Annotated in this window: 36 protein-coding genes and 1 tRNA gene (1 of these 37 running past the window's edge); 21 read left to right on the forward strand and 16 right to left on the reverse strand. The window is 41.3% G+C overall.

Annotation, left to right across the window (positions count from 1 at the left end; all coding sequences use genetic code 11):
- The 13 genes from BMW86_RS26455 to BMW86_RS26515 all read left to right on the forward strand — a co-directional run.
- The coding region (locus tag BMW86_RS26455; RefSeq protein ID WP_143056706.1) for a condensation domain-containing protein at positions 1 to 2295 on the forward strand (2295 nt) is incomplete at its 5' end.
- A gap of 4 nt (positions 2296 to 2299) precedes the next feature.
- Positions 2300 to 5683 (forward strand): non-ribosomal peptide synthetase, encoded by a 3384-nt coding sequence (locus BMW86_RS26460; protein WP_089785855.1) that lies wholly within the window; start codon positions 2300 to 2302, stop codon positions 5681 to 5683.
- Positions 5684 to 5705: 22 nt separating this feature from the next.
- Positions 5706 to 14798 carry a non-ribosomal peptide synthetase gene (locus BMW86_RS26465; RefSeq protein ID WP_089785857.1) on the forward strand — a complete coding sequence of 3031 codons (9093 nt, stop codon included), beginning with the start codon at positions 5706 to 5708 and terminating at the stop codon, positions 14796 to 14798.
- 19 nt (positions 14799 to 14817) lie between these two features.
- Complete coding sequence (locus BMW86_RS26470; protein WP_089785859.1) at positions 14818 to 15762, forward strand: aminoglycoside 6-adenylyltransferase; 945 nt, start codon at positions 14818 to 14820, stop codon at positions 15760 to 15762.
- A 21-nt stretch (positions 15763 to 15783) separates the two neighbouring features.
- Positions 15784 to 17259 carry a pyridoxal-dependent decarboxylase gene (locus tag BMW86_RS26475; protein ID WP_089785861.1) on the forward strand — a complete coding sequence of 492 codons (1476 nt, stop codon included), beginning with the start codon at positions 15784 to 15786 and terminating at the stop codon, positions 17257 to 17259.
- Positions 17260 to 17269: 10 nt separating this feature from the next.
- Complete coding sequence (locus BMW86_RS26480; protein WP_089785863.1) at positions 17270 to 18895, forward strand: MBL fold metallo-hydrolase; 1626 nt, start codon at positions 17270 to 17272, stop codon at positions 18893 to 18895.
- A gap of 35 nt (positions 18896 to 18930) precedes the next feature.
- Positions 18931 to 21339, forward strand: coding sequence for a TonB-dependent receptor (locus tag BMW86_RS26485; RefSeq protein ID WP_089785865.1), 2409 nt, complete (start codon positions 18931 to 18933; stop codon positions 21337 to 21339).
- Between the two features lie 14 nt (positions 21340 to 21353).
- Positions 21354 to 22997, forward strand: a complete 1644-nt coding sequence (locus tag BMW86_RS26490; RefSeq protein WP_089785867.1) for a cyclic peptide export ABC transporter — start codon at positions 21354 to 21356, stop codon at positions 22995 to 22997.
- Positions 22998 to 23013: 16 nt separating this feature from the next.
- Positions 23014 to 27486 carry a non-ribosomal peptide synthetase gene (locus BMW86_RS26495; protein ID WP_089785869.1) on the forward strand — a complete coding sequence of 1491 codons (4473 nt, stop codon included), beginning with the start codon at positions 23014 to 23016 and terminating at the stop codon, positions 27484 to 27486.
- 26 nt (positions 27487 to 27512) lie between these two features.
- Entirely contained in the window at positions 27513 to 29429 is a 1917-nt protein-coding gene (locus tag BMW86_RS26500) for an alpha/beta fold hydrolase (RefSeq protein ID WP_089785871.1), read from the forward strand.
- 13 nt (positions 29430 to 29442) lie between these two features.
- On the forward strand, positions 29443 to 29637 hold the full coding sequence (locus tag BMW86_RS26505) for a hypothetical protein (RefSeq protein ID WP_089785873.1): 195 nt from the start codon (positions 29443 to 29445) through the stop codon (positions 29635 to 29637).
- 20 nt (positions 29638 to 29657) lie between these two features.
- Positions 29658 to 30518: a glycosyltransferase family 9 protein gene (locus BMW86_RS26510; RefSeq protein ID WP_089785875.1), complete on the forward strand. Its 861-nt coding sequence runs from the start codon at positions 29658 to 29660 to the stop codon at positions 30516 to 30518.
- 34 nt (positions 30519 to 30552) lie between these two features.
- Positions 30553 to 31257: a thioesterase II family protein gene (locus tag BMW86_RS26515; RefSeq protein ID WP_177189407.1), complete on the forward strand. Its 705-nt coding sequence runs from the start codon at positions 30553 to 30555 to the stop codon at positions 31255 to 31257.
- A gap of 59 nt (positions 31258 to 31316) precedes the next feature.
- Here the strand turns inward: BMW86_RS26515 and BMW86_RS26520 are convergent.
- The 4 genes from BMW86_RS26520 to BMW86_RS26535 form a co-directional block, all read right to left on the reverse strand.
- A tRNA-Lys gene (locus BMW86_RS26520) sits at positions 31317 to 31389 on the reverse strand.
- 113 nt (positions 31390 to 31502) lie between these two features.
- On the reverse strand, positions 31503 to 32081 hold the full coding sequence (locus tag BMW86_RS26525) for a phosphatase PAP2 family protein (RefSeq protein WP_089785879.1): 579 nt from the start codon (positions 32079 to 32081) through the stop codon (positions 31503 to 31505).
- Positions 32082 to 32094: 13 nt separating this feature from the next.
- Positions 32095 to 32832: a 4'-phosphopantetheinyl transferase family protein gene (locus tag BMW86_RS26530; RefSeq protein ID WP_089785881.1), complete on the reverse strand. Its 738-nt coding sequence runs from the start codon at positions 32830 to 32832 to the stop codon at positions 32095 to 32097.
- A 51-nt stretch (positions 32833 to 32883) separates the two neighbouring features.
- The gene (locus BMW86_RS26535; protein ID WP_089785884.1) at positions 32884 to 34182 is read right to left on the reverse strand and encodes a serine hydrolase domain-containing protein; all 1299 of its coding nucleotides are present in this window, start codon (positions 34180 to 34182) and stop codon (positions 32884 to 32886) included.
- Between the two features lie 92 nt (positions 34183 to 34274).
- Between BMW86_RS26535 and BMW86_RS26540 the strand changes: the two genes are divergently transcribed.
- On the forward strand, positions 34275 to 36038 hold the full coding sequence (locus BMW86_RS26540) for a DUF885 domain-containing protein (protein WP_089785886.1): 1764 nt from the start codon (positions 34275 to 34277) through the stop codon (positions 36036 to 36038).
- Between the two features lie 38 nt (positions 36039 to 36076).
- Here the strand turns inward: BMW86_RS26540 and BMW86_RS26545 are convergent, their stop codons facing one another.
- The gene (locus tag BMW86_RS26545; protein WP_089785888.1) at positions 36077 to 36487 is read right to left on the reverse strand and encodes a nuclear transport factor 2 family protein; all 411 of its coding nucleotides are present in this window, start codon (positions 36485 to 36487) and stop codon (positions 36077 to 36079) included.
- An 85-nt stretch (positions 36488 to 36572) separates the two neighbouring features.
- Between BMW86_RS26545 and BMW86_RS26550 the strand changes: the two genes are divergently transcribed.
- Positions 36573 to 36968, forward strand: a complete 396-nt coding sequence (locus BMW86_RS26550) for a VOC family protein (protein WP_089785890.1) — start codon at positions 36573 to 36575, stop codon at positions 36966 to 36968.
- On the opposite strand, the gene BMW86_RS26555 is transcribed toward BMW86_RS26550, so the two are convergent.
- Positions 36955 to 37473 (reverse strand): hypothetical protein, encoded by a 519-nt coding sequence (locus BMW86_RS26555; protein WP_089785892.1) that lies wholly within the window; start codon positions 37471 to 37473, stop codon positions 36955 to 36957. The two genes, BMW86_RS26550 and BMW86_RS26555, sit on opposite strands and share 14 nt — an antisense overlap.
- A gap of 203 nt (positions 37474 to 37676) precedes the next feature.
- On the opposite strand from BMW86_RS26555, the gene BMW86_RS26560 reads away from it, so the two are divergent.
- The gene (locus BMW86_RS26560) at positions 37677 to 38312 is read left to right on the forward strand and encodes an isochorismatase family protein (RefSeq protein WP_089785894.1); all 636 of its coding nucleotides are present in this window, start codon (positions 37677 to 37679) and stop codon (positions 38310 to 38312) included.
- A gap of 36 nt (positions 38313 to 38348) precedes the next feature.
- Here BMW86_RS26560 and BMW86_RS26565 read toward each other — a convergent pair whose 3' ends face one another.
- Positions 38349 to 38609, reverse strand: a complete 261-nt coding sequence (locus tag BMW86_RS26565; RefSeq protein ID WP_089785896.1) for a DUF4342 domain-containing protein — start codon at positions 38607 to 38609, stop codon at positions 38349 to 38351.
- A gap of 220 nt (positions 38610 to 38829) precedes the next feature.
- Positions 38830 to 39120, reverse strand: coding sequence for a hypothetical protein (locus BMW86_RS26570; RefSeq protein WP_089785898.1), 291 nt, complete (start codon positions 39118 to 39120; stop codon positions 38830 to 38832).
- A 1229-nt stretch (positions 39121 to 40349) separates the two neighbouring features.
- Between BMW86_RS26570 and BMW86_RS26575 the strand changes: the two genes are divergently transcribed.
- The 3 genes from BMW86_RS26575 to BMW86_RS26585 all read left to right on the forward strand — a co-directional run bounded on the left by BMW86_RS26575 (position 40350) and on the right by BMW86_RS26585 (position 48761).
- The gene (locus BMW86_RS26575; protein ID WP_089785900.1) at positions 40350 to 43610 is read left to right on the forward strand and encodes an RHS repeat domain-containing protein; all 3261 of its coding nucleotides are present in this window, start codon (positions 40350 to 40352) and stop codon (positions 43608 to 43610) included.
- 151 nt (positions 43611 to 43761) lie between these two features.
- Positions 43762 to 48090: a DUF6443 domain-containing protein gene (locus BMW86_RS26580; RefSeq protein ID WP_255373017.1), complete on the forward strand. Its 4329-nt coding sequence runs from the start codon at positions 43762 to 43764 to the stop codon at positions 48088 to 48090.
- A 74-nt stretch (positions 48091 to 48164) separates the two neighbouring features.
- Positions 48165 to 48761, forward strand: a complete 597-nt coding sequence (locus BMW86_RS26585) for a hypothetical protein (RefSeq protein WP_089785902.1) — start codon at positions 48165 to 48167, stop codon at positions 48759 to 48761.
- Between the two features lie 456 nt (positions 48762 to 49217).
- Here BMW86_RS26585 and BMW86_RS26595 read toward each other — a convergent pair whose 3' ends face one another.
- A complete protein-coding gene (locus tag BMW86_RS26595) occupies positions 49218 to 49460 on the reverse strand; it encodes a hypothetical protein (RefSeq protein WP_089785906.1) in 243 nt (80 codons plus the stop codon).
- 675 nt (positions 49461 to 50135) lie between these two features.
- Between BMW86_RS26595 and BMW86_RS26600 the strand changes: the two genes are divergently transcribed.
- Positions 50136 to 51644: a glycoside hydrolase family 18 protein gene (locus BMW86_RS26600; RefSeq protein WP_089785908.1), complete on the forward strand. Its 1509-nt coding sequence runs from the start codon at positions 50136 to 50138 to the stop codon at positions 51642 to 51644.
- Between the two features lie 478 nt (positions 51645 to 52122).
- On the opposite strand, the gene BMW86_RS32900 is transcribed toward BMW86_RS26600, so the two are convergent.
- From BMW86_RS32900 to BMW86_RS26615, 3 genes are all read right to left on the reverse strand, one after another.
- A complete protein-coding gene (locus BMW86_RS32900) occupies positions 52123 to 52458 on the reverse strand; it encodes a hypothetical protein (RefSeq protein ID WP_177189408.1) in 336 nt (111 codons plus the stop codon).
- Between the two features lie 252 nt (positions 52459 to 52710).
- Positions 52711 to 53373 (reverse strand): putative polyvalent protein kinase domain-containing protein, encoded by a 663-nt coding sequence (locus BMW86_RS26610; RefSeq protein WP_089785912.1) that lies wholly within the window; start codon positions 53371 to 53373, stop codon positions 52711 to 52713.
- 301 nt (positions 53374 to 53674) lie between these two features.
- A complete protein-coding gene (locus BMW86_RS26615) occupies positions 53675 to 54013 on the reverse strand; it encodes an EthD domain-containing protein (protein WP_089785914.1) in 339 nt (112 codons plus the stop codon).
- 99 nt (positions 54014 to 54112) lie between these two features.
- On the opposite strand from BMW86_RS26615, the gene BMW86_RS26620 reads away from it, so the two are divergent.
- Positions 54113 to 54463 carry a winged helix-turn-helix transcriptional regulator gene (locus tag BMW86_RS26620; RefSeq protein ID WP_089785916.1) on the forward strand — a complete coding sequence of 117 codons (351 nt, stop codon included), beginning with the start codon at positions 54113 to 54115 and terminating at the stop codon, positions 54461 to 54463.
- Between the two features lie 104 nt (positions 54464 to 54567).
- Here the strand turns inward: BMW86_RS26620 and BMW86_RS26625 are convergent, their stop codons facing one another.
- The 4 genes from BMW86_RS26625 to BMW86_RS26640 all read right to left on the reverse strand — a co-directional run.
- Positions 54568 to 55734, reverse strand: a complete 1167-nt coding sequence (locus BMW86_RS26625) for an alpha/beta hydrolase-fold protein (RefSeq protein ID WP_177189409.1) — start codon at positions 55732 to 55734, stop codon at positions 54568 to 54570.
- A 244-nt stretch (positions 55735 to 55978) separates the two neighbouring features.
- Positions 55979 to 56554 carry a DUF6273 domain-containing protein gene (locus BMW86_RS26630; protein WP_089785920.1) on the reverse strand — a complete coding sequence of 192 codons (576 nt, stop codon included), beginning with the start codon at positions 56552 to 56554 and terminating at the stop codon, positions 55979 to 55981.
- Between the two features lie 191 nt (positions 56555 to 56745).
- Positions 56746 to 57033, reverse strand: coding sequence for a hypothetical protein (locus BMW86_RS26635; protein WP_143056708.1), 288 nt, complete (start codon positions 57031 to 57033; stop codon positions 56746 to 56748).
- A gap of 136 nt (positions 57034 to 57169) precedes the next feature.
- Positions 57170 to 57671: the 3' portion of a DUF2911 domain-containing protein gene (locus BMW86_RS26640; RefSeq protein ID WP_177189410.1), read on the reverse strand. It continues 362 nt past the right edge of the window; the window shows 502 of its 864 coding nt (coding positions 363–864); its start codon lies beyond the right edge, outside the window; it ends in the stop codon at positions 57170 to 57172.

Raw genomic sequence — 57671 nt, forward strand, 5'->3', positions numbered from 1 at the left:
GGAAAGTTATTACATCGCATACAACGGGATATTAAGTATGACATCATACCTATAGGACGTATTTTCTCCGCTAGTGAAGTATACATAGTAAACGCACAGCAACAACTCTGCCCCCCGGGAGTAAGCGGAGAGTTACTGATAGGAGGAGCAGGCGTATCACCGGGTTATCTGCATCAGCCGGAACTAAGCGCAACAAAATTTATAACTCATCCTTTCATTCGTGACGGAGGTCGTCTATATCGTACAGGCGACCTGGTACGGCGGTTACCATCTGGAGAAATCATATTTCTGGGCCGTGTGGATGATCAGGTAAAGATCCGTGGTTACCGGGTAGAACCAGGAGAGGTGAGTCGTGTATTATCGGGATGTGAAGGAGTACATCAATGCGTAGTAACAACGGAGAGTACAGACCAACCCAGGTTGATCGCCTATGTGGTAATGGAAGGTGTGTTTGATCAGGAAGTGTTGCAAACCTACCTGAAGGACAGATTACCGGACTACATGCAGCCATCATTCTATATTCCTTTACCATCATTACCGCTCACATCCAATGGCAAGATAGACCGCCGTTCTTTACCTTCTCCTGCTACAGTTGCAGGTAAGAGTGATAATTATGTGGCACCACGCAATGAAATAGAAGAACAGCTGGCCGTTATCTGGGCTGGACTATTGAATGTAGAACGTGTAGGTATATATGATAACTTCTTTGAACTGGGAGGAGATTCTATAGTAGTGATACAGGCAGTAAGCAGGGCTAAAAGGAAAGGACTGCATCTGCAGGTACAGGATATGTTTGATTACCAGACAGTAGCTGGCCTGGCAGATATGGTACGACAAAACAATATATCGTCCTTAAAAGCAGAACAGGGGTTGTTAACTGGTAACTGCGAATTGTCACCCATTCAGCATTGGTTTTTTGAACAGGAGAACAGCCGCTTATCTTATTTTAATCAGTCAATACTGTTGCAGCTTGGGAAAGACGTGACATCAGACGAATTACATATCGTATTCCATGAGATCTTACTTAAACACGACGCACTACGTTTTGTCTACACGAAAAATGCTGTGTGGGAGCAACTATATGGAAACAATGAAGGGAAACTGGAAGAGGTTGATCTTTCTGTTATTGAAATGGAACAGTTGCCCGGATTGATCACAGAAGTATGCAGCCGTTTTCAGGCAAGTCTTGATATCGAAAAAGGAGAACTGGTTCGCTTCGTGGTAATAAGAACACCCGGAAGTGATGAAGATGACAGGCTGTTTATTGCAGTACATCACTTAGCCATTGATGGTGTTTCCTGGCGCATATTGATAGACGATATGCAGAACCGCCTGGATTACCTGAAGGAAAACAAAGATGTAGTAGAACTAAAGACAAGCTCTTATCGTGATTGGATAAATGCACTGATAGCATTCTCAAATACTGAAAGGGTCACCTCACAACTCACCTATTGGGAAAATGTATTAGGTGCTTTCAGGCCATTACCTGTAGATATAAAGCGAAACGGTGTATTACGCAAAAGTCTGACCACCGTAGAAACGGCCCTGGATAGCGAACTCACTGCAGCGTTGTTAAGGGAAGTAAACCAGGTATATAATACGGAAGTAAATGACTTGCTGTTATGTGCATTGGGAATGACAGTCGCCGCCTGGTCGGGAAGTGATCAGGTACATATAGGCCTGGAAAGTCATGGCCGGGAAGATATATTACCTGATATTGATATTACTGGTACGGTAGGTTGGTTTACAAACAAGTTTCCGGTACGATTGGATATTGAAAGGCATGTATCAGAAGGAAGTCTTATTAAATCAGTCAAAGAACAGCTAAGAAGTATTCCCGATAAAGGTATCGGATATGGATGTCTGCGCTACCTGAATAACGCAACTTCTCTTCGTAATAATAGTTGGGATATAGTTTTTAATTATCTCGGCCAGCTGGATAATGTCGTTAAGAGTAGCAGATGGTTCAAAGGGGCAAATGAATACTCAGGTGATCATATCAGCCCTGAATATCCTGTCCGCGATCGCTTTGTAGTAAAAGGCATTGTTACAGGAAATACATTGAAAATATACTGGACGTTTTCCTCAGAGCAATATTATAGTTCCACTGTAGAAAAATTGGCGGCAGACTATATAGCTCATTTAACAGCATTAATCAGGCATTGCTCAAATAAAGAACAAAAAGCGATCACACCTTCCGACTTTGGACTCAATGGTAAAATAGATTATAAAGAACTCGACGCCCTCTTGGGTATTACTGAATCGGAAGATGAGGATGGTATCATAAAATTCTAAACCTATGGAAAAATTTGTAAAAGAACTTGATGATCTGGGACTCTCACTCAGAGTCCGGAACGAAGAAATTATCCTGTTCGGGAAAAACAGTAAACTGAATACCCGGGAAATATTAAATAGCAGGGATAATAAACATATTCCGGATTTTATCAGGGAAAATAAGACACAGCTGTTAGAGTACCTTAACAGGAAAAGAGAGGCCGAGTATAGTAGTAAACTAAGCCTGGACAAAATTTCTGCTATCTATGAATTAAGCCCTCTGCAGGAGGGAATATTATTTCACAGTTTGTATGACCAGAATATTACCACATATATCACGCAATTCCGGCTGGAATTACCGGACAAACTGAATATCCCGGCATTTAAAGCAGCATGGGAGCGTCTGATCCGCAACCATAGTATTTTGAGAACTGCTTTTATCCATGAGAAAGTAAGCATCCCGGTCCAATGCGTATATAAGCAGGCAATACTACCTTTTGAAATTATTGACTACAGCCACTTCTCAGAAGCAGAACTGGAAAACAGGTTCGAAAGATTACTGGCACAGGACCGGATGAAGCGCTTCAATTTTGAAACACCTCCGCTGATGAGGATCACACTAGTGAAAATATCAGAGATGTCTTACAGAATGATATGGACTAAACATCATATCCTTTGGGATGGATGGTCCGGGCAGGTGGTCATCAGTGAGGTACTGAAAGCATATGAACAATATGCCGCAGGATTACAGCCAGAAGAAATGGAAGAAGACCTGTACGAAGATTATATCAAATACATCAACAGGATAGATCCATACAAGGAAAAATATTTCTGGAAACAGTATATGGAAGGATTTGAGGAGGCCTCGTTACTCCCCTTTGTATCGAATACCATTGTAAGGAACAAGGGCATAGGTACCTTCATGGAAGTGTCATTGGTTTTTGATGAACAGATTACCAGGCAGCTACATCAATATGCGCAGTCATTACACATTACTCCCAATACCTTTCTACAGGGAGTCTGGTCCTTTCTATTGTCAAGATACAGTGGTAAACAGGATGTTGTATTCGGAGCCACAGTATCGGGCCGGCCCGCAGAAATGAAATACGACAGGAAAGTCGGATTGTATATCAATACATTGCCTTTTCGTGCAAAGATTAATCCGGAACGTAAAGTGGCAGATTGGTTGCAGGAACTGCAGCAGAAACATGTGGAAACAAGGGAATACCAATACACTGCAATTAACCAGGTTCAGCAATGGATAGGCATTTCAGGCGATTTATTCGATTCAATACTTGTATTTAATAATTATCCGCTATCAGAAGTCTCCAGGTCCGGAACCCGGCCGGTAAACATCGGGAGTGTAGAAATAGCAGAGAATAACAACTATCTGTTGTCCGTACAACCAGTATTGCAGGATAAACTGATAGTGGCCTTTAAGTACAACAGTTCCTTACTCGATACAGCCTATGTGGAAATGATCAGCCGCCATTTCAATCAGGTGGTCAGGGAACTGATAGCCAAACCGGAAGTCGTATTGTCGGATATATGCTGGTTAAACGAAGAGGAAAGATTACAGCTGCTAACAGAATTTAATAACACCGCAAAGCCTTATCCTGCAGAGAGTACAATAGTCGATATTTTTGAAAAACAGGTGCGTAAGACCCCTGATAATATCGCTCTTATCTTTAATGACGAAATACTCACTTACAAAGAACTGAATGAACGAAGTGACAAACTGGCGTGGCATCTCCGTAATAATTGCAACCTTAAGACAGGAGACCTGGCAGGAGTAATGATGTCCCGCTCTGTCTGGTCCGTGGTAGCCATACTGGGTATCCTGAAAGCAGGAGCGGCTTATGTTCCGATCGATATCAACTACCCTGAAGAACGCAAACGGTATATTGTTGAGGATACCGCTCTCTCTATTCTTCTCATAGAGTCCGCAGCTATGTTTGATGTACTGGAATGGAACGTGCCTATTCTGGCATTAGATATCCAGTTTGACAGTTTCGATACACCGGTGGATTATACCAGGAATTATAAGATAGATCCTGCAGATACTGCTTATGTGATATATACGTCCGGATCAACAGGCAAACCCAAGGGAGTGATGATAGCGCATACCAGTAATGTAAACATGTCGCTGGACCAGATCATTAAGTTCGGTATTGAACCCCAGGACCGTGTTTTACAATTTGCTTCATTGTCTTTTGATGCGTCTGTGTCAGAGATTTTTATGGCGCTGTATTGTGGTGCCTGTCTGGTCTTGATACCGGAACAGGTTATCGCAGATGCAGACAGGTTCATAAGGTATCTTGTCAAAAAGGAGGTAACTGTAGCAACCTTACCGCCATTATACCTGCATGCACTGGACCGTGACAGGTTTGATTTCTTACGTGTAATCATAACCGCAGGAGAAGCAGCGCTACCGGCAGACGTGTTTCATTATGCGCTTGTAAGCGAATATTATAATGCATATGGACCAACAGAATGTGCGGTCTGTGTATCTATATATAAAGCCGAATCTTCTGATACACCGGGTAAACAAATACCAGTCGGCAGACCACTGGCCAACATGCAGGTATTCATACTCGACCCGGAGATGTCACTGCTGCCTATAGGGGCGGAAGGATATATATATGTCGGAGGAGTAGGGCTGGCAAAAGGATACCTCAATCGCCCTGAACTCACAAAGGAAAAATTTATTGATAACCCGTTCGGAACAGGTAAACTATATAAGACCGGGGATCGCGGACGTTGGCTGCCGGATGGGAATATAGAATTCCTTGGCAGGACCGACGACCAGGTGAAGATCCGTGGATACCGCATAGAGTTAGGCGAAATCAGCAACATACTGGGTGAGTCTGCACTCATTAAAGAGCATGTGATCATAGCAAAGGACGACAAAAGTGAAGGCAAACGGTTAATTGCATATGTTGTAACTGCCGGCGAAAGTTATGATAGAGAGACATTGCGGAAATGGTTGGCAGAAAGACTGCCAGAGTACATGATTCCTTCCCTGGTTGAGCTGGAAGAACTCCCCCTTACCGTAAGCGGAAAAGTTGATAAGAAAGCCCTGCATGACCTGGATGCGGTAGGGCAACAGCAAAATGCTTACGTAGCACCGCGTAGTGAAACAGAAGAAAAACTGGTCAGCTTATGGCAGGATTTATTGGGCATCAAACAGGTTGGTATCTATGATGATTTCTTTTCACTTGGCGGACATTCATTGCTGATAATACGAGCGGTTGCTGCTGTACAAAAAGAATTTAATGTGAAAATCTCAGTGACCGCCTGGTTCGAATTGAATACCGTCGCCAATCTGGCTGGTTATATCACCTATGCCGGTACCCTGAAAGATAAAACCGGGGCAGAAGCAGCTGAATTTGAAACCTACGATCTGTAAACCACACACCAGTTCCAATACAATGAGTGATTTTGCAAAAGCTGTAAGTATTTTGAACACCGCCCATGAGAAGGGTATTGACCTCTTTATCGAAGATGGAAGGCTAAAATTCAGAATAGTCACAGGAGATAATGTGGATGCCGCATTTATCTCACATTTGAAAGAACATAAGGAGAGGTTGTTTGATTTTCTTAGCAACCACGGAGGCAATCTTTCCGGCGAACCGGAAATGAAAGCTGTACGGGAGGAACATCGTGGGAGAATTCCACTTTCTTATTCACAGGAACGCCTGTGGACGATAGACCAGCTGAAAGGTAGCCGGGAGTATCACTTGTATAATTCGTACAGATGTTATGATCAGCAGGAAATAGAGGCGATTGCCTATGCCCTGAACGAAATGGTGAACAGACATGAAGTGTTACGCACAGTCATTAAGGAGGAGAATGGAACACCTTATCAGGTGGTATTGCCACGGGATACATGGTCTGAAAAACATTTCAATACAGAAGACGTATCAGAAGAATCCCTGCAGGAAAAAGTGGAGACTGAAAAATACAAACCTTTTGATCTCGCGATGGATCACATGCTGCGGGCAAAGTTATTCAGAATAAAGGATAATGGATACCTGTTGACAGTACTCACGCACCATATTGCAGCAGATGGCTGGTCAGAGAATATTCTGATGAGTGAAATACTGGCCATCTATCAGGCCCGCAAAACTAACAGCCTTCTCTCGTTGCCTCCACTAACCCTGCAGTATGCAGATTATGCAATATGGCAACGTAGTTATCTGAATGGGGAAGTATTGAAACAAAGACTTTCTTATTGGACCAAACAACTTGCAGGGACACCGGTACTTGAATTGCCGTTTCGTTACCCTCGTCTGCAAACGAGAGGAAAGAAAGGACATGCCCGGGAATTTGAAATAGAGAAGGAACTCACTGCCGGTTTACATCGTCTGGCGAAAAAAGAAGGAGTCACCTTATTCATGTTATTGCTGTCGGTTTTTAAAGTGTTGCTCTACAGGTATAGCGGACAAACGGATATTTGCCTGGGAACTCCATCTGCTAACAGGACCCGGAAGGAAATAGAACCGCTTATAGGATTCTTTGTTAATACACTGGTAATTCGAAGCGATTTAAGCGGCAACCCTGTCTTTACGTCATTACTCTCGCAGATAAGAAATACTACACTAAAAGCTTATGAGTATCAGGATGTTCCTTTTGAAAAAATAGTTGATCAGCTGGCACCGGAAAGAGAAGGCGATGTTAACCCCCTGTTCCAGGTAATGTTCGACCTCCCGGATATAGCTACTACGTCTCTTAAAGGAAATGATGCATCTCAGGATGAAATGACCAAATTCGACCTCTCATTTAGTATTCGCGAGAGAGAAGGTAAATTGCATGTTAAAGTAAAGTACAGCAGCGGCATCTTTGATACCTCAGCTTTAACAGCCTTTTGTATGCACTACAGGGATCTGCTTTATGCAGTAATAAAGGACCCCGCTGTACGTATTGACGACCTGAATATCCTGACTCTGGAAGAAAGCCATAGGATACTGCGTGATTTTAATAATACCGCTATGGCGTCTTCTCATTATGGGACCATTGTAGAAATGTTCAGGGAACAGGTAAAACGTACTCCGGATAATATAGCACTGGTAGCAGGAGCAGAAGAATGGACATATGCCCGGCTTAATGAAGTATCTGATAGGCTGGCCGTATATCTCAGGGAGCTCCGGGGCATTGGGAGGAACGACCTTGTTGGCTTACAACTAGAACGTGATAGCTGGATGATCATCGCAATATTGGGCATCCTTAAATCGGGAGCAGCTTATGTACCGATCGAACCTGATTATCCGCAGGAAAGAGTTACGTTTATTCTGGAAGATAGTCATTGCAGGATAGTCATTGATAAGGAAGAACTGGAGCGGTTTAATAGTACACCGTTGAAGTCCGGGACGGAAATAACTTGTAGCCCGGATGATCTCGCATATGTGATATATACTTCAGGCTCCACCGGATATCCAAAAGGAGTGATGGTAGAACATCATTCTGTTGTCAATCTGATCATCTCACAGCTTCAGACATTTGGTATTGATCATACAGAAAATATCTTACAGTTTTCTAACATTGCTTTTGATGCTTCTGTTGAGCAGATATTACTCGCATTGCTCAGCGGGGCACGCCTGACCTTAGTCGATAAAGCCACACGGGTAGATCCTGAACTGCTGGCTGCGTTTATTTCCACTCATAAGATAACTCATATACATATGGTGCCGGCAATGTTGAGAACATTGCCCATCAGGCATTATCCGGCACTACGAAGGGTGATTGCAGGGGGGGATAGTTGCCCCCGCACACTGGCGGAGGCATGGGGCAGACATTATCCTTTCTATAATGAATATGGTCCCACAGAAACCACCGTTACCGCAACGGAATACCTGTATGTAAACGGTAATGACGATCAGATGGTTTTGCCAATAGGACGACCACTGGGTAATACCGCCATTTATATCATGGACAAACAACAACGGTTGGTTCCCCCCGGAATTAAGGGCGAGATATATATTGGCGGTATAGGAGTAGCAAGAGGATATCTGAACCGGCCGGAACTAACTGAACAGAAATTTATAGCAGATCCTTTTATTCCGGGAGACCGCATGTACAGAACAGGTGACCTCGGGAAATGGTTGCCGGATGGTAATATCATGTTTCTCGGTCGTTCTGATGATCAGGTAAAGATCAGAGGGCATAGGATTGAGCTGGGAGAAATAGAGGCAGTTTTACGGACCAATGATCATATCAGCGATGCAGTGGTTACTGTAAGAGACCAAAACCGTTTGATGGCTTTTGTTATTCCGGCAGGTACTTTTGATGGGATAGCCATCCGGGAATGGTTGAAGACAAAATTGCCGGATTATATGATCCCGGTATCAATAACAGCACTTGATACATTCCCCTTGAATGCCAATGCGAAGGTAGACAGACAGGCATTGCCGGATGTTTACATAAGTACTATCGCATTCGAAGCCCCGCGTAATGAAATAGAACAGCTGCTGGCTCAGATATGGTGCGAACTCCTGAGGGTAACAGCAGTTGGCATGCATGAAAATTTCTTTGAACTGGGTGGCGATTCCATTACCAGCATCCAGATGGTAAGCCGCTTGAACCGTTATGGTTATACGCTACACCCGCAGGACATATTTGATTGCCAGACTATCGCTAAACTGTCGGCAAGGTTGCAGCAACTGAAATTACTTCCACCGGCAGCAGAACAGGGTATGCTTAGTGGAAGGGTCGGACTGTTACCTATTCAACGTTGGTTCCTGGATCTTGATTATAAAGAAAAGTCGCACTTTAGTCAGGCACAGTTATTCAGACTTGACAAAAACATACAGTTATCATGGTTGTCATCTGTAATAGATGCACTCGTAAGACAACACGATACGCTAAGGCTTACATACAGCAGGAATGAGGATGGATGGTACCAGTATTATGGAGATATAATACCGGATGTAGATGTAGAAGACATGACGGAAGTACCGCAGTCGGAATTTAGTACGATGGTGACCAGCATATGCAACCGGTATAGAAGAAGCCTCGATATTGGTACCGGGCGTTTGATAAGAGTGGTCCTGCTAAAAACTCCTGCATACGAACCTGCTAACAGGTTGTTTATCGTGATACATCATCTGGCTGTTGATGGTGTCTCCTGGCGGATTTTACTGCAACAGTTCCAGGAGGCCATCAGCATGATTGCAGCCGGAGGTACTATAGAACTGGGTACTAAAAGCAATTCTTACCGGGAATGGGTAGATGCACTTAAACGTTATACCACCACCGATATACTAATGTCGCAACTGGAATATTGGAAAGGTGTTGTTAAAGCCTATACCCCGTTACCATTAAGCAGAGCAAAAGGAAAAGAAAAGTTGAACTACACGGTAATACTCGATAAAACACACACAACTTCCTTATTGCATGAAGTTAATCAGGCATACCATACAGAAATAAATGATATACTCCTGGCAGCCCTCGCTTATACCTTTTGCAACTGGACAGGAAAGAAACATTTGGTGGCAGGTATGGAAGGACATGGCCGCGAATATATTAACAGGGAAATAGACGTAAGTAATACCGTAGGATGGTTTACAACAGAATATCCATTGCTGCTTGAAGTAGAAGCTGGAATGGATATCGCAGACCTGGTAGTGGCTGTAAAAGAACAACTGCGGAGAATCCCGCAAAAGGGCATAGGTTATGGCTTACTGCGTTACCTGCATCCTGATCAGGAGATCAATAATGTATTGGCGGATGGTAAATGGGATATTGTTTTTAACTATCTCGGACAGATAGATAATATTATTACAGAAAATAGCCAGATAAGCCAGGCTGCGGAAAATAAAGGAGAGAATTTTGATTATTCTTACCCACCGGCTGCATTAATAGATATTACAGGTATTGTCAGGGGAGGGGAACTCATTTTGCACTGGGGATATGCAGGAGATGATAACACAGTTATCTCGTTAGCAGATAAATATATTGATCATCTTCGTCTTATCATTGAGCATTGCAGAAATGTAGAGAATAAAAAGTTAACACCCTCAGATTATGGATTGGCTCCTGAAGTCGGTTACCGTGAACTGGACGGCTTTATCCGCAGTAACGAAAGTAGCAAAGGAAAAATAGTAGATTTATACCGCCTCAGCCCATTGCAGAAGGGATTGCTTTTTCATCACCAGTATGATGATAATGATAAAGCTTACCTGGAGCAGATGTGTATAGACTTCACCGAAGGACTGGACATCGATATCTTTATCCGTTCCTGGAATCACATTATAAAGGAGCATACTATTCTACGGAGCAGTTTTATTGCAGACGCATTTGATATTCCCGTACAATGTGTTTATGAACATGCAACGATCCCATATACCGTTATAGACCTGTTACATCTTGATGAAACAGCGCGGCAACAGGAAGTAGAAAATATCCTGAAGGAAGACCTGGGAAAAGGAATGGATTTCTCCAGGGCCCCATTAATGCGCATAACGCTGATAAAACTATCTGCGCAGTATTACAGAATGATATGGACACATCATCATATTATCCTGGATGGCTGGTCTAATCCGGTACTCATATCCGGATTCATGAGAGCATATACCGCATTTACAGCCGGACAGTTACCCTTATTATTGGAAGAAGACAGATACGGAGATTATATCAGGTACATTGGCAAATCTGACAGGCTTTTAGCAGAGACATTCTGGAAGGATTATCTTTCGGGCCTGAATGATAAAACATTGTTGCCTTTCACTGCAGCTGATGCAACAGTACGTAACAGAGGTGGTTCAAAGATCTCCTATAAAAAACTGACTATAGATAGCGGAATTACAGGACGGATCAGGCAATACTGTCAGGAACACCAACTCACCGTTAATACCTTCATACAGGGAACCTGGTCGTTGCTTTTAAGCAGATATACAGGGAACCCTGATACAGCTTTCGGCGTGATCGTTTCTGGTCGTCCGGCCGATCTGGACAATGTGGAACATCGCGTTGGATTGTATATCAATAACCTGCCGCTACGGAGTGTTATAAAGAAAGGACAGCCTGTAAAAGAATGGCTGAAGACTATCCAGAATGGACATACAGCTGCCAGGGACCACCAGTATGTTGCATTAAACGACATACAGCATTGGAGCGGATTCTCAGGTGATTTTTATGATACACTACTGATCTTTCAAAACTATCCCGCCTATGCCGGACAGGAAGACAGACAGATACTTAAAGTGGCAAAAAAACACCTCGATGAACGTACAAACTACCTGCTGACCATCATGGTCGGTTTGCATGATGAACTGTCATTCAATTTTGGATATAATAGTGACATATTGGACGGCAGATATGTGGAACAGATAAAGGGACATTTTGAGTGTGTGATTACTGAATTGCTGGACCAGCCAACCGCTGATCCTGTTGATATCAATATTCTTTCTCAACAGGAACAACAACAATTGTTGCGCGACTTTAATGTTGCCACTATAGCTGAAGATTGTGATGAGCCTATAACAAGTATGTTTGCCAAGCTGGTCGAAAAAACGCCACAGCATACAGCTATAATATGCGAAGGCCGGCATATATCATATCTGGAATTGCAAAACAAAGCAGACCGGATGGCATTGTACCTGCAACAACAGTATAACTGCAATAGTAAACACCTGGTGGGCATCAGCCTTCAGGCGGATGAATGGCTTGTAATCTCAATACTGGCAGTCCTGAAGACCGGTGCCGGTTATGTACCGATGGATACAGACCTGCCGGAAGATCGCATCAGCTTTATACTTTCAGATGCAAATTGTCAGCTCCTCATCAATGAAGATATACTCAGGTCGTTTAAAGAACAACAGGACAGATATCAAACCGATCGGCCCATCCTGCCAGATACACTATCGGATACATTAGCGGTTATTTACACTTCCGGCTCCGCGAGTGTACCCAAAGGTGTAATGCTTTCACATAGTAATATGTTAAATCGCCTGCACTGGATGTGGAAAGAATATCCTTTTGCGCAGCATGAAACAGCATGTTTTAAAACGTCCATCAGTTTTGTAGATCACATGTGGGAATTGTTTGGCCCATTGCTGAAAGGAGTCCCATTGGTAGTTTTTCCTAAACAGGTGTTGTTGGATACCGACCGGTTTATCAACGATCTGGCTGCTTATAGTGTAACAAGAATAGTACTGGTAACATCTCTTCTGAAGGAAATACTCGTCCATAAAGACGCAGGTAAACTATCTGCCCTGAAGTATTGGACCTGTAGCGGAGAAGTACTCCCGCAGAAAGTGATAGCTGCTTTTTATGAAAGATATAAAGAGCATATACTGCTTAATATCTGGGGAGCCACAGAAGTAATGGCTGATGCCACCTGTTATGATACTTCCATGGTATCAGCTGCTGATGTTTATGCCACTGCCTTAACCGGTACTATAATAGGAAAACCTATCGCGAATTTTAAACTGTACGTATTGTCAGATGACCTGGCATTGTTACCGGTTGGAGTTGCAGGACAGATTTGTGTAGCAGGTAAAGGACTGGCAATAGGGTACCTTAACCAGCCTGAACTCAACAAAACAAAGTTTATTCCCCATCCTTTTGATCCGGATAGCCGGCTATACCTCAGTGGTGATATGGGAAGATGGTTACCCGACGGGAATCTGGAGATTGTAGGAAGAAAAGATACCCAGGTGAAGATCCGGGGGAACAGAGTTGAATTGGCTGAAATAGAGCATGCGCTGTTGAAACAGAAAGATATTGTTCATGAGGCAATAGTGGATGCAAGAGAATGGAAAGGACAAACGGTAATAGTGGCATACATTGTTTCCGGAGGCGTTCTGCAAAAGGACATACTGCGGGAACGGCTGGCAAGAGAGCTGCCCTCATACATGATACCTGCATATTTTGTAGAAATAGCAACTTTACCAAGGACCATAAGTGGAAAGATTAACAGAAGGGCCTTACCGGATATCAGCGAGACCGATATGGTGAAGAAGCAATACATGGGCCCACGCAATATAAAAGAGAGCGTATTGGTGACCGCATGGGAAAGTATATTAGGCGTGACTGACATCGGTGTTATGGACAATTTCTATGAACTGGGTGGTAACTCCATACGGGCTATGCAAATAGTGTCCAGGTTGAAACAGGAAGGATGGATGCTGGGTATTGTGCAATTGCTGCAAAAACCGCAGATAGCAGAACTGGCTAATTATATACAGCAGATCAGTATACAACAGACGGAAAAGCTACAGCATTTACGGGGTCCGCTATCACTCGCACAGGAGGGGTATTATAGCAGAACGGATTATATACATGCTGCCGGCTTATTCAGTTTGCGGCTGAAGCCCTACGATAAAGAAAAATGGATGAGGGTGTTACGTACAGTTTGTGAAAATATTGGAGTCCTCCATATGATGATCCTGGATGATGGTAAAGATATTATTCAACAGCCGGTGCAGACTGCAGTTGTTACACCAGATATTACCTTCATAGAGACATCGGGGTACAGCAATAATGAGCTGAAAGATCTTTTGATGAGTGCCAGGTGCAAACCCTTCGATCTGGCAAACGGTAGAGGAATGAGAATATACGTTTGTGAGGAAGGACAACAGGCTGTAGTTTATATCCTGATACATCACGTGCTCACGGACGATATCTCTAACAGATTACTCAGAAATTACTTCGAACAACTGTATTATAATAGCAATATTGTAACTCCCCTGGATGGTAATGCGAATTTTGCTTTTGCCAATTCCATCCGTAGCTTGATGGCATCGTCACAGGGAGAAAAACAGCTGCGGCGCTGGATGGAAATACTTGAAACAGCCACTTCTCAGAAACTTGCTTTCAAATTGCCTGATACATATAAAAACCCTATGATACTGCCGGTTAGCGGGTGTAATTTGAGAATACAAAAGACCGGCTATAAAAACATCCGGCAATATTGCGCTGCAGCAGGTGTCACAGTCAGCAGCTGGATGTTGTCAGTCCTCGGATTGTATCAATACCTCACATATCAGCAGACGACAGCGCTACTCATTGATATCATCACAGACGGAAGGGAAATACCCCTGGAAGGATTTGCCGCAGAAACAGCGGTTGGACAGTTCTCCAATATAGTTCCGGTGTACCTGTTGCCGGAGATGGGTATCACTTTCAGAACATTTCTTATACGCACACACGCAGCACATCTCAGCACCAGAGAATTGCAGTTGGTACCGGGTAAAATTATCCGGGATACTTTTAACAGAGAACAAGGGAAAGACCTTAGCCAGCACATTTCAGGTCTGTTAAACTATCGCGAAATGACGGACCAGGAGATGCCGGCAGAAGACCCTTCATCAGTAGTAATAAGAAATGGGGACAGCAGATACCCAATGAACATGAAGTGTGATGTTTATGCAAATGGTGTATTACTGAGGATGATGACCAAAGGAGAATGTTTTAAAGAGATGACAATACTACAACATCTGATAGATCTCTTTTCGGCAACAGGTTTTATGGACGTTGCCATCAGAGAACTTTCCAATATCACCTTAAAAGAACCCATTTATTAACCCGATAATCTTACCCGGTATGAATAAAGCCAAACATGAAGTCCTGAAGAGACTCAGAGACTGGGCTACCTCCACTAAAGATATATCCTGTATAGTTGTTGCAGGATCACATGCAAGAAAAGATCATCTGCCAGATGAGTTTTCAGATATTGATGTGGTTATATTTTCCAGTAATGTCAAATTTTACGAAAGGAATTTTGATTGGATAAACCAGATCGGTGAACCGGTATTATACTTTAAGGATCAGCTGGGCCGGAATATTACCGGCAGAAAAGTATATTTCTCCAACGGAGTTGGATTAGACATTTTTTTTCTGGATGAAAAATCCGTGCGTTGGTCATATCTGTATACTAAGGCTAGTGAAAGAAAATGGTTGTTTGCTCTGCTGCCCGGAGCGGTAAAAAAAATGATGAGGGCTGGGGTTCTCTTTTTTGCTGAATATATCCGGCGGGGTTTCTATTGTCTGGTGGATAAAGGAAAGTTTAACGACAGACTCTGTTATATAGATGCACGGTTTAAGTTCAGACAGGAGGGGTTTGACCGCGAAAAACTGGAACATGTGATCAATTCCTTCTGGCGATATGCGCTGCATACAGCTATAAATTTGCAGCGCCGTGATTTTTGGCATGCTAAAATTACCTGCGACCATGGAATGAAGAAAATGCTGCTTGTACTGGTCGAGATATATACAAAAATTACAAACGGAAGGGATTATGATACCTGGCATCATGCCCGCTTTTTAGAACAATGGGCGGCCCCGTTCATCGTAGAAAAATTGCCGCTGATTTATGGACATTATGAAATGGAAGATGCGTGGAAATGTATGAAAGAGACTGCTGATCTCTTTAGCGAGATTACCCGGCGAATCGCAGATCATGTAACTGATCTTAATCTGCTTAATCCGGAAGAATATGTCAGACAATGGATAGAAGCAATGAAGGTAGATAAACGCGTTTTAGTATGACAATTTTTAAATACTATAAAAATGACTATCGTGAGAGATGTAAATAATATTGTCCCGGAAAGCCAGTATGTCTGCCCGGAAGCATTCAAAGAGCCTTTTGTTTTGAAACAAAAGACAATAGCAGAGTATAAAGACTTTCTGAAGTATGAGCTGCGATCTTCCCTCGTAGATGTATCTTCTCCCAAGTTCATTGGTCATATGACTGGCCCGGTACCTCCTTTCATCCATGAATTACAACAATGGATTGGCCAGCTGAATCAGAATATGGTGAAATTTGAAACGTCCGGTGCAGGCACTTTCATCGAACGGCAGGTACTTGGATGTTTCCATCGTCTTTTTTACAATGAAACTGCTGCTTTTTACGATAGCTACATCCAGGAGCCGGCAGTTTCCTTAGGAAATGTTACAAGCGGAGGTACCTTGTCAAACCTCACTGCACTTAGCTATGCGCTGTCAAAGAAATTAAATGATGCCGGTGCAATGTTTAAGGAGGATGGGTTAGCAAAAAGCCTGCAGGATACCGGGTACAAAAGGGCTGTCATAATGGGTTCTTCGCATTGCCACTATTCTCTTCAAAAAGTAATGCGCCTCCTTGGATTAGGGACCAATGCATTCATTTCCCTGGATACACATGAACTGCAAAGCAACAATGGTCGTCAGATGCTTGATGCAGAAATCCGGAAGCTGAAGGCGGATGGCGTACTCATAATAGCTTTGGTAGGTGTGGCAGGTACCACAGAGGCCGGAAAGATAGACCCCCTTGAAATGATGGCGGAAATTGCCGCGGAAAATCAGATCCACTTCCATGTTGATGCTGCCTTTGGCGGTGCATTTTCTTTCTCTGACAGACTGTCTGCCAGGTTGAATGGCATCAGCAGTGCGGACTCAATTACACTTTGTGGGCATAAACAATTATACCTCCCTATGGGGACCAGTTTATGCCTGTTTAAATCTCCGGGATTGGTGAAACAGGTAGAGATCAATAGTTATTATCAGGCACGTAAGGGTAGTGTGGATCTGGGAAAATATACCATCGAAGGCTCCAGGCCATTTTCCGCACTTATATTTCATGGTGCATTACAGGTAGTAGGAAAAGAGGGATATACTGAAATACTGGAAAGCAATTATGACCGCGCCCTGTTATTCACCGGCATGATCCGGTCCGACAGCAACTTCCAGTTATATATGGAACCAGATCTGAATATTGTACTATACAGATATGTTCCCGACGCCTTGCGGGAAAAAGCAGTAAACAACACCCTTACTGATGAGGAAAGGAACAGTCTGAACAAATTAAATGTATACCTCCAGCAGGAGCAATTTCGCCGGAAAATATCTTTTGTTTCATATACGGAATTACCTGATCCGTCCGGGAAAAGACATGTTTGGTTGCGGTCTGTATTTATGAACCCTGACACCACGCATCAACACCTGGAAGAGATCTTGGAAGAACAACGGAATATCGTTAGCTCATATAAAAATAAGAACCACGAATAAATATAGCAATATGGAAATCAATAAAAACGACCTTGTTTACATTAAACCCAATCTCGCCATTGAACCGTTGGTCGATAACTGGTACGCCTGGGCTCATCTCATTTCACCGGCAACAGCTGCAATGAATATCAAAGAGAGACACCTTAAGATTATGAATTCATACGTGCAGAGTCCAATGATCCATGCCGCGGCTGTTAAAAGCCCCAAAATGCTGGGAGGGCCCTTCATTGATTATGGTGGCAAAAGAGTAGATGAGATAAAAGCGCTGATCAGCAATACCGAAACTGAATGTGCAGAATTACTGGGACTGAGAGATGATATTCTCGCCCTTAATGAACTGCTCAAAAAAGAGGCAAAAGGCTATTCCCTTACCGAATTGTACACAAAGATACCGGTAAGATTACAAGGCCTGGTAGAACTGATGTATGACGTGAATAATAATCCTTCCTTCCGCTTTTTTGAATCATTATTGTATCAAACTGCCTACTACAACGAATCACTGCAAAGCTTTAATCTGTTCCTGGTACAGGACGACGATTCCCGGTCCTTTGTACTGAGTACGCCCAAATTGCCTGATGATAAGATTTTGCGTGTTAATCTGCCGTTTAAAAGTGAGAAAATAGATACCCTTTTCAGAATGGCGCATAAACCCTGCTTATTTGGAGAGATTATGGATTTGTTTTATATTGAGCCCGGTAAAGAAGACTTGTTTAGAAGTTTTTTTACCACAGAAGCGCCCCGGAAATACCAACGGTATGCAGGTGAAGGTATTTTAACCCGATATTTTGGCCATGCATGTATACTGACTGAAACCAAAAGCACTTCTATCCTGGTTGACCCGCTGGTAAGCTATGGTTATGAATCAGACATATCACGTTTTTCGTTTGATGACCTTCCGGAAGAAATAGATTATGTATTGATAACTCATAACCACCAGGATCATATTCTCTTTGAAACATTATTGCGCATCAGATCTAAAATCAAACATATCGTTGTGCCCCGTTGTAATGGCGGATCATTACAGGACCCAAGTCTTAAACTAATGTTTCAGAAATTAGGCTTCAAAAATATTATTGAACTGGGCGAAATGGAAACCATTGAATTTGATGATTGCGCTATAACCGGATTGCCATTTATTGGAGAACATTGCGACCTGGATGTAAGAAGCAAACTTTGCCATCGTGTGAAATTTAGAGACGGCTGGAAAATGTTATTCGCGGCTGATTCATGTAACGTTTCACCCCGCCTTTATGAACGTATCCATAACGTGATTGGTGATATTGATGTGATCTTCCTTGGTATGGAATGTGAAGGCGCACCGCTATCCTGGCTGTATGGCCCGCTGATGCCGGAACCACTGGCAAGAGATAAGGATGAATCCCGCAGACTGGCCGGTTGTAATTTCGAACAGTCACGGGCAATGATCGATGTGTTTAATCCAAAGAATGTTTTTGTATATGCAATGGGAATGGAACCCTGGTTGAAATATATCAGCTCTATTAAATACACAGATGAGTCTAAACCCATCGTAGAATCGAACAAACTACTTAAGTATTGCAGTGAAAAAGGGATGGATCCCGAACGACTTTTTGGAGAGAAAATAATTGAGTATAGTGTAGAGGCAGTATCAGCTTAATATTTAAAAAATTAATATTCTAAACGGTTAACCAGATGAAGAAAATTCTCACTTTGCTGATGCTGCTATCGGGCTTAGGACTTTATGCAAGACAGGTACAGCCTGCCAAACCATCCACATATCCTGGTATTATATCAGGCAGGATAACCGATAGTACTTCCGGCAAAAGTGTACCCTATGCAACCGTAGTGATAAAGAATGATAGTGCAAAGGTATTGGCAGGAGCCATGACCAGCGAAAAAGGAACATTTGAAATAACAGATGTTCCGGCAGGAAACTTTATACTGGAAGTACAGTATATCGGATATGGACGGTTTTCTATACCTGTTAGCATTACTACCGAAAAAACAAAGGTGAATATGGGTACACTCAGACTGTCTGCAAACGCCACCACACTTAAAGAACAGGTGGTCGAAGGACAGGCATATGATGTTGTGGTGAAACTGGATAGGAAAATTTACACAATGGGCAAAGATCTCCTTTCTCAAAGTGGCTCCGCAAAGGATATCCTTGATAATATTCCATCGGTTACAGTAGATGCAAAAGGAACGGTAAGCCTGAGAGGTAACAGCAACGTAAATGTTCTCATCAATGGTAAAACATCAGGTCTTACACTCGGTAATGCACTCGATCAGATACCCGCAGACAATATCGATAAGGTAGAAGTGATCACAAGTCCTTCTGCCAGATATGAAGCCGATGGTTCTGCAGGTATCATCAATATCATACTTAAGAAGAATAAGAAAAATGGACTTAACGGACAGGCAAGATTAGTCGGAGGTATACCGGCAGACTATAGAGCGAATGTCAGCATTAACTATAAAACCGGTAAAATAAACCTGTTCTCAACGCTGGGATATCGGTACTCCGATTACATTGGGAAATATTCCTCAAATCAGGAAATCACAGACCCGGTTAGTAATAACAAAAGTGTGATGAATTTCATACAGGACGAGAAAAGGCATGATGATGGCAAATTGCTGTACATAGGGGCAGACTATCTCATCAATAGCAAAAACTCTGTTACAGCTGCCTTTTTCAGAAATAGCACCACTGATTCAGATGATGACAAACTGAATTATGCTTATGGAACAGCTGGTGAAAATGACAGCACTATATTCCGGAAAGGAGATTCCAAAGAATGGCGAAATTACAACCAGGTGGAATTCAACTACACGAGGACCTTCAACAAAGAAGGACGTAAATTCACGGTAGATATGCAGTATGACTTCTGGGACAGCGATAAGAAATGGGATCTCAGAACAGAAAAGATACTACCCGTAAAAGAACAGTTCCCTGCTATCCGGACAACCTCCATTGGCTCCAGCAAAGACTTCCTCCTGAAATCAGACTATGTAAGCCCTGTAGGCAAACATTCGTCACTGGAAGCGGGTATTCAGCTGGAAAATCGCCTGGTAACAAGCGATTACAAAGCAGAACAGTTACAGGGGCAGGATTGGGTAATATACAATGGTATAAACAATGTATTGGATTATAAAGAACAGATAGGCGGTGCATATCTGCAATTTCAAAGTAAGATCAATAATTTTACATACCAGCTGGGGCTGAGAAATGAGTATACCCTGGTGAAGATCAATGACAGAAAGGGCGAATACAGTAACAAAAAGGAATATGACCGGTTGTTCCCGACTGCTAACCTGGCCTATCGTTTCAAAGGAGGAACCTCCATTCAGGTTAACTACAGCAAAAGGATAACAAGACCTTCACTCGAATTTATTTATCCATTTGTTGAACTTACAAACCTTAATTCCCAGTATGTGGGAAATCCCGACTTGAATCCCGCTTATACAGACGTTGTTGAATTGGATCTCCTGCACCGGTGGCGTAAAGTCTCTCTCAATCCGTCTGTATATTTTCAACATACAAAAGACTTTTTATTGTTTTATACCTATCTGGATAATAACATGTTCATTACCATCCCCATTAACCTGAAAGGGGAGAACAGGTACGGGACTACGATATCCTTAACTTATGATCCGGTAAAGACACTGAATCTGGGAAGCGAATTTAATCTGTATGGATTTAGTCAGTCCGGGGAATATAAAGAGAAGGATTTCAATTATTCCGACTACTCCTGGAGTATTCGGCTAAACGGCCGTCTGAAACTACCTTATAAATTTAGTTTGCAGGGTCGCTATAACCTGATCGGTGCACAAAATAATGCACAAACAAAAACAGAATCATATTATTATGTCGATTTGGGATTAGGAAAAAGCCTTCTCAAGGATAAAATGATGATCGTGTTTGACGTGAGTAACGTGTTCAACACAAGGCAGATAAAGAAAGATACAAAATCCCTGAACTACGTTTTTCATCAGAATATCAATAGTAATGCCGCCAGATACAGGCTGAGTATTTCATACCGCTTCAATAAGAAGGATGGCCAGAATGACCGGCGGGAAAAAGACACTAACCGCCAGTAATAACCCAATATCATATGTTTAAAATTACACGGAGGAATCTCGCCTTTCTGTGCATAGTCGCTATTCCCAATACATTCTTTACATTCGGGATCCTATACATCATAAATAGTATCGTTGCAGGACGCAAAGTTATATTTGCAGAGTATCAGGCACCGGTTTTCTTCTTAATGGTGTTGCTTTCGTTCGGCCTGAATGTTTTCCTGCAAAGAAAAGTAATCGTTTTTACTTTCAATTCTATTTACGAAAATGAAATGAAAATATTCCGCTGTCTGCAACGTACCAGCTTGCAACAGCTGGAGAAGATAGGAGCTGAACGCATCTATGGCGTTGTGGAAGATGTCAGATTATTCGTTGCTTTTCCCGGTGTGATCACCACTACCATCAGTTCCGCTCTTTCTCTGGTGATCGGAATCATATATTATTTTGTTCTGTCGGTATATTCCGCGCTTATCGTAATTACACTCATAGGCTTTATTAGTATTGTATACAGGCTGACAAAAAAACGCTTATTTAACAGGGTATTAATGCTTCGTTCGCTCAATGATAAATATTTTAAAGTGGTCGATGATATAATCCGTGGCTTTAAGGAACTTAAAATGAACAGCGTTAAGTCAGGCAATCTTTTTAATGTTTTCCTGGCAGGGAACAGACTTTTTGTTAGAGATGAGGAAACTGCTGTAGGCAGCCGGTATTCGGTTATAAACCTCTTTAACCAATACGGACTTTACCTGCTTATCGGGATTATTTTGTTTGTACTTCCAATATTCAATCTGCTGAAACCTGCTGACGTTATTTCCTTTGTTGTGATATTATTATTTATTCTCGGGCCGCTCACCAATCTGCTCAACACACAGACTTTCTTTACAAAAGTTACTGTCGCCAATAAACGCATTGCTGAGTTCATGCAGGAGCTGGAGGTATTGAATCTGTCAACTGCTGATACCGGGAAGAAAAACAATACTGAAGAAATCGAAACAATCCGGTTTGAGGATTTCTGTTATCAGCATCAGGATGATAATGCTGAATCCTCCTTTGTATTAGGTCCCCTGAATTTCACTATCAGGAGAGGAGAAACAGTTTTTGTGATCGGGGGTAATGGCAGTGGGAAAAGTACATTTATTAATTGTTTTACCGGATTGTATCAGCCATCAAAAGGAACCATATACCTCAATGGAAAGCCATTGCTTAATGACGACAACCATTATAAAGACAGTGTTTCTGCAATCTTTACGGATAACCATCTTTTCTCGCGTAACTATGACGATTATTCTCTGAGCGGTAATAAGGAATATGAGCGTTTACTGGCATTAATGAAACTGGAGAAAGTAGTTATTAATGATGATGAAGTATCCGCACGCAGAAAATTCTCCAAAGGACAAAGCAAACGTATGGCAATGATATTTGCGCTATTGGAAGAGAGACCATTTATAGTACTAGATGAGTGGGCGGCAGACCAGGATCCTCACTTTCGTAGATTTTTCTATGAGAAATTGTTACCCATGTTGAAGGAAGAAGGCAAAACTATCATCGCCGTAACACATGATGATGCTTATTTTAAACATGCCGACAGGATCTTAAAGTTTGACTATGGAACCATTGTAAAAGACATCAGACCCCGGGAAAAGGAAATAGAGGCCAGATCCCTCTGGGAACTATAATACAATAGTATTTTTTATGAAATTGATAACCCTAACCTCACAACAACAGGATATTTACCACGAAAGCCTGTTATACCCGGCTACCCCGGTACATAATATAGGTGCAAAGATTGCCATAAGGGGACCACTGCATATACAGTCCCTGCAGAAGGCGTATGTGGCACTTATAGATCAGCATGATAGCTTCAGAGGCTCCATAATCACTACCGGTAAGGTACATCAGTTCGGGATTGCAGATGAGTGGCATGCTCCGCTTGGATGGCTTGACTTCTCATCCCATCCGGATCCTGATGCAGCCGCCACACAATACATGCAACAGGAGTTTGTAAAACCATTCAACCTGAATGAATGTAAAGTGTTACATCGTTTCTGTTTGATTAAAGTAGAGAACGATTTTCATTACCTGTTTTCGGTATATCACCATATCATCACTGATGGCTGGGGTACTTCCCTGATGTTTCAAAGACTGATCAGCAATTACAACGAAATAATGGCAACAGGGGAAGTCAGGACAGAATACCCGTTCTTTTATGAGAACTATGTTGCGGATGAGATAACTTATAATACCAGTACTACATTTGAAGAAGATAGCATTTATTGGAAAACCCAATTTAATACTTTACCCGATCCGGTTATCCCTCGAAAAGATAATACCACTTTTGTTGCTGTAAGCAGGAGAGAGGAACTGATATTGAAGAGGGAGCTGTACAACCGGTTGAATAATCTGGCAACTAGCTATAAAGTCTCTACATTCCACATGCTGTTGGGGGTATTGGCTGTATACCTGGGAAGATGTTATCATACCAGTGATCTGGTAATAGGGCTACCGGTACTAAATCGTGATAAAGCATGGCATAAAAAAACAGTAGGATTGTTTATGGGCGTATCGCCCTTGCGCATCGCATTGTCCTGGGAAGAAAGTTTTGAGGAATTGACTGTTCGCATCCGCCAGCAATTGAGACAGGATTACCGTCATCAACGTTTTCCCATGGGCCGCTTACTGCAGGGAATTGGTGTTGTACAGGAAAAACATAGGTTATACAATGTAGCTGTATCTTACGAAAAACATAATTACGCAGATGCATTCACAGGAACCCGGACCAGTGTCATTCCATTAACACATAATGCAGAACGTGCTGCGCTTGCGATATATGTACGGGAATTCAGTCAGGAGGAGGATGTAAGATTAGACTTCGATTATAACCTTCATTATTTTGACCCCCAAAGTATGCAACGCCTGACCGGCCACTATCATGCTTTGCTGGAAGCTGTATTGCTGGAGGATGGTCGTAAATTAAAAGATTTATGTCTTTTAACATCCCGTGAAGAAGAAGAGATTTTGTACAGGTTTAATCCCGTTCCTGTTACGGGCGCAGGAAATCATATCGTAACAACATTGATTGCAGAGCAGGTAGATCGTGTACCATATAAAACCGCCTTGTGGGATGAAAATATAAGATATAGTTATAAAGAACTGCAGGAAGTATCTGACAACATCGCCCGTGTGCTGTCGGCAATGGGAAGGAAACCTGTAGCAGTAATGATGGACCGGTCGGCAAAGATGGTGGTATTGCTGTTAGCTATTCTGAAATCAGGAAGGTCCTATATACCATTAGATCCCTCTTTCCCTGCTGCAAGACTGTTATATATTCTTGAAAACAGCCGCACAGATATACTTATTTATGAGCAGGATAATATAGAATGGCAGCTTGATTCCATACAATTACTGAGTTATGGATCATTGATACATCAGACAGGGATCAGCACGGAAGATGTAAAACTTCCTTTGCTGACACAGGAAGACACCGCATACATTATCTACACCTCCGGGTCCACAGGTAATCCTAAAGGAGTAGAAGTAAGTCATCGTGCTTTGGCCAACTTTCTTGTTAGCATGCAATCGCGGCCGGGTTTGTGTGAGGATGACATCCTTTTTAGTGTTACCTCCCAATCTTTTGATATATCTATACTGGAATTTTTCCTGCCACTGATTACCGGTGCAGCTGCTTATATAGCGGATAGAGAAACATTATTTGATCCCCATAAGACTATCGAAAAACTGAAACAGATAAACCCGACTATAATGCAGGCAACACCTGGGTTTTATCAGTTGTTGTTTAATGCAGGATGGCAGGGGAGTGACACGCTTACCATTCTTTGCGGAGGAGATCTGTTAAGTACTGTTTTAGCAGAAAAATTACTGCAACATGCATCGGCCGTATGGAACATGTATGGCCCTACCGAAACAACGATCTGGTCGGCAGTGAAGAGGGTCCTGCAGCCGGAAGATAGCAGCAATATCGGTCAGCCTATCAATAATACAGTTATATATATATTGGATGCCTGTCTGAAGCCCTTGCCGGTCGGCGTTACCGGTGATATTTATATTGGTGGTATGGGAGTGGCCAAAGGTTATTACCATCAGGAATCTCTTACCCGTGAGAAGTTTATCATCAGCCCCTTCGATGAAAGCCAGCGGATTTATTTTACTGGTGATATTGGTAGATGGAATGAGCAGGGAGAAATCATTTTTGGAGGACGTAGCGATACGCAGGTGAAGGTGAGGGGGTACCGCATAGAGCTGGAAGAAATAGAGAAGAAAATGACAGATTTGCCGGATATCGATGAAGCGGTGGTAGTAGCCCGAAAAGGAGATAACCAGGATGCGTTTTTGATTGGATTTGTAAGGACCGGTAATCGCGATTTTATACAGGCAGAGGTAATTACCGCATTGGAAGCAGTACTACCGGATTATATGATCCCTCAACTCATCGTGCCGTTGACAGCCTTCCCCCTTACACCCAACCAGAAGGTGGATCGCCGTAGCCTGGCTACATGGAATATATCAGACATGCACGCAGAAGAAATCTTGCATACTCTGACACAACCAATTGAACGATTGCTCGCTGCTCTTTGGAAAAGAACACTGGGTGTAACCATCGAAGATAAACACAGTAATTTCTTCAGATTGGGAGGGCATTCTATCAAAGCGATGGAACTGGCAAATTACATCAATGAACATTTTGACAGCGGAGTAGGATTGAAAGATATCTTTGAAAATCCGACAATCGAAAAACAGGCTGAATTATTATCTGCACGGGGAAATACTTCGATAGATGTCATTCCGCTCACCTTACCAGCCATACATTACGAAGTGGCACCAGTGCAACGGATGATATGGTTGGCATGTCAGCGTCCGGTTATTTCTGCAGCATATAATATGGATGCTATTTTTAGTGTTGCCGGACATTTTAACCTGACCGCAATGGAGATGGCTGTACAGCAGATCATTAACAGACATGAAATATTGCGGACAAACTTTATTGAAGTTGCCGGTGCTCCCAGGCAAAAAATACAGACCGGAGATAACCCCTTATTCAATATCCAACAGGTTGAAATTGCACACTCAGAAGATGTGGACACCTTTGTTGCAGATATAGTGACTACCCCTTTTGACCTGGAATCAGAGTTGTTGTTGAAGGGATTCCTGATAAGGATAACAGATGGCCGGCAGTTATTTGTATTTATAACCCACCATTTGATACTGGATGGATGGTCTCTGGAGATCTTTATAAAAGAAGCACTCACAGCTTATCGCGGTATCCTGCACGAAAACATGGAAAGCTTGTCAACGTTGCCATTCCAGTACCGTGACTATGCTGTATGGAGCAATAATCGGCTAGGGGAACCAGCCACCAGGTTATGCATTGCTTACTGGCAGGAAGTACTGAGGGATTTTGTGCCGGTAGAAACATTTAAACGTATAGGCAATGAACAGTCCTTCCGTGGAAATAAGATCTACACTGGTTTGGGACAAACCATCAGTAATTCACTCTATGCAAAGGCATCCGAAATGAATCTGTCAGTATTCAATATGTTGCTGGCTGCCGTGCATGCACTGATTGCCCGTGTTGCTAAACAATATGACTTCTGTACCGGTATCCCGGTTGCCGGACGTGGACATCCACAACTGCAAGACTTGCTGGGGATGTTCGTGAACACCATACTGATAAGGAGCCAGCTTACTATAGAAGATAGTTTTGAAAGTATTTGCCATCATGTAAAGGAGGTGCTTATTCAAAGTATGGACTATCAGGATTTACCGCTTGAAGAATTGATGAACACCCGGAGAGAAAAGAATACCATGCTTTTCGATGTAATGGTTACCTGGCAACATCCTGATTTCAATATGGAGGAATTGAAGGTGATGGATGATCTGGTATTATCCAGGAATAAATTCACGCAGGGAGGAAGCAGGATCCCGGTCACGTTTAACTTTTATGAGAATGGAGAGCAGCTAATCTGTGAGACAGTGTACGATACCGGACTATTTGAGGAAGGACAGATGATGCTGATCACAGAGCGTTTTAGAAAACTCCTGCAACAGATGATCAGCCAGCCACAAACCCCACTCAATGCTCTCGACATAGAGCTGGAGTTAGAAAAAGAATTACGCCATAATAGTGTTGAAATTGAATTTGAGTTCTAATACTGATTTATAACCCACACATATATATGAAAAATAATTGTTCCAAAATTTTCGCCATCCTGTTTGCCTGTACATTGTTGGTACTGGAAACCTCCGCACAACAAAGGCAACCCGTTTACAAAAAAACTGATGGTTTTCCCGGACTAAACATTACGGACCCGGATGTACAATGGGGATATTTTACGGTTCCAGAAAACTGGGATATAGACAATGGTAACAGTGTTCAATTAGCTGTCGCCGTTATCAAAAGTCACAATAAGCAGTCCCATGAAGGAGTAGTTTTTCTGGCTGGTGGCCCGGGAGGAAATGCCGTAAGAGGAATTCGCAAATGGCTCAATAACCCCATACTGAATGATCATGATATTATTCTGGTGGATGTCAGAGGTGCAGGACTTTCAACCCCACAGCTTTGCCCCGAACTTGGTAAGGAGTTTATGGGTGTGATGGCGGAAAATGATGATGATGACAAGGAAATTGCAGACAGAGTAAAAGCTGCGGTGGCATGCCGTGATGAACTGCTGAAGAGGAAAATTGATATAAGCATGTATAATAGCCATAGTGTAGCCTCGGACCTCCATGCGTTGAAACAGGCATTGGGCTACGACAAATGGATGGTATACAGCGTATCATACGGAACAAGAATGGCTTTGGAATATGTCAGAGATTTTCCGCAGGAGGTGACTAAAGTAGTATTCGATTCTCCTGTTCTGCCTGTCGCAGGTCTTTATGATAACAATACCAGTAACTATGTAAGGTCGCTGGAAGTATTGTTTGAAAAATGCCGTCAGGATAAATCCTGTAGTAGTGAGTATGGTGATCTTAAAGAACTTTATCAGAAAACAGTGTCAGACCTGGAAAAGAACCCCATTACGATCAAAGTACCTCAAAGCCTTGTGAGTACTGGCAAGTTTACCCTCAATGCCCAGGATTTTATGATCGCTGTGCAGCAGGGTTTATACGATCCGCGGTTTTTCGAAGTATTACCCTTGATCATAAAAGAGTTTAATCACCGCAATGAAGAAATGATCACATCGTTGTTTTTTGCGTTACGCAACAGGCTTTCTCTCGACTATGGCACTTACTATTGTGTCTTATGCAAGGAAACGCTGCCATTAAACTCCATTGACACTTTCATCGGCGATGCCGCCAAAAACCAGCAGCTTACTTCAGGTGGTCTTCCATTTTACAAAGGGGATTATTCTATCTGTGAAAAATGGTTTGGGGGTATTGGCAAGGATACTGTCGCCGGCGGACCTCAACTGATAACGAATATCCCCGCCCTGATTGTATCCGGCGAATTTGATCCTGTAACACCACCTGCCGTTGGTAAAAAACTGCAGGCCTTAATACCTGGAAGTGTGGCTGTGGTTTTTCCCGGGCAGGGTCATGTACCGGGTTATTCTTCAAAAGGAACGGAAGTGATCCATGCATTTTTCAATGGCACATTGAAAACTACGGACATCAGCAACCTGCAATCAGATAATATGCGGTTTATAACACATGTCCGCATCAATGGTGGTCTGTCAAGGGTAGCCGGCATACTGAACAACCCGAAGTTATCTTTGATCTGGCCGTTGACGTTATCGCTGCTGGTGCTGGTACTGTATCTGTTCATTCAGTTAATCCGGAAGAAAAAGCTCATTATACATTGGGTAATCATATTGGCCATCCTGGTGACCATACTTGCAGAAATAGGTTTTATCTACGCCATTAATGCCACTGCTGCGATAAATCCATATGTCTTATCAGTTGGGTTGCCGGTTAAGTTCTCCTACTTATTTGTTGTGTTGTATTTGCTATTAGTGATTGTACTGTTGGCATTTGCACTTTTGGTAAGATTTACAGGAAGATTGGGCTTTAAGAATACGGCGTTTTCCTGGACGGCGCTGACTGCATTACTTGTGATTAATGCTTACTTTTTTTACTGGGGCCTACTTTTTTAAACACAATATCAATATGAGAAAGGAGTCAGAAATTATATCAAAAATAGAAGGATTTAACACTAATCTGTTAATCATAGAAGAACGGATCAATGAAGAACTGCAGAAACATTACGAAAAAAGAAATAAAGCCCTGCTGCTGTTTCTGAACAAAGAAAGATGTGTATGGGAATTTGCTGTTGAACAGATGAAATGGATGCTTGAGGAATAATAATTCATTAAATATTATATATGAAAAGAAAGGTTTTCAGAATTGTGGTCAGAGGCGGACTGGGAGATGTTTTATTGCTAACCCCCACAATGAAAGCAATTAAGCAGACATTTCCTGATAGTAAGATTAAGCTGTTCTGTTTTAATGAACGACAACAGCTGATATTTAAAAACAATCCACACGTAGATAACGTAAATAGCACCTCCTTTATAAGCAACCCCATATCATTTATAAGGGCTACAATGAAGTGGGGTAAATATTATAAGGATTTTTATGGTGGCCTGATACCTACCGTATTTTATAAGGATAATGCAAAAGTACTCATCGCAGGTCTTTACGGAGTGGAACTGAAGGATGATAAAGTACAGATATTCCTTACAAATCAGGAGGAGGAAACAGCGAAGCAGCTACTGTCAGAGTATAAGAATCCGGTATTACTGCATATTACTTCAAAGACGTCTAAAAATCAGGAATGGGAGCATGATAACTGGGACAAGCTGATTACCTCTATGCCTGAATATACGTTTATCCAGCTGGGAGTAATGGCTGAAGCCAAAGTGGAAAAGGCAGTTGATCTCAGAGGGAAGATTTCCTTTCGCGATACATTGGCACTTATCAAACATGCCAGAAGTTTTGTAGGTGTGAATTCTTCCTTTTCACATGCCACCAATGCGTTTAATATCCCGGGAGTAGTAATATTCGGCCCTGCTCAACCTGATATCTGGGGACACCCTAACAACATAAATATCTATAAACCTTTACGTTGTTCTCCCTGTCTTGATCTGATATTTGCGGCTAAATGTCCTTATGATAAACGCTGTATGAGCAGCATTTCCGTAGAAGAAGTAAAAGAGGCACTCTTATCCCAACTGCTTAAATAAATCACCCGGCCGGGAATCATTAATAAGTAATGAATTGAGAACGATCAATCTTTTTTGCCTTCCTTTCGCTGGCGGTAATAAATATTCTTATAGGGAATATGAAAAGTATGCACCGCCTTTTCTCAATATTATACCGCTTGAATATCCCGGCAGGGGTGGGCGAATGGGAGAAGCATTTATTTATGATATGCATCAGCTGGCAGAGGACCTTTATGAAAAGATCAGATATCGGACAGATGGTAATGATTATGCTATATATGGACACAGTATGGGCGCACTGGTAGCCTATCTGCTTGCAAAAAAAATGATAGTATTCAATCACAGACTGCCACTGCATCTTTTCCTGACTGGAACCGTTGGTCCATCTGCTATTTCGAGAAGCCTGAAAAAAAGGCATTTGTTGCCTAAAAATGAATTTATAGAGGAATTGAGAGTGTTAGATGGCAGCCCGCAGGAGGTATTGGAAAATGAAGAATTACTGGCATTTTTCGAACCTGTTCTGCGGGCAGATTTTAAAGCCAGCGAAACTTATCAGCATAAGGCATCTATGAAGTTAAATATTCCGATGACAGTGATTACCGGGGATAAAGAAGATATGACGGAGGAGGATATATTGTTATGGGCGAATGAATCATCTGAAACAGAATTTATAAAAATGACAGGGTCACATTTTTTCATCTTCTCCCATATACCTGAGATAATGGGAATTATTAAAAATAAGTTAATCCGTCAGGGATAAGGCTGGAACATATAAAAAAAGAAAAACCCGCGATTATCGCAGGTTTTATCTATTTAGTGTGATCCCGCTGGGACTCGGACCCAGGACCCATACATTAAAAGTGTATTGCTCTACCAACTGAGCTACGGAATCATTCCCTCTTTTTGTAATTGGGAGTGCAAAGATAGGAAATATTTTATCACTACCAAATCTTTGTAAAAAACTTTTTAAAATAACTTTCCCGTTGTTGCGTACCCGTTACTAAATCACGGTCTCAAAAACCCTAATCCAAAGGCCGTACCGGCCCCCAGCGCAGCTCCCGCTATCACATCCGAAGGGTTATGCACACCCAGATACATCCGGGAATAACCGACCGCACCAGACCATAACACAGACGGCACAATCACATACCACTTAGGATACGCACGAATTAAGGCAGTAGCAGAACTAACTGCTGCAGACGTATGCCCCGAAGGAAAAGAATAGGAGGAGGGCTGATACACAGCCGTAAGGTGCGCATTAGTAATAAAAGGCCTGGGCCGCTTCACAATCTTTTTAATAAGGATATTCAGCAGCGCAGTCGTAGCTGTACTACTCGCCACATACAGCGCATTCTGACGCATATCAGGGTTATGATCTATAATACCGGCAACAAGTAACCCGGCAGGAATCGCGAGGTTCACATAGTCATTTGTATTCGAAATAAAGAGCATTGTTCTGGTCTGTCCCGGAGTGCGATGCGCCTCCAGGTATTCTAATGTATAGTCATCCCGTTTTTGAATCTCTGATTGGCCATAGGTAGCAGATGAAGCCACCAGCAAAACAATTAAAAATTGAATCCTCATTTCCCGGAAAAGTTTACTGATTATAAATTATCCTCGCCAGCACAGCGGCCTCCGGTATACTGTTCTTCGGTAACACAACAGACCAGGCATGATCGCCGGAAAGCCATGACAATGCTTTATACTGTGCAAAGTTGGTAAAATGGGCTTCTATCACCCCATCTATATGAATAATATAATTCACCTCATATACCTGCAAAGGAGTCATTAATCCTGTCCTGAGCGTTTTAGACAACGCCTCTTTCATCGTCCATAAAAGCGTCATATCAGCACCAGGTAACATAGGTTTTGCAATTGCTTCCCGTAAACCGGGTAACAACCGCCTTTCCTCTTCCGTAATAATCCCGTTAATCGTTTCATGGATCTCAGGGGTAATCATCTCCACATCTATTCCCATAGGATGTGCCTCGGGGAATACAACCACCCCACACCAGTTATCCGTATGCGAAAGGCTCAGCTGAACATTGGATACACCGGGAATCTCCAAAACAGGCTGCTGGAAAATACCTGCTGTTATTTTTATCCTGGTTGGCTCAGGACAGAATACTTCTGCTGCCTGTTTGGCGGTATATCTCCCATGAAGATAACTATGCTGTCGTTTAGGGGCAGAAAGTGTATTGAAATAAGTATGTTCATCAGGATGAAGGATACTGTCTTTTAATGCTAACAGCTCAGGGAATGTTGCACAGGATGTGGCAATATACGCAGCAAAAGTACCACCTGTTCTGTTTAAAAGAAGGGTTTCGGTATTCATACCGGAAAGATAAAGATTATGATGCAGATGGTACTGGTATCATTGAAGCTTTTAGAGAGATAAACGGGCTGCCACCCCTGTAATACCATTATTAGCAATTACAATACTGGTTACTTTACCATTTTCAATAATAAATGATATTCTAAAATCCCTGTTTTCACTGAGATAGAAATGAGTCTCATCTATAGCCCTCAGCACAGATCTTGGGCCCCGGGAAGGATATGACACCAACTCCCCGTTTTCGATTTTCATTTCGATGACCAGCTCATGCGGAGTAGTAAGCTTATAAGTACCGGCATAACGTTGAAGAACATCTTCACTTAGCTTAACGAATGCTATTTTCTCAGGTATCTGATAAGGTTGATGATAGAGAATAGCAAAGATCTTTTTTGTAATACCATCAAGCGCCATGGTCTCTGTATTACTTAGTAAAATTACGCAGATGTCATCTGCAGGTACCCTGGCAAAATTGCTTCTGAAACCCCATATCCCTCCACTATGTGAAACTTCTTTGTGGCCATAGATGGAATCTATCTGCCACCCATATCCATAGTTATTCTTAAACGGAGTAAGCGCCTTATGTGATGAGGTCTCATTTATTACTTTACCAAACCCTTCATGCCATTTATACAAATCAACTACAGTAGAATAAATAGAACCCGCTGCATAGGATACGGAAGAATCCACAATAGACGCTACGTTAAAAGAATCCGAATTATATCCCGTTGCTCTATTTGCTAAATGAGCAAAATCAAAACCACTGCTATTCATTTTCAAAGGATGGAAGATATATTTTTTAACAGCTTCCTGATAAGATAAATGTGTTACTTTCTGACTGATATACCCCAGCAACATATACCCTGAATTACTATAATTCCAACCAGTACCTGGAGAAAAATCAAGTGGTTGGTCTTTAAATAATGATAACATTCCCGCTTCATCAGCCGGTTGATCGGCATGTCTCATAAACTCACCATTCATCGTATAATTATACACCCCGGAAGTATGGGTCAATAGACTTTCAATAGTAATACTATCCCCTTTAGGATAGTCAGGATAATATTTACTAAGTTTATCTGTCAATGATAACAGGTGTAATTCATTCAGTTTTAAGATAAGAGCAGATGTAAATGTTTTGGTGATGGAAGCAATCTGGTAAACAGTATTTTCATCATTCATCTTATTGGATTTTACATCAGAAAACCCATATCCCTTTTTTAGCAATATCTGCCCATGCTGTGCTACCAGCACAGATCCATTAAAATCATAAGCCTTCATTAACTGATCTATATCCTGGGAGAAGGCAGGTTGTACAGCAACCAGTAACAGGATAACTATTTGTTTTATCATATTTCAATAATAACCTTAACCCATAAAAGGGTAAAAAAAATGTGATGGAAATATTAAAACATGTGATATATTAGCTTAAACCCACTATAAATATGACCAAAAGACTCATACTACTTTCATGCCTCTTCCCTTTGGCTGTCAACGCACAGACACCCGGCAAAGCATGGATAGTGAAATCCAACCAGTACACACAACAGCTGATCGATCTTGATAAGAAGTATTCTCCTGAATATGGTTCTTCCCAGGGCCTTGCTGCTTATGATACACTCATCACCGTTCCCACGCTCGCCAATTTACTGGCAGAAAGAAAAGACGAAGAAGCCCTGGCAAAGAAATATGCAGCCCTCGCCCTAACGGAAAAGGATATAGCAGTAAAACAGGACCTGAACATTCTCATCACCCATTTGAAACTGGGCTTCCGCCAACAGGATTTCAGTCAGCAAAGACAGGTGCCTTTCCTAAATGCCGCTTCATTCGTTTACGGCGGACTGGAATCATTGCTGGATGACCAGACTCCTGTAGAAAGAAGGGCGGCAGCAGTTGCCCGCATAAGAAAGTATGCCGGTCTGGATGGTAAATTAAAACCCCTCACCACTATTTATAAAGAACGTGTAGAATTACAGGTGAAGAAGGGGGCTAACATGGTATACCCTTCCAAACAGCAAATGGAAGTGGATTTATCGAGGAACGCCAGCATCATCGATGGAATAGCCGACTTATGCAGGAAATACCAGCTAACAGGCTGGGAACAGCCTTACTCCGTACTTAAGAAACAACTGGAAGACTATGACCAATGGACAAAAGAAAACATTCTTGTCAAAGCAAGGGCAGATTTCAGGCTCGTTCCTGAAGAGTACGCCCTGCAACTGGAGCAATATGGTATAGATATCCCATCCGCACAGTTAGCTCAGATGGCACACAAAGCCTTCACAGACGTACAAAACCAGATGAAGCCTATCGCAGAGAAGATAGCCAGACAACATAACTGGAACTTTACCGATTACCGTGCAGTAATAAAGGAACTGAAAAAAGACCAGGTCCACGGCGACTCTATCATCCCTCTCTACGAACAACACTTAAAGGATATAGAATCGATCATCCGCGATCATCAGCTGGTAACCTTGCCAGATCGTCCCGCTATCATCCGCCTGGCTACTGCTGCTGAAACAGCACGTACTCCGGCCCCACATATGGTACCACCACCATTCCTGAATAACACTGGCCAGAGAGGTGTATTCGTACTGCCATTGAACATGCCACCGCCTCCCGGAGAAAAGCTGGTGAACAAATACGACGATTTCACCTTTGACGCCGCTTCCTGGACTATCATCGCGCATGAAGCTCGTCCGGGTCATGAGATGCAGTTCGATAAGATGGTGGAAGAAGGCGTTTCTCAAGCCCGTACGCTATATGCCTTTAACTCAACGAACGTAGAAGGATGGGGCTTATACTCCGAATACATCACCCGTCCCTACATGCCGCTGGAAGGACAACTGGTATCCCTGGATTACCTGTTGTTAAGAGCTGCACGTGCCTTCCTCGATCCTGAATTACAGGCAGGGAAAATCACACAGAAAGACGTCATAAAAGTATTAACGGAAGATGTGGTACAATCACAGGCGATGGCCCAGCAGGAAATGGAACGTTACAGCATCCAGGCACCCGGACAGGCAAACAGCTACTTCTATGGTTTTACAAAAATGATCGGTTTAAGGAAAGATGCAGAACAGGCATTAGGAAAGAAATTCAACGCATTGCATTTCCACGACTTTATCCTCTCTCAGGGTTTACTCCCACCCGTGTTAATCAGAGATGCGGTGATGAAGGATTTTATTCCGCAGGAAAAGAAACTATAAAAACAAAAGCCCCTGCAACAACAGGGGCTTTTTCAATATTATAAACGGCGGTCTTCTTCTTTAATCGCCAGATCATTAATACTCGCATACCTTTTCCGCATCAGCCCATTTTCATCAAACTCCCAGTTTTCATTGCCATAAGCGCGGAACCATTGCCCTTCCTTATTATGATATTCATACTCAAATCTCACCGCAATACGGTTATCCATAAATGCCCACAGCTCTTTCTTTAATTTATAACTCAGTTCCTTCTGCCATTTACCGGTTAAAAATTTAACCACTTCTTTCCGCCCATTCACAAACTCCGACCTGTTACGCCATTCGGTATCGATAGTATAAGCCAGAGAAACACGCTCAGGGTCCTGGCTATTCCAGGCATCTTCAGCCAGCTGAACTTTCTTGATAGCAGTTTCAAGCGTGAAAGGCGGTAACGGTAATTTTTGTTCCATAAAAATTATTTGCACAAATATATAACTGATGTATATTGTTGAATGGTACAATTTACCGATTGTATAGGATTAATCCGGTATTAATATGAAACAGAGAATAGCCCATATTGCCCTGGTAGTAAAAGACTATGATGAAGCCATCGCCTTTTATACCCAAAAGCTACGCTTCAGATTACTGGAAGATACAAAACAAAGTGAAACCAAACGATGGGTACTGGTAGCTCCTGAAGGATCTAACGAATGTAGTCTGCTGCTCGCAAAAGCGGCCAATGAAGAACAGGCCAGCAGGATAGGTAACCAGACTGGCGGCAGGGTTTTCCTCTTCCTGTCTACGGACGATTTTAACAGGGATTATTACCGTATGCTGGAGGTAGGAATAAATTTTGTCCGGCCGCCAAAAGAAGAACCATATGGTATCGTAGCTGTATTTGAAGACCTTTACGGAACCCTATGGGACTTAGTGCAATTTAAAGAGCAGTAATCGCCTTCTCGGCAGCTTCCGCAGAAATATCATCATGCAATAACAACCTGTTACTTTTAATAAGTAATAAAATTGCACTTACCTTATCCTGATATTCCTTGCAGGTTATTCCCAGTTTTTTAAGCGCCTCAATACCTTGTTGCGCATACACAGGATTCCTCAGATGTCCCACCATATCACCCAACTTCTCACTTAAATAAAAGGGTTCTTTGGCAGTGGTGAAAACCTTATATACATAAGGCCATTGCGGATCTCCGCCACTGGTGGTATAAATGCCAAATATCACATCTGACAAATTGCTTTTACAATCTTTCTCACATGCCTGCGCCAACATCATGGCTTCAGCAGGATCAGTCTGACTGATAGCCCATAACGCCGCCGCACGTACTTCATCTTTATAATCATTCTGAACAATAGCATGTAATGCAGGGTATATACTATCAGTACAGCACTGGGCATGTACCTGTAAAAACGGAATAAGTATGAATAGGATCAGTGCTTTCATACTGCAACGTTAGAAGAACTCTGCCAGATAATTAAACGAAAGTGATAAAAGTGCAATTCTGTGTTATAGAAAACAGAACATGCCATTTACCAATATCAGTTGATATATGCAAATAATCCCTTGATTAATGCAACAGTGGTTCTGAAACGTTTTTATAATTTTGACTTTGAAGCGTTTAATCTATCATTATAAACATATACCATATGGCATTAAGCCCTGGAAATCATTCCCTGTTACTTATAGATTACCAATATTTACAGTTGCTTACCATACGTTCCCATACTACTGCTGCAGTGATTAGCCATGTGATTGCTCTTTCTAAAGCCAGCAGGATATTCGGTTCCCCTGCATTACTGACTACTGCTTTTGCCGAACAACAGGACCTTATCGGGGACATCGCACAGCTGTTCCCCGAACAGGTCCCGCTCGACAGAAATACTATGAATGCCATGGAAGATCCCTATGTGGTGGAATGGGTAAGAAGGAGTGGAAAGAAGAAAGTAGTGATGGCTGGATTATGGACAGAAGTCTGCCTGCAATTATCAGTATTAAAAGCCCTGGAAGCAGGTTACGAAGTATATATTATTACAGATGCTTCGGGTGGCGCCTCTCTGGAAGAACATCAGAAAGCAATAGAATGTATGGTGGAAGCCGGTGCCAAGCAACTCACCACCTGGTCTTATATCAACGAATTACAGCGTAACTGGGACAGAGAAGATACAACAGGAGCATTGACAACGCTGTTAGAGGAATATGATCCTTTGGGAACAGGATTTCGTTGGGAAGGACAGCTGCGTAACTACTTATTCTCCCGGAAACTACAGGATTGTTATCATTAAAGATTTGGCCGGGTATTCACGGCCAAATCTGATAATTTATGCTTCTTTTTTAGGCTCGTCCTCATCTCTTTCTACAGTAATTGTACATTCTCCAAGTAAAGCCGCTGCTGCACCTATCGCTGCAAAGATGGGCGCTACTAATGCACCTACCACACCAAAAGTTAAAGGAAAAGACATGATCTCTTTTCCGGCTTTATCCGTAATAGTGATTTTCCTGACATTACCTTCTGCTATCAGCTCTTTTACTTTCTTAAGAAGGTTTTCTCCATGTGTGATGAATGATTCTTTTGTGTTCATAAGAAGTGTTATTGTGTATAAGGAATATTATTCAGGTCTAACAAATTACTACGAAAATATACAAAAAGAGGGGTAATACAGGAAATAATCTTTGTAGTACCATTTACAGGACAGAATACTCTGTAAAGAGGATGTAAACAGGATTAAAAGAGCAATATCCTACGCTTATCCTTCGCTTTTAAGCGAAGGATAAGCGTAGGATATTGCTCTTTTGTTGCTTTTAATGAGCCTCTAGATACTCTTTAAGAGCAGTCTGATAAACGGTTTTCCCTTTGGGTACCGGGTATGCCGCCTTCTTAACCGGATCATTGTTAATATCCTGAGCATACCTGACAGCCGCCGCAAACCGCTCTCTGTACTGCAACTGTAACTCGGTGGGCTTCACTTTACTCATATCCGGATACTTGCTTACAAAAAGCAGACCTCCCCGGATCCTGTAAACGATCTGTTTTCTGATTGAGCCCCTTTTACCTGCCCATGGTGTAAAAGCGGGATTGTAACATCTTGCCATAAAAATTTTTATTTGAAATGTAACAATTTCCCTTGCTCAATATTTATTTTCTGTGCGACGGAGATACAAAACGTTCGCGAAGAACGGAGAATCGTATCGTGAATGAATTCCGCTAAGGATGAAATTATAATTTTCATTTATAAGTCTAAAAAGGCTGGTTAATGGCAATTGGGTTTTTAAGTATAAAAAGGGCTGCAGGAGATGCTAATAGGTTGAAAGTTCGAATCCCTCTTCGCCCGCTTCGTATCTTACTTTATAAATGTGATAGCTACTGTTTACAAGACGGTGGCTATTTTCATTATATACCCCCCTGTAATAAACCCCCACCTTATACTACTTTCTCAAACCTATTTGGTAACGGATCAAGTCAATTAAAGCAGACTAAGCAGGTTATTCTCACTCTACTTCTTTGGCCAATAATTGTCCCTTAGGTAGACGAATTGCGTCAGAAGATATTCTGAATTTTTGATCCTACGCAGATAGGTTACGCAGGTATGATGTATCTTGGCAATATCAAATTCTTTACCTAATAAAATTGCCATGTATTAATCCATAATTATCAAGTTATTCTGCTGAAATCTTTTGCAATACTGAATTACGCACTTGTGGTTTGTTGTTGGCTTGAGCCTGATCCTACACCTATTGTGCTTTTCAGATTATCGGCTCTTTATACCTATATCAATTTTTAAGGACAATATTAAACCCATTCACATGTTATATAGTGCCAATTACTTCATTGTAGCACTGATCAGACCTTATGTTGTTTTTGCTGGTCAGCTTTTAATCCGGAACAGTCTTGCCAGCTACGTGTTCTATTTGCCTGCGAAAATATATAGTGCAGGTTAAGTATAAATCGAATCGAATAACCTTACAGGTGATCCAGAGGCGGGGTAAGGAGGTTACCCTAAGCTAAAGCAGATTGTGATGCCGGTGAAATCAAAGCTAATTACCAAAAGATAATTTCAAGTAACATCTTAGCTATATGCTTTAACAAATCAATAAAACTTAGCCTTAAATTTCAACGGATGAAATCAAATTTTTTCATGTTATCCCTTTTCTATGTCTTACCGGTAGCAAAAGCACAGACCAATGTTTTTCCAGCCACTGGAACTGTGGGCGTAAGCATGTTAGCCCCACGTGCAACAGTTAATACCAAGGTTAGCTGAGAGGGATTATGCAGGTCTCAGTGATCAGTTGAAACAATAGCATTCCTTTCAAAAAATATCATTATGACACGAATCCTTACCTTAATTTTATTCTTCTGTATTGTGTTTAATGCTGAAAAAGCATCAGCGCAAAATACCTCTACGAATATTGGCGATTTTAATAAACTAGTAGAGGTGCTGCCCCCTTCTCCTAATGCGAGTTCATTAGGGAAATATGGTGGGATTAATGTAGGTTTAAACTCTGGTACGGCGAACTTTGAGATACCCATTTTCACTTACAGTTCATTCAACATTCAGCTACCTGTTTCTCTCACCTATAGTAGTAACGGAGTGAAAACTGACGAGATTGCATCGAGGGCGGGCACGTCCTGGAATCTGGAAGCCGGAGGTGTAATAACACGTACGGTATATGGTGGAGTAGATGAAAATGTAACCCGGTTAGCACCGCCTGCCACTTATCCTGCCAGAGATCAGGGAATGTTGACCTTTTTACAAGGTCTTTCTGCGGATCTAAATCATGCAAATTTTGATGCCGAACCGGATGTGTTCAATTTTAATCTCAATAAGTATTCGGGAAAATTCATATTAGATAGTGCAAATAATATTGTACTGTTAAATTATTCTGCGCTGAAAATAGAGAAAGATCTTAACTCCGGAAGTGCACTAAACTGGAAAATAACTGATCCGGAGGGTGTTCAATATTACTTTGGTGGTGATTCGGCAAGGGATCAGTCACATAAGCTTGTGTGGGGGAATGGATGTGGGAAGAGTTTTGCAAGTGGAGCTGTCACTGCCTGGTATCTTTCAAAGATAATTCATCCTAACAATGATACCTTGTACCTGGCTTATTCAAGGGTAGGAATGACTTACAATACAGGTATCAGCCAGACCATGTTTGCCAAATCCGATGATGTTCCAAGCTGTGTTACCTGTGGCGCTATACCTAATACGACCTGTGTAGGTTCTACTACTTGTAATATGGCTGTTTTAAAGGAGATTACCAGTACGGGGGGGGCTAAAATTAAATTTACCTATACAGACCGCAAGGATGTGGGAGATAAACTGCTTTCCAAAGTAGAATTGTTTGCACCCGGAGCTTCTATTGCGCTGAAAACATTTGAATTAAACTATACCTATTCATATAACACTCAATTTCTGAATGTATATAATAACATTGATTCCAGTTATCGTTTCAGACCATTCTTAAGCCGGTTAACAGAACGCGGAGAAAATGCGAGTGGTGCTAAAGAATATCAGTTTAATTATTATAACCTGAATAATATCCCGCCGCGTCTTTGTTATGCGCAGGACCATTACGGCTATTTTAACGGACAGAATAATACGTCTTTAATGCCAAAACCTGCACAGGTTTCTATACAAACAAAACTTCCCGGCGCTACTGCAAACAGGGATGTTTTTCCTGAATTTGCAAAGAATGGTATGTTGTCAAAAATAATCTATCCGACAGGTGGTGAGGATAGCATTGAATACGGCGGTAATAAGGTGTATAAGACGTATGAAGTATTACCAACACCGGTATCTTATAGCATAGGCGGATTGGGAAAAGGGCGATTTAGTCAGGTGACATATACATCTCCGAATATGCCGGTTCAGCTAGGACAGGAAGTGAAGTTTGAAGGCTATTGCTCCTTTAATCCGGATGCTGGTTATGAATATGATGATACGCATCATCTAACAATGATAAGAGTAATGAATGTAACCGATAGTACGAATGAATACAGTATTTATGCTATTACATTAAAACCAGGAGAAGATGTAACTAAAATATTGAATTTTGTTCAGGGAGAAACCTATAGAGTGGTGGTGGTTACAGCTGGTCTTCCTGTTTCGGGATTTGTAGATTTTTCATATATGCCGGGGCAGAGAGCTTATCAGCAAGGCAACCGTAATGTAGGGGGAATGCGAGTTGAAAGATTGATTACCAAAGATCCTGTAGCGGGGAATATAAATATAAAGAAGTATTCTTATGTAAGTGTGGATAATGCAGCTATTTCCTCAGGAGGAGAGATTTTTGAACCTTCTTATGAACAATACCTTGAAGTAAAGCAACCATGTACTACTGTTCCTGGTTGTTCTTTCGCGAGCTGCTTTTATTACAGCATTTATTCCAACTCTATTAATAATATATATACCTATGCACAATCTCCTGTTTCTTATAGCTATGTAGTGGAATCATCAGGCGATAATAACCAGGGTGGAGGCACATCGCATACTTATACGCTGGTGGCCGATGATCCCGGTAACAACGTAATGGGTAATAATATTTCATCTGCGCCTTACACCAGTCATGCCCTGCAGAATGGCCAGGAACTGACCACACATCAATTCAGATATGAAAGCGGTATAATGTATTCTGTGATGCGGCAAACTAATCATTATAAAGAAGATACGCGCGTGAATCGTGAGATCCGGGCCTTTGTGGTTAATGAACGCCACGCGCAGGTTTGTTCACATACACCCATTGTGTTTGAAGATTTTGATGGATACGATTTGCAGGCTTATTCCTATTTCCCGAAATGGATATATATTGATTCTACACGAATATTATCCTATTCTAATGATGGTCAAAGTTATAATGAAAATATCCAGGCGTTCACCTACGGGAATAAGGATCATGCATTGCTCACTTCAACAGCATCAATAGCCAGTACAGGTGAGGCAATAAGAGTCGACAATTACTATGCTTCAGATTTAAGTTATACGGGAAATGATGAAACCGTTCGTCAGTCGCTTATAGCCAAGCATATCTTGTCCCCCTTATTAGAGCAGAAATCATTTCTTGCAAATATCCAGACTCATGCCACCAGGAATCAATACCAGCTGTTTTCAAATGGATTGATATTGCCGTCTGCCAATTATTTACAAATTGCCAATTACGGTGTGGAAAAAGGGGATACGTTCTATCGATATGATCCGAGGGGAAGAATACTTGAGCGTTCCAAATCCAATGACGTACACGAAGTATTTGTTTGGGGTTACAATAATCAATACCCAGTTGCAAAAATATTAGGCGCTGACTACACTACGGCAATTTCCTATGTAAATCAAAGTGTGCTTCAATCTCCGGGCAGCGATCAGCAGCTAAGGGATGAGTTACAGAAGATACGTACAAATCTGCCTGCAGCCCTGGTCAATACCTACACAGTTAAGCCACTGGTGGGTGTAACGAGTGAAACCGATGCTACTGGTAAAACGACGTTTTATGAGTATGATATGTTTGGAAGATTGAAAATTGTGAGAGATAAAGATGGCAACATCCTAAAGCAAATCGATTACAGGTATAAAACACCCATTGCACAATAAAACAGAAATTTCTTTTATGAAAAATAGTATTTCAATCATAAAGCTAAGTTTGTTATTTCTAGCGTGTCTGTGCAAGTTGAATTTGTCCGCACAGACAATCCAACCAGTCATTCCAGTTACTAGTAGTAGACCATCAGCTTCTCCTGTTACGGTGCCTGCTGCATATTCTGGTACATCTGTTAACTATGTACGTGTATGGGAACCTAATATGCCGACAAGCGATACAAATGTGGTCCTTTCAGCTGCACGTACTATCGCTGAAGTAAAACAGGCAACAAAATATTTTGATGGTATGGGGCGACCTTTACAAAGCGTAATAAAGGGAACCAGCCCGGGAGGAAAGGATATCGTAACGCCTGTTGTCTACGATTCATTGGGAAGAGAACAATATAAATACCTGCCTTATGCACAGCAAACCGGTAATAGCAGTGATGGCAAATTTAAAACAGACCCTTTTAATAGTCAAAAGATATATTATCAGAATGCCAGCCTGAATCCTAATGTCGCAGGTGAAACAGTTTATTATAGCGCTGTAACTTATGAGGCGTCACCCTTAAACCGGGTTCTAAAGGTTTATGCACCCGGAAACAGCTGGGCTAAGGAAGGTGGCAATCATCCTACGGAAAATCAGTACCAGATTAATACACTCGCCGATTCAGTACGAATCTGGAGTATGGGTACGGACCTTCCAGTAAGTAATAATATTTATGCTGCCGGTAAATTGTATAAGAATATTACGCTGGACGAGTCAGGAAGTAAGGCCATTGAGTATACGGATTTACTGGGACGTATTGTGTTGAAAAAAAGCCAGTTGTCAGCTGCTCCCGGTACGGGACATATAGGATGGTTATGTACTTACTATGTGTATGATAATTTAAGTAATCTGAGAGTAGTTATTCCTCCGTTGGCGACTGAAATCAGTATGCGGTTAGCTTGGAATTTAAGTACTGTAGCTAATGAATTGTGCTTTCAATATAAGTATGATAGCCGTAACCGATTGATGGCTAAAAAAATACCTGGTGCCGGAGTTGTTTATCTCATCTATGATGTCAGAGACCGGCTGGTTTTTACACAGGATAGCATTCAGCGAACAAAGAATCCCCAAGAGTGGTTTACCACTTTTTATGATGACTTGAACCGTCCTACCATGACGGCTATTTATAAGGCAAATACAACCCCGTCTTCTTTACAGGCTAGTTTAAATACGGCTGTTTCTGGAACACAAAGTATTTCTTATACCTATCCTGGTATAGCGAATCTTATTCTAGGCAACTATAATGGTGACAGTAGTTACACTGCTACTCAAAGTATCGAATTTCAAACAGAATTCGATACAGGAAGTGGAGCTACCGTGACTGCCTCTATAAATTCGGCTGTTACTGGCGGCACGACAAACTTGATGGTTACCAACCCCTTGCCTTCCATAGCAGCTAGTGATCTTACCCCACTTGCTTATACATTTTATGACGATTATAGCTATGCCGGTGCTTTAAGTTATCAAACCGCAGATCTTGGTAAACCGGATGCTGGAGTAGGTTCCTATCCTGTAGCACTACCAACTGCTTTTAATGCCAGGATCAAAGGAATGGTAACAGGGACTAAAGTACGTATATTGGATAGTGACCAATGGCTTACATCTACTATATACTATGATGGGCTGAATAGAAATATACAGGTTTCGTCTGAAAACAGTGTCGGTGGCAAAGATATAGTTACTAATCTTTATGACTTTGAGGGAAAGCTTTTGAGCAGATATTTAAGGCATACTAATCCAAGAAGCATTGGCATTCCACAAGTTTCCGTGTTAACTATGCTGGCTTATGACGCTACAGGTAGGCTATTAACTGTCAAAAAACGATTGAATGATGTTACAGGTCAGGACAAAACGACTGTGGCAAACACTTACGATGAACTCGGTAGGCTCAAACAAAAGAGGCTGGGAGTAACAGGCACTAATACACAGCTGGATTCTCTGAACTACAGCTACAATTTGCGGGGCTGGATGGACGGCATCAATAAAACGTTTGTGAATACCACCGGTAGTAATGTAAACTATTTTGGTCAGGAAATAAACTATGACAATGGTTTTACCATTAATCAGTATGATGGCAATATTTCAGGAACCAAATGGAAAAGTAAATCTAACGGTATTGCGCGTGCTTACGGCTACAGTTATGACAACAATAACAGGCTAACAGCGGCAGACTTTTCACAACAGAACACCAGTGGCGCAGCCTGGACAAAGGACTTGATGAATTTTACGGTAAGTAACCTTAACTATGACGCCAACGGAAATATCATCACATTAAAACAAGTTGGATTAGTTGGGGCTGCGATAGACACTATAGATAGGTTGACCTATACGTATGCTTCCGGAAGCAATAAGTTAATGGCCGTTTCAGATACAAGTCATACAGCTAATGCAAACCTGGGCGACTTTATTAATGGGACTAATTCAGGAAACGACTATGCTTATGATGGTAATGGTAATTTGACCGTTGATCAAAATAGGGGCAGTGCGATTACGTATAACCATCTTAATCTTCCCGCTACTATTTCGATTGTAGGTAAAGGCAGCATAAGTTATCAATATGATGCTACTGGTAATAGACTAAAGAAAACGGTGATAGATTCCAGGGTATCTCCTGTAAAAACAACTGTAACAGATTATGTTAATGGATTGGTCTATAAACAAGATACGCTTCAATTTATTGCACATGAAGAAGGCCGTATCAGACCTGTTTATAAAACCGGTCAGGCTGTGAGTTATAGTTTTGATTATTTTGAAAATGATCAACTTGGTAACGTAAGATTAGTATTGACTGACCAAACAGATTTTACGATGTATACCGCTACGATGGAAACCGCAGTAGCCGCTACAGAAACCGCATTGTTTAGTAATATAGATGAAACCAGAACTGAAACGCCGTCAGGATATCCCAAAGACCAGGATACAGCTCGTAATGCTTCTGTGGCAAAATTGAATGCAAAATCGGGCAGCAGAAAAATTGGTCCTTCGTTAGTATTACGTGTAATGGTAGGGGATACTGTCAGAATGCATGCACGGGCATTTTATAAATCAGTAGGGCCAAACGATCAATCGACGCAGCATCCCGCAGAAGAGATGATAGCTGGTCTTTTACAGGCATTTGGTGGTCATGTTACTAATGATGCACATGGTTCGGAACTGAGTAATAATACGCCCTTAAATAGTAGTTTTTACAATGGGGATTATCAGCGGTTAAAACAGAGAGAGCCGGATGGTACTGCCTCCAACCGGCCTAAGGCATATTTAAATTTTGTTTTATTTGATGATCAGTTTAAATTAGTAGACGAAAATAGTGGTGTACGGCAAGTGAAGGCCACTCCGGATGAACTTCAGGAGTTGGGCACCGATCAGATGGTGGCCGCTAAAAGTGGTTTCCTATATGTTTACACCAGTAACGAAACCGAGCAGGATGTATTCTTTGATAATGTAACCGTGGCTGTGGTTAGTGGTCCTGTACTGGAAGAAACCCATTATTATCCCTTTGGTTTAGCAATGACCGGAATCAGCAGTAATGCATTGAAAGGTATGAACTATCCTGAAAATCGTAAAAAGTTTAATGGAATAGAGTATACGGATGATCTGGATCTGGATATGTATGATGCGCAGTTGAGAAACCTTGATCCGCAACTGGGAAGATGGTGGCAAATAGATCCCAAACCTAGTGAGATCACTAGCCCCTATGCCGCTATGGCAAATAACCCATTGCTATATGCAGACCCGGTAGGCGACACGACCTGGGTGTTTGGCGCAAGTGGACAGTATTTGGGAGTTATTAATGATAATTTAACCAATCAAGTTCATTTTATGGAGAATAGTGATCCTAATACTCCTGCATTTGATGCAAGTAAACTTAGCCTCAAAGCGGCAAATAAACTTGGACAGGCGATGAGAGATGTGTCCATTGCATTTATGGGTGGTAATACTGCTGCCCAATTAAAATCTATTTCTAGTCGCGCTGATAAAGAAAGGAAAGAAATTGCATTTGTTGGCACAATAGGAGACGATAAGGAGATACGTATTACGGCTATGCCAATGGATAAATCTAATAAGGTAGATAGAGTTGACATTTCTGGGCAAATTGAAAAGAATTATTCAAAGCAAGAACAATCTGATCTCTTCCTTTTTGGACATGTGCATGATAAAGCAGCGGGTGAACCAGTTTTATATCCTACTGCAAAAGAAAATCAACTATTTCTTGGCGAACCAACCTCGTATAAAGGACTTTTTGATTATCAACCGGCATTATACAGAAGTCCAAATGCAACAAGCCAGGGCAGATCTGTTGCGCTCATAGCAACATCTTATGGTGTTACAGTGTATGGAACGGGTGCTAGCGCAAAAACAATATCAGGTACTTTAATAGTAGAAGATCCTGTTTATGCAAATCAACCTAAATCCTATCTCATATACAGTAATATAAAAGGTAAGTGATAGTATATGTTGAGTTTTTATATGAGATATTCTAAAAAACGTTATTTATAGCTTTTAACTTCTAAACGTAAACTATGAGACGAATCTATTTTTTAATTTTAGCTTTATTCTTTGTTTCCTGCAAACAAAAGGTCGTTGATAATAAGGCTGTTGATAACAGTAAAACTGATTCGACAGCAAAATTTGTATTATCGCTGTTAGACCCGTTTTCACTTCCGCTTAGTAAAAATTTTCCAGATAGTAATACTTTGCTTTTTGTCTGTGCACCAAGTTTTGGAACATCTTTCACCATATTGTGCCAGAAAAAGAAGGATGGTATTCGTGGTGTTTTATATGAAGTGGCGCCTGTTAATCATACTGCAGTATGGCATTTTGAAAATGGGGATAGAAAAGCTCTTCCATTTAATGGCTATTCTTTTAATATTGAAGGAAACTCAATGCAATTTAGTAGCCTGATCAATAATGCAAGAAATGCTATGAAAGAAAAATCAGCTATTAAGCAAGAGGGGGCGAGATGTTTTGATGGAACTTCTTATTACCTGGTATGCGATAAAAAATTAATAGCAGCTGATGATTGTAAAGATAGCATTTTTACAAAATTTTCTATCTACCTACAGGATTCGTTGATAAATAAATACGTAAAGATAGATGTAAGTAAAGCGATCAATTAACCAAGGGGTATTAAATTTTAAGTTCAGCCAAAGCCCTTTTATACAAATGGTTTTGCCTAATAAATGTCTGAATTTCAGATAAATCATCTGCATACTGGTTCGAACTTCGTCCCCAGTAGCCCGCTAAGCGGGACAAATCATCTTCAGTATGATTTGTCCCGTTTTCGTTTTCGGGGGGATTACCCGATAGGTGGGTAATACGGGCCCCCCTCTTTCTCCGCAGAAATTATAAAAGCCTTCAAGGCTGGGCTAAAAGAAGATCACCTTTGTCATGCTACCAAATAAATCTCCCTTCTCCAAATGCAGTGTATGATTTGTCATTCTTCTTGTCTGTAAGAATAAATTTGTACTTATGCGCTTCAATATTTTCAAAACAAAAATGGCCGTTATCCAGGTCTTTGATCATTAGTTCATATCCTTCTCCATTTATTGCAGACCTAATTCTTCTTTTGGTAATTACCCCCAATTACATTCATCCTTTTTGTAAATAATTAATCCAATCTCATCTTGCGGAAGGCCTTTGAGCTGAGCGGCATAGTTTGCTTCATTTTCTTCGGTGATAATTTTTGTAAGCTTGCCTTCGCTACCCATATTATTGAAGACCTTTAAAATAACATGAGACTTTTTTCTGATTTCCAAAGTTAGTGGTTCATGGGTTACTCTTTTTCTTGCCCATTCAGCAACTCTTGAAGCCTTCAATAATGGATTGTTTATCCTGTCGGCATCTTACCCACCTTGTATAGGTTAAGCAGCTTTTACTAAAATAAAAGTCTTGGCCGGGTACCTCATTTTTGAACTTTTTCATTGGAACTGTTGTTTCAATAGTGAATAACAGTCGGAAATTATATTATGATCGTTTAGATCATATCCCTCAAATTAGTTGATTATTAATCAAATCACTCTTTGAATTATTTGCTCCATTTATTTCATGTCACTTAAAATTCTCATTCTATGATAACCTTTTCACTGGCGATCTTGGCATTTGTTTCTTTAGTAATGAAAGCCCAGAGTACTATCCACTAGTAGGTTATAACAACTACGCCTGATGGCCGATATACATGGGAACTTCAATTCAAACAGGAATTAGGTTATGCTGAGATAGCTATCGCGATGAAGGCAATGTGCTATACCTGCCTACACCTAATTTATCTTATCACAGGTGAGGAAGAAGCCGATCCCCTGGGAAGAGCCCAACGTGTGCACTGACGATCAGTAAGGAGATGAACAATTACGTGATAGTAATACCACGGCAGCAGAAATAACATCATGGCTTATAAATGTCGTGTTGCAGCGTTATACAGGTTGTTGTGCTTTGCCTAACAATATACAGCACATTTATAAATAAATATTTTTTCACCCAAAATTGCGAATGCTATGAAAAACAAACAGAACATCACTAGTTCAAAAAGCGCCCTTGCTCATAACAAACAGGTAATAGGGTACATTACACAGTATGATGCCTGGAAAGATATTCAGGACATAGTGCCCAAAGCAGGGTACACCCACGTGAACGTGGATTTCAGCCAGTATACCATACTTAACTTCTCTTTTTTCGGTGTGGCAAGGGACGGTTCCCTGCACAGCGGCGATTTTCGAAACAAGCAGATCTATGACCCCGGCCAGGTACAGGAACCAGCGCCTATGTTATATGAAGACCCATACAGTAGTTTTGATCTTTGGATATTGTACGGAGAGCTGGATACGGTCTGGTATATCGGCACGGATCATTGGGCCTATCAATTGGGTTACAGGAACAACCCCGGTTCATGTGAAGGCTCTGATGGCTGGTTGAATGTAAATAGTCAGCTTAGGGGGTGTTATCCTCTCGTTCTGCCGAAGCCCGGTGGTGAGCCTGGTCTACTACAAAAAGGTAAGGATGAAGGTGTAAAGGTGATGGCTTCTATCGGAGGCTGGAGTATGTGCAAACACTTCCCGGAAATGGCTAAGGATAACACCAAAAAGAACCGCTTCCTGGATGATTGCGAAAAGCTGATCAGTATGGGTTTTGATGGGATCGACATTGATTGGGAATACCCGAATGGCAGAGGAATGAATATTATCGACTACGGTGAAGTGGACTATAACAACTTTGCCCAGTTGATGGACGATATTCGGGAAAGAATCGGAAGTGATAAGCTCTTAACGGCTGCCTTCTCCGCTGTTCCTGAGCTTTTATCCGGATTTGACTGGGCAAGGCTGAACAACAGCATGGATTATTTCAATATGATGACCTACGACTTCAACGGCGGGTTCTCGGATATAGCCGGGCACAACTCACCCTTATACGATTACCCAGGCCAGGAAGCGTCCAACAGGTCACTGGATGCATGCATACTTGCCCTGAGAAACTTCGGCGTTAACATGAGCAAGGTAACCGCAGGTATCGCAACTTATGGACGGGGTGTAATTACCCAGGGACAAGCAGCTCTCAATTCACCACTCGTAAAACGTAATGAAACCGTAGACCCAGACGGGCCGATCGAAACCGGCTCAGATTTCGACCATTGGCCAGAAACTCAAGGTACGCCCTATTATAGCATGGTGCTGCACCGCGCAACCGTGGTCAATGGCTGGACGGAACATTGGGACGACAATGCCAAAGTGCCATACCGTACCAAGGACAAATACTTTATCAGCTACGATGACGAACGCTCTGTTGGGGAAAAAGCAGCATATATCATTGACCAAGAACTGGCAGGCTGCATCGTATGGCAGGTATTTGGCGACATGCTGAATATGAGCTCCCAGATAGTGCCGATCGTTCCTGACAAACTGGTGCACTGCCCCAATACGCGCACACCACTGGTAAACAAGATAAATGAGGTATTTACCAGTGGAAAGGAAGCTGCTATGGCTCCTCTTACCTCATCAGCCAATGGCTAAGAATTCGCGCGCCAGACATTATAAGATGTTGCAAATAGAACTGATACAAATAATACCCGCTCTGGTAGCTACCAGAGCGGGTATCCCTGTTTTGGAATTTCAAAATAATACAGGCAAATTATCAGATCAAATAATACGCTAAAAAACAAAAATCAATATAAATAATTAACTATCAACAATCTGTCATGCCGTCAATCATTCTTTTCCTTCTAAGTTTGTTTTCATAGTTGCTCGCAAGGAACTGCATGTTCCGACTAAAAACACCACTTTCATCTTTAACGCTGGAAGAACAACGAATTGCAAATCCCTCGAATTTCATTTGACATGATTTATTTGAATATCATGCTTTTTGAAAAGGATTTTACCTATTTTAACAGACTCACATGATCTTAGAAGTTTCACTAATTAATACTTGCAATGATTTTTGAATTTACAGCAGCCCCAGGTTTTGACTTTATCACACTGTTTGCAAAACAGATCAATGCCCCTGTGAGAGATAATTTCCTGGTAATTCCAGGTCTGGAACAGATAAACAAAATACCGTATTACAGCAGCAAATCAGTACTTTATCCGTATCCAGGAGCGCAGAATTTTTATTGATTCCTGTTGCTCCTCCTGAGCCAATAATAATACAATTATTAATTTCAATATCATTATTTGATATCCTAATTCCATGTTGGGAAACTGGAAAATCTAACGCTCCGCTGCTCAAATAGTGCCTGGAATAATTACGCGAATTGTCTGTCGAAAGGAGCGAGAATGTTGGATCGTCATATATTTCAATTTCCAGATTTCCAAATTTCAGCTTTATCATTAGAGTTTAAATGAGTGATAACCAATTTTAAATATAGTAAATAATGTTCATGCTCTTCTAATTGCCAGAATGTTGCATTGGGAAATTAACATCAGGGAAGTCGACATGTTTGGGTCAAGTTCTAAACAATATGTAGCTGGTTCTGCCTAAACATATTTGACACTATTCATAGTATTAGAAAATTTTATCTCGACTAAGTTTTGGGGATTACAATAAACTTGTGGCGATCACGTAATACCTCTAATCTTTACTCTATTGAAAGGCTGTATAGAATACCGTATCAATAAAGAAAAGTGTATTGGCTTTCACGATAACGTTTTCATCATGTATATCTTCGAGAATCAATCCTAACTCTTTATTGTAATAGTTATTTGTAGAAAGTCCATTCCTTAACGTATTTTCAAAACCATTGTATGCCAGTAAATTTTTAACATCGGCCAGATCAACTGCATCGTCAGATGTAACAAACGGTTGTTTTAACACGGTGTAAAATGTATCTTCGATTTCAATAAATCCAAGAAGACTATAAGCTGTATTGGGGAAAAGAAGATTGTGAATTACAATACTGTTAAAGAACTCCAACCAGGTAGCATAATAAATTCCATCATTTAGTTTAATTACACTATTAGTTTCTGCTTCAAAATAAACTTTGGATTCACCACCTCTGGCAAGATATTGGGATTCGTTTGGGGCTTGTTTTATCGAAAGATTTTTTTCCGACGCATAGGTTTTTAAGAATTCGACCTGCTCTTTTTTTGTGATTGCTTTACTTTCGAAATCTCTTTTAACCGTTGTACTTGTGCTAAAGCTTGCGCATAGGATATTCCTGGTTGCTGTGCAATTATCTGCTGCCCCCTCAATGATAACTCCGTCAATGATATTTTTAAGTTTGCTTCTGGTATCATTAGTATCCATTTGAAGTAAAACTACTAAAAATCAAGGAAATTTTGAATTCCATGTCGGATATGCCTTATAATAGGCTGATTTTCAATAAAATAAGAATATTCTTAACTAGACCTAATTGAAAAATTGCGTCCTTTAAACTACAATTTTGTTTAAATAATCTCGTGGGCCAACAAGAAAATTTTCTCCAGATCTACCATGAAAAGGTTCGAAAGTTGTCCCTCTTTGCCCGCACTTAATAAGCCTCCAGATTTTACATCTGGAGGCTTTTAACGTTTGAATTCGTTGCTTTAATAATTTGTAGTTCCGTTTTTTAGGCTTTAATTATTGTCTCATTAGTTACCATTATTACAACATTGGCGATATCAAAAAAGTTAATATGGTCGGGATTTACTTTGTTCAAAAAGTTTTCGCTCGAAAAGAATTGTTGATAATCGTCAAATGAATCAAAATATATATCTGTTATACCATCATATATAGGTGCAGGAAAACCCGGTGCTTCTACCGGATGATTTACAACATACCTGCGTACGTATTGCTTCGTCTCGGGTATGGAAGCAAATAAAGGAGCATGTTTATTTTTGTGATAATCCACAAATTGTTCAAAGCTCATCTCAGGAATTCTTTTAATTAAAAATGAAAACTTAATCATATTTTTATTTATTTATATCAAAATTATTTCAAATCATGCCTTAGGGCAAGTACGCATAAATTAATCCCTATAAGGGTGGAGGCACTATACATATCGAATATGAAATATGAGAAGAAAATTCCGCTTCGGAAAGACTGCGGGCTTCATTTATTCAAAGAATTATTGAACGGAAAATGGAAACTCATGTTGATTTACTATATATCAACAGGACTTAAAAGACCGGGGGAATTACAACGAAAAATTGGCACCGCGGATAGGCGTGTTCTGGCTAATCAACTGAATGAATTGGTATTGCACAGTTTTGTCAGTAAAGTCATTTTCGATACCAAAGTTCCTAAAGTAGAATACGAACTTACAGATTTAGGGAAAAGTTTACTTCCTATCATTTTAAATTTGGAGGCATGGGGTGAAAACAACAGGGCCGTGCTGGAAAAAGCTCTTCCGGTGTGAGTTAAAACATTTAACGAAAAGGCTGCCACGATCTGTGTTGGCATTTTTCATTTTCAAACTGTACATAGACATTTGTTGGTGTCCTCACAGACACTGAGTTATAATCACTTTAGTTTTTCTTTTAATTCTGCTGAGCTTGGATCGAGTGTGGCTGCTTTCTGGTAATAACTCAGCGCCTTTTTTCTGTTTCCTTTTTTCACATAAACATCTCCTAGTGTGACAAGTGTTTTAGAGGAGGTAGGGTATACATTCGTAAGCATTTCTAAAAGGCTGATGGCATTATCAAGGTTTTCAGGTTTGCTCGCCAGCCACAATGCCCAGTCGTAGATATTCTTCTCGTTTGGTAAAATGGTATATCCATATAGTTTCGTCAGCATGGTATAATGCTTTAAGATCCATTCACCACTCACTTCTTTTTCGCTTATAGGCGGAAGCGCCCAGGGTTTAAAGATAAATCGCAACGCTTCTGCATAGGCAAACAGGGGTTCACTCATGTGACTCTCTTCCGGATAGTAAACATATTTATTACTCATGCCGGATAAAGCTCGCGTGTTTATCAATGAATCAAACGTTAAAAGGTCTGAATGAAATGTGGATTTATCGTCAAGCCCTTCATTGCCATCGCTGTAAAAAAGAATTTTATTGAGTGTAGTGCCTTTCTTTAATTTTTGATCAGCGAGTTTCAATAAATAACCGTGGTCCCACCAAAAGGAAGGACTTACTGCCACATAGGCATTGAATAACTCAGGCCGCGTCAGCAGACAATTAACCACAGTGATCCCACCAAAGGAATGACCAGCAAATATTTTGAATGGCTGTGTTTTATAATGAGAATTAATATAGGGCATCAATTCATTTTGTATGAATTGAAAAAACTTTTCATTATCTCCGCTAGGTTTCAGCCTCGATGTGGCAGTTGTATCCGCTTTTCCATAATAGTCGATGACGGAATGCGTTGGAGTAAGGTCACGCACACGGTTAGTATTCACAATTCCCACAACGATCATTTCCGGCATGACATTCACATCCCAGCGACTCAAGTAAATACATTGCTGTGAAACGAGATCGAAATGACTTTCGCCATCCAGCAAGTACAACACCGGATATGCCGCTTCCGGCTTTGTTGGGTTCATTGGATATTGAATGTAAATAGAACGATTCTCTCCCAAAACTTTGGACTCAAGAGTAATGCGATCAATGCTGACCTGGTCGTTACCTTGCGCGAGGAGGAAGGCTGGAAACAGCTGAAAAATAAAAAGGATGTGCTTCATAGTGGTCTTTATGAAAGTTGTCATTAGTTGTCTGGATGAAATGGCTGCCAACGGGCAGGTATTGCCGGTGGTGGGGAATTTTATATTCTTCCACCCGGAGCCACTGCCTGGCTTTTGATAAAGTTAAATATTAAGAACTAAAGTTAGGCTTTATTCGTCAAGCCCCGAACCATAGTACAACAGAATTAACGCTGCTGATTGTTTCAATGTCAGGGCATATCTGAAGGCTTTCTTATTTAGTGATTTAATCCATTTTCAGCCATAATGCTGGACGAACACCACCACCATCTCTGGGCTTACCATGAACCCCATTACCACGAACGTAGACATGCCCATGCGAATTGACACTCGCACCAGTTCGTCCATAATAGCCGGGTGACCGTAAGCGCCACCAGTGGAAATCGTCTCCTGATTTTGCCTGTCTGTTACCATTATTTTCGTCGTCTATAGACCATTTCTGTCTCCCCTTATTCTGCAACCTTGATATGCTGTCACCAAAATATGTGCATACCTCTTCCAGACTTAGTAAAAATAAGTAGTCATTAGTATCATCTCCTCCTTTCGTTTTAAACCATGGGTTACCTGGATTAGTGTTAGTGATCTTAATAATCCGTGCTTTTTCACTTTGGCTAAATTGATTGTAGATTTTATCGTTCAGGTACATTCTTAATTCACAATCTGCCCAGGTGATATCTGCAAACCTACTATGATACCACCGAAGTTCGATGATATCTTTTGTAACGATGAGCGCTTTGCAATCTTTAATGTCAAGCACCTGCCAGCTATACCCTCCAAAAATTATTATGTCGTCTTTAACCATGTTTATTTTATTCAGCACCAATAATATCGTGACTACTTTTAGCGGGTTTTCAAATTTATTTCACCAATAATCACTCCTTTAAACACATAAAATTAATGCCACTTGACCGGTTGTATGGCAAATAACCCATGCGGCCTGCGTTTGAGGTAGCTACTATACTGTAATATAGCAATAACGTTGCTGTAGATTGTTTAGTATTTCTTTAATTCTACTTCTAAAGAATCATATTCCTTTTGAAGCTTAATTAACGCAACTGATTTTTTTCCATCAGTTGAAACAAACTCTTCTGCAATTTTCTGGCGTTTTGCGGAATTGGTATCAGTTTCCTTTACACTTTCTAAACTGTCTAACTTTTTATAGTAAAATGTTTTTACCTCTTCCATCTCTTCCTTAATAGTTTGTTGTCTATTTACAATTGTTTCTTTCTTGTTTTCACAAGAAGAAAGTATAATGATACTTAGCAAAAGAAAAAATCTCATAAATTTTGATTTTAATAACATTTTGAATTTTTATGCCTGAAATGTACTCCTCAAATTGTATTTAATAGCAGGATGCCAAATTGCTATTTCACACAGTATATTTCCGCTATTATACGCTTCCGATCAATGATTTATTCTAATTTTTTTGACGCTTAAAAAACTCAATTCGTTTCTTATACTCCGTTTCACTTTGTTGCTTTGTCCTGGAGTCCCAATTTGTTCTCTTTTGATCTATTGAAATAGCCAGAGTAGCACAGTCAATCGCTTCTTCATATTTCTTTTGCATTTCCAGAATGTCAACTTTTTGCCTGTAGTACCAGGATTCCCTTTTCATTGCAATTGCCTTGTCAATGAGTACCACCGCTCGATCCAAATCCTTATTTAGGTAGTAATAGTACTCTGCAGCCTCCGCGTATTCGTCTGAATTTTGTGACTTATCTGTCAACAGATATTGTTGAATAAAATCATTGACTAGTTTGTCTGATTCTGTTTTTACCTGGAATGAAATCTGGGTATTCTCCCACGAAAGGTAGACGATGGCATTGTTTGGTACTATGTCGATGTCTATGGTTAGTGATTCGTAGTATCGATCTGTCGGGTGTGCCTTTACTTTGAATCGAATTATATCCTTTGTCGCG

Source organism: Chitinophaga sp. YR573 (assembly GCF_900110995.1).
Classification (GTDB): Bacteria; Bacteroidota; Bacteroidia; order Chitinophagales; family Chitinophagaceae; genus Chitinophaga.

Coding starts and splice junctions, on each gene's coding strand:
- BMW86_RS26460 (WP_089785855.1), top strand. CDS start 2,300: ATGGAAAAATTTGTAAAAGAACTTGATGATCTGGGACTCTCACTCAGA.
- BMW86_RS26465 (WP_089785857.1), top strand. CDS start 5,706: ATGAGTGATTTTGCAAAAGCTGTAAGTATTTTGAACACCGCCCATGAG.
- BMW86_RS26470 (WP_089785859.1), top strand. CDS start 14,818: ATGAATAAAGCCAAACATGAAGTCCTGAAGAGACTCAGAGACTGGGCT.
- BMW86_RS26475 (WP_089785861.1), top strand. CDS start 15,784: ATGACTATCGTGAGAGATGTAAATAATATTGTCCCGGAAAGCCAGTAT.
- BMW86_RS26480 (WP_089785863.1), top strand. CDS start 17,270: ATGGAAATCAATAAAAACGACCTTGTTTACATTAAACCCAATCTCGCC.
- BMW86_RS26485 (WP_089785865.1), top strand. CDS start 18,931: ATGAAGAAAATTCTCACTTTGCTGATGCTGCTATCGGGCTTAGGACTT.
- BMW86_RS26490 (WP_089785867.1), top strand. CDS start 21,354: ATGTTTAAAATTACACGGAGGAATCTCGCCTTTCTGTGCATAGTCGCT.
- BMW86_RS26495 (WP_089785869.1), top strand. CDS start 23,014: ATGAAATTGATAACCCTAACCTCACAACAACAGGATATTTACCACGAA.
- BMW86_RS26500 (WP_089785871.1), top strand. CDS start 27,513: ATGAAAAATAATTGTTCCAAAATTTTCGCCATCCTGTTTGCCTGTACA.
- BMW86_RS26505 (WP_089785873.1), top strand. CDS start 29,443: ATGAGAAAGGAGTCAGAAATTATATCAAAAATAGAAGGATTTAACACT.
- BMW86_RS26510 (WP_089785875.1), top strand. CDS start 29,658: ATGAAAAGAAAGGTTTTCAGAATTGTGGTCAGAGGCGGACTGGGAGAT.
- BMW86_RS26525 (WP_089785879.1), bottom strand. CDS start 32,081: ATGAGGATTCAATTTTTAATTGTTTTGCTGGTGGCTTCATCTGCTACC.
- BMW86_RS26530 (WP_089785881.1), bottom strand. CDS start 32,832: ATGAATACCGAAACCCTTCTTTTAAACAGAACAGGTGGTACTTTTGCT.
- BMW86_RS26535 (WP_089785884.1), bottom strand. CDS start 34,182: ATGATAAAACAAATAGTTATCCTGTTACTGGTTGCTGTACAACCTGCC.
- BMW86_RS26540 (WP_089785886.1), top strand. CDS start 34,275: ATGACCAAAAGACTCATACTACTTTCATGCCTCTTCCCTTTGGCTGTC.
- BMW86_RS26545 (WP_089785888.1), bottom strand. CDS start 36,487: ATGGAACAAAAATTACCGTTACCGCCTTTCACGCTTGAAACTGCTATC.
- BMW86_RS26550 (WP_089785890.1), top strand. CDS start 36,573: ATGAAACAGAGAATAGCCCATATTGCCCTGGTAGTAAAAGACTATGAT.
- BMW86_RS26555 (WP_089785892.1), bottom strand. CDS start 37,473: ATGAAAGCACTGATCCTATTCATACTTATTCCGTTTTTACAGGTACAT.
- BMW86_RS26560 (WP_089785894.1), top strand. CDS start 37,677: ATGGCATTAAGCCCTGGAAATCATTCCCTGTTACTTATAGATTACCAA.
- BMW86_RS26565 (WP_089785896.1), bottom strand. CDS start 38,609: ATGAACACAAAAGAATCATTCATCACACATGGAGAAAACCTTCTTAAG.
- BMW86_RS26570 (WP_089785898.1), bottom strand. CDS start 39,120: ATGGCAAGATGTTACAATCCCGCTTTTACACCATGGGCAGGTAAAAGG.
- BMW86_RS26575 (WP_089785900.1), top strand. CDS start 40,350: ATGACACGAATCCTTACCTTAATTTTATTCTTCTGTATTGTGTTTAAT.
- BMW86_RS26585 (WP_089785902.1), top strand. CDS start 48,165: ATGAGACGAATCTATTTTTTAATTTTAGCTTTATTCTTTGTTTCCTGC.
- BMW86_RS26600 (WP_089785908.1), top strand. CDS start 50,136: ATGAAAAACAAACAGAACATCACTAGTTCAAAAAGCGCCCTTGCTCAT.
- BMW86_RS32900 (WP_177189408.1), bottom strand. CDS start 52,458: ATGATAAAGCTGAAATTTGGAAATCTGGAAATTGAAATATATGACGAT.
- BMW86_RS26610 (WP_089785912.1), bottom strand. CDS start 53,373: ATGGATACTAATGATACCAGAAGCAAACTTAAAAATATCATTGACGGA.
- BMW86_RS26615 (WP_089785914.1), bottom strand. CDS start 54,013: ATGATTAAGTTTTCATTTTTAATTAAAAGAATTCCTGAGATGAGCTTT.
- BMW86_RS26620 (WP_089785916.1), top strand. CDS start 54,113: ATGAAATATGAGAAGAAAATTCCGCTTCGGAAAGACTGCGGGCTTCAT.
- BMW86_RS26625 (WP_177189409.1), bottom strand. CDS start 55,734: ATGAAGCACATCCTTTTTATTTTTCAGCTGTTTCCAGCCTTCCTCCTC.
- BMW86_RS26630 (WP_089785920.1), bottom strand. CDS start 56,554: ATGGTTAAAGACGACATAATAATTTTTGGAGGGTATAGCTGGCAGGTG.
- BMW86_RS26635 (WP_143056708.1), bottom strand. CDS start 57,033: ATGAGATTTTTTCTTTTGCTAAGTATCATTATACTTTCTTCTTGTGAA.